Genomic DNA, 56,444 nt, shown 5'->3' with positions numbered 1-56,444 from the left:
ACTCGTCGCCGGCTCCCGGCGTGCGATGCCGATCTGTTTTCACCGCCGCCACCGCCGGTCTGTCACGGGCTGGAGTTTATCGAATTCGCCGCCAGCGTCGCCGAGGCGCAGCGCCTGGGGCAGCACCTGCAGGCGCTGGGTTTTCAGCACGAGGGAAGCCACCGCTCCAAACAGGTCACGCTGTGGCGCAACGGCGGGGCGCGGATCGTGATAAACCATCAGTCGCACAGCTGGGCCGATCACTTTTATCAACGCCACGGGGTATCGCTCTGCGCGATGGCGCTGCGGGTCGACAGCAGTGCGCCGATTGTCGCTCGCGCCCGCGCGCTGGGGTATGCCACCTGGCAGGGCGACGCCGGGCCGAACGAAACGCCGATCCCGGCGATCTGCGCCCCTGACGGCAGCCTGGTCTATCTCATCGATGCCGGGGAGGCGATCTACGAGCGCGACTTTCTCCTGCGCGATGGCGTGACGGTGCGCGAAGATTACCTCGGCATCGACCATCTGGCGCTGGGGATGGAAGCCGACAGCCGCGACAACTGGGTGATGTTCTTCCGCACGGTGTTTGGTTTTACGCTCGAACATGAGCAGACGCTGCCGGATCCCTATGGACTGGTGCGTAGTCTGGCGGTGCGCAGCCCGCAGGGGGAGATCCGCCTGGCGCTGAATATCTCCCAGAGCCGGGCGACGCAGATCGCCCGCTCGGTCGCCTGCTATCAGGGGGCGGGGCTGCAGCATGCCGCCTTTGCCTGCCGCGATCTGCCGGCCACCTGCGACCAGCTCGCCGCGGTTGCCGATCATGCGCTGCCGATCCCGGCCAATTACTATGACGATCTGCTGGCGCGCTTTGGCGGCGAGCTGGACGTCGGGCAGCTCCAGCGGCGGCAGCTCCTCTACGACCGCGATCCGCAGGGCGGAGCGTTCCTGCATCTGTATACCCGGCCCTTCATCGCCGGGCGCTTCTTCTTTGAATTAACCGAACGACGGGCAGGCTACGCGCTCTATGGCGCGGCGAATGCGGCCGTCCGTCTGGCGGCGATGCAGTATTGTTAGCCTGAATCAAATGGTTCATTATGCCTGAAACACAATAACAACACCCTCTGTACCCGAGACAGGAACCGACTATGAGCTCATATAGCCCTAACCCGACGGCCGCCGCCCAGCCAGCCGTCACCGCGCGCCGCTCCCGGCGGCGCATCGGCATTCTTGCGCTGCTGGCCATCGGCACCATGATCAACTACCTCGATCGCACCGTGCTGGGGATCGCCGCCCCAAAGCTGACCGGTGAGCTGGGGATCGACCCTGCGCTCATGGGGATCCTCTTCTCCGCTTTCGCCTGGACCTACGCTCTGGCGCAGATCCCCGGCGGGCTGTTTCTCGACCGTTTTGGCAACAAAGTGACCTATTTTCTGTCGCTGACCCTGTGGTCGCTGTTTACCCTGTTCCACGGCATGGCGGTGGGGCTGAAGACGCTGCTGCTGTGCCGTTTCGGGCTTGGCGTCAGCGAAGCGCCGTGCTTTCCGGTGAACAGCCGGGTGGTCAGCGCCTGGTTCCCGCAGCAGGAGCGCGCGAAGGCCACGGCGGTGTACACCGTGGGAGAATACCTCGGGCTGGCCTGCTTTGCCCCGCTGCTGTTCTGGATCATGGACGGCTTCGGCTGGCGGGTGCTGTTCGTCAGCGTCGGCGTGGTCGGCATTCTGTTCGCCCTGGTGTGGTGGCGCTGCTACCGCGAACCGCATGAAGACCCTCGTCTCAGCCAGCAGGAGCGCGAGCATATCGAAAACGGCGGCGGCCTGAGCGCCCCAGCCGACCAGCAGGTGGCGTTCAGCTGGCCGCTGGTCCGCCAGCTGCTGAGCAAACGTCAGATCATCGGCGCCAGTATCGGCCAGTTTGCCGGCAATACGGTGCTGGTGTTCTTTCTCACCTGGTTTCCCACCTGGCTGGCCACCGAACGCCATATGCCGTGGCTGAAGGTCGGTTTCTTTTCCATCCTGCCGTTTGTCGCCGCCGCCGGCGGGGTGATGTTTGGCGGCTGGATCTCCGACAAGCTGCTTAAAGCCACCGGGTCGGCCAATCTGGGGCGTAAGCTGCCGATCGTCGCCGGCCTGCTGATGGCCAGCTGCATCATCTCCGCCAACTGGCTGCAGAGCGACCTGGCGGTGATCCTGGTGATGTCGTTTGCCTTTTTTGGCCAGGGGATGGTGGGCCTCGGCTGGACGCTGATCTCCGACATCGCCCCGAAGGGGCTGGGCGGGCTCACCGGCGGCCTGTTCAACTTTTGCGCCAACCTCGCGGGGATCCTCACCCCGCTGGTGATCGGCTTTATCGTCGCCGGGTTCGGCAATTTCTTCTACGCGTTGATCTACATCGGCGGCGCCGCGCTGCTGGGCGTGGCGGCCTATCTGTTTATCCTCGGTGACGTCAAACGTATCGAGTTATCGCAGTAAGCAAAGGAGCAAGGCATGGTGATTAGTGGGAATACGCGGCTGATAGCGCATCTTGGCTATCCGACCGCCAGTTTTAAGGCGCCGATGATCTACAACCCGTGGTTTGTCGACCAGCAGGTGGACGTGAAGGTGGTGCCAATGGGCGTCAGGCCGGAGGACTATGCCGCGTTTATTCCGCCGCTGTTTACGATGACCAATATCATCGGCGCGCTGGTGACGATGCCGCATAAAATCGCCACCTGCGATCTGGTGCAACGCCTGAGCCCGACGGCGGCTATCGCCGGCGCCTGCAACGCCATCCGTCGCGAGGCGGACGGCAGCCTCTCCGGGGACATGTTCGATGGCGACGGCTTTGTGCTGGGCCTGCGCCGTAAGGGATTTCAGCCTGAGGGGACGCGGGCGCTGGTGGTCGGCAGCGGCGGGGTGGGGTCGGCTATCGCCGCCTCCCTTGCGGCTGCAGGGGTCAGCGCCCTGACCCTGTACGATACCCGTCCCGAGGTGGCGCACGCTCTCGCTGGACGGCTGCATCAGCACTATCCCCAGCTCGATATCACTCTGATGCAGCACGATCCTGCCGGACACGAGCTGGTGGTCAACGCCACGCCGCTGGGGATGAAGGTCAGCGATCCGCTGCCGCTGGACGTTGACCGTCTGGCGCCAGGCACCTGGGTGGGGGAGGTGGTGATGACCCAGGAGTATACTCCGTTGCTGAGAGCCGCCCAGGCGCGACAGTGCCACATCCAGCGCGGGACCGACATGCTGTTTGAAATGATCCCTGCCTATCTGCGCTTTTTCGACCTGCCGGTAGCCACCCCCGAACAGCTGCGGGCGCTGGCGGAAATTCGCTACTGACGCGACGCCCCTCCGGCCGCACCGCGCAGTGTGGCCGGGTTTATCATCACGTTATCTGCAGGCGGTTTCTCACATGCCAGCGGACGTTCAGGGCATTTCGTACCACACTTCTTCATCCTCCATGCGGGCTTCTATCTGGCCCGCCACCCTCTGCAGCGCGGAGAGATGCTTCTGCGCCGCCTGCTCAATGGTCATGGCGCTGGCGATATAGACCAGGTTGAGGCAGCCGATGACCCGCTGCTGGCTGCAGACCGGCACAGCGATAGAGGCGATTTTCTCCTCCTGCCGCCAGCCGCGGAAATTTTCGCCATAGCCGTTCTGGCGGGTGCGGGCGAGGATCGCCGCCAGCCGTTCCGGTTCGCGAGCCAGCTGATATTCCGCTTCCGGACGGGCGGCCAGCATGCTGAGAATGGCGTCGCGCTCCGCGTCGGGGGCAAAGGCCAGCCACGTCAGACCGGAGGCGGTGAGCAGCAGCGGCAGTCGCCGTCCGACCATCGCCCGGTGAAACGACAGCCGACTGAAGCGGTGGGTGGTTTCGCGCACCACCATGGCGTCGACGTCGAGGGTGGTGATATCCGTCGGCCACTGGACCTCGCGCAGCAGCTCCCCGAGCAGCGGCGTGGCGAGGGCAGAAATCCAATGTTCGTCACGAAATCCGTCGCTCAGCTGGCGGACGTTAATGGTCAGACGAAAGCTGTCATCGGAGCGGCTGCGGCGGACAAAACCTTCCTCCTGCAGCGTCTCCAGCAGCCGGCGCACGGTGGTGCGATGCAGGCCGCTAAACTCCGCCAGCAGGCCGGGCGTCGCGCCGCCGTCGAATTTATTTAACAATTTTAATAACAATAAACCCCGGCTTAATCCGCGCACCGTTTTGTACTCAGTGGCCCCATCATCACGCATAAATCCTTCCTTAAAATGCTTTATAAACAGCGATGTGCACCTGGTGCACATTCAGCGATGTTTTGATTGTAGCCGAAAACACCCGCCCTATACTCAGCCCATTATAAAAATACGTTTACACATGATTAACAAATTGCCTGTCAGCCGGGCAGTTTCCGAGTCGTGAGGTCGCTAAGAATGACAACATCTACACCCGATATTCAACCCGCCGTGCAGCATACCGCCCAGGTCGCCATCGCCGGCGCCGGTCCGGTAGGCCTGATGATGGCCAACTACCTTGGCCAGATGGGCATCAGCGTGCTGCTGGTGGAAAAGCTCGACAAACTGATCGATTACCCGCGGGCCATCGGTATTGACGATGAATCGCTGCGGGCGATGCAGGCGGTGGGGCTGGTGGATGACGTGCTGCCGCACACCACGCCGTGGCACGCCATGCGCTTTCTGACCCCGAAGGGCCGCTGCTTTGCCGACATCCAGCCGATGACCGATGAGTTTGGCTGGTCGCGGCGCAATGCCTTTATTCAGCCGCAGGTGGATGCGGTGATGTATCACGGCCTGCAGCGTTTCCCGCAGGTCCGTTGCCTCTTCTCCCGCGAGGTGGAAGCCTTTAGCCAGAGCAGTGACGGTGTCACGTTAAATATTAAAGGACCGGACGGCGAGCGGGAGACAGTGCGCGCTGACTGGCTGGTGGCCTGCGACGGCGGCGCCAGCTTTATTCGCCGCACGCTGAACGTCCCTTTCGAAGGCAAGACCGCGCCGAACCAGTGGATCGTCATCGATATCGCTAACGATCCGCTGGCCACCCCGCACGTCTACCTGTGCTGCGACCCGGTGCGGCCCTATGTTTCCGCCGCGCTGCCCCACGGCGTGCGCCGCTTTGAATTTATGGTGATGCCCGGGGAAACCGAAGCCCAGCTCAGCGAGCCGCACAATATGCGCCGTCTGCTGAGCAAAGTGCTGCCGGACCCGGATCGCGTCGAGCTGATCCGCCAGCGGGTCTACACCCATAACGCGCGCCTTGCCGAGCGCTTTCGCATTGACCGGGTGCTGCTGGCCGGCGACGCCGCGCACATCATGCCGGTCTGGCAGGGCCAGGGATACAACAGCGGCATGCGTGACGCCTTCAACCTGGCGTGGAAGCTGGCGCTGGTGGTCAACGGCAAAGCGGGAGAGGCGCTGCTTGACAGCTACCAGCAGGAGCGTCGCGACCACGCGAAGGCGATGATTGACCTGTCGGTCACCGCCGGCCACGTGCTGGCGCCGCCGAAGCGCTGGCAGGGCGCGGCGCGCGATGGCCTCTCCTGGCTGCTGAACTACCTGCCGCCGGTGAAACGTTACTTCCTCGAAATGCGCTTTAAGCCGATGCCGCAGTATCGCAAAGGGGCGCTGCTGACCGACGGCGCAGGCAAAGCCTCGCCGGTGGGCAAAATGTTTATTCAACCGCAGGTGACGCTGGAGAACGGCGAGAGTCTCCTGCTCGATGAGGTTATCGGGGCGAATTTCGCCATTATCGGCTGGGGCTGCAACCCGCAGTGGGGGCTCGACGCCGGGCAGATCGCCCGCTGGCGCGCGATAGGGGTGCGCTTTATCCAGGTCGTGCCGGAGGTGCAGATCCATCGCGAGCAGGATAACGTCCCGGGCACGCTGCGGGTGGGGGATAAGCAAAACCGTCTGAAGAGCTGGTTTGCGCAACATAACACCGCCATCGCCGTGGTCAGGCCGGACCGCTTTGTCGCCGCCCTCGCTATCCCGCAAACCCTCGGCGCGCAGCTGACCGCCCTGGCGGAAAAAATGACCCTTGCGGCCGGGGATACCGGCCACGCTGAAGAGAAGGTGGCCTGATATGCATGCCTATTTACACTGCCTGTCGCACACCCCGCTGGTGGGATTCGTTGACCCGGAGCAGGCGGTCCTCGATGAGGTGAACGGGGTGATTGCCGACGCCCGGCGGCGGATCGCTGAATTCGATCCCGAGCTGGTGGTGCTCTTCGCCCCCGATCACTACAACGGTTTTTTCTATGACGTGATGCCGCCGTTCTGCCTGGGCGTCGGCGCCACCGCCATCGGCGACTTCGCCAGCGCCGCCGGCGACCTGCCGGTGCCCACCGAGCTGGCGGAAGCCTGCGCCCACGCCGTGATCAACAGCGGTATCGACCTGGCGGTGTCGTACAACATGCAGGTGGATCATGGCTTCGCCCAGCCGCTGGAGTTTTTGCTGGGTGGGCTGGATCGCCTGCCGGTGCTGCCGGTGTTTATTAACGGCGTCGCCGCGCCGCTGCCGGGGTTTCAACGCACCCGGCTGCTGGGCGAGGCGATGGGCCGCTTCCTCAACACCCTCAATAAGCGGGTGCTGATCCTCGGCTCTGGCGGGCTTTCGCACCAGCCGCCGGTGCCGGAGCTGGCGAAGGCGGACGCCCATCTGCGCGACCGCCTGCTCGGCTGCGGCAAACAGCTGCCGCCGGACGAACGCGAGCTGCGCCAGCAGCGGGTGATCAGCGCCGCCCGACGGTTTACCGAAGACCAGCGCTCGCTCCATCCCCTCAACCCGGTCTGGGACAACCGCTTTATGAGCCTGCTGGAGCAGGGGCGGCTGAGCGAACTGGACGCGATCGGCAACGACGAGCTGTCGGCGATGGCCGGCAAATCGACGCACGAAATTAAGACCTGGGTGGCCGCCTTTGCCGCGCTATCCGCTTTTGGCCGCTGGCGCAGCGAAGGCCGCTATTACCGGCCGATCCCCGAGTGGATCGCCGGATTCGGCTCGCTGAGCGCCACCACCGAGATTTGATTAACCGGGAGACTAACATGAGCTATCAACCGCAAACCGAAGACGCCACCAGCCGATTCCTCAACGTCGACGAGGGAGGCCGCACGCTGCGCATCCATATCAATGACTGCGGCGACGGGGAAGAGACCGTGGTGATGCTGCACGGCTCCGGGCCGGGGGCCACCGGCTGGGCCAACTTCAGCCGCAACATTGACCCGCTGGTCGAGGCGGGCTATCGCGTGCTGCTCCTGGACTGTCCGGGGTGGGGGAAGAGCGATTCGATCGTCAACAGCGGTTCGCGTTCGGATCTCAACGCCCGCATTTTGAAAAGCGTGGTCGATCAGCTGGGGATCGATAAAGTCCATCTGCTGGGCAACTCGATGGGCGGCCACAGCGCGGTGGCCTTCACCCTGAGCTGGCCGGAGCGGGTGGCGAAGCTGGTGCTGATGGGCGGGGGAACCGGCGGCATGAGCCTGTTCACGCCGATGCCGACGGAGGGCATCAAACTGCTGAACGCCCTGTACCGCGAGCCGACCATTGAAAACCTGAAGAAGATGATGAGCATTTTCGTCTTCGACACCCGTGACCTCACCGACGCGCTGTTCGAGGCGCGGCTGAACAATATGCTGTCGCGCCGCGACCATCTGGACAACTTCGTCAAGAGCCTCGAAGCCAACCCGAAACAATTCCCTGACTTTGGCCCGCGGCTCGGCGAGATCGCTGCGCAAACTCTCATCGTCTGGGGACGCAATGACCGCTTCGTGCCGATGGACGCCGGACTACGCCTGCTCGCCGGGATCGCCGGCTCTGAGCTGCACATTTACCGCGACTGCGGCCACTGGGCGCAGTGGGAACATGCCGACAGTTTTAATCAGCTGGTGCTCAATTTCCTCGCACGGGCTTAAGGAGTGATGATGACTATTTCTCTTGACGCGCTGGCGCAACAGTTGCGCGACGCCGAACGAACCGGCCAGGCGATCGCCCCGCTGCGCGATATCCTCGGCGTCGACAACGCCGACGCCGCCTACGCTATCCAGCGCCTGAACGTGCAGCACCACGTGGCCCATGGCCGACGGGTGGTGGGCCGCAAGGTGGGCCTGACCCATCCCAAAGTGCAGCAGCAGCTGGGGGTAAACCAGCCGGATTTCGGCACCCTGTTTGCCGACATGTGCTACGGCGACAACGCCGATGTGCCGTTTGGCCGCGTGCTGCAGCCCAAGGTGGAGGCCGAGATCGCCCTGGTGCTGAAACATGATCTGCCCCATGCCGATACCACTTTTGATGAGCTGTATAACGCCATCGAATGGGTGCTGCCGGCGCTGGAGGTGGTGGGCAGCCGCATTCGCGACTGGTCAATCGGCTTTGTCGACACCGTCGCCGATAACGCCTCCTGCGGCCTGTACGTCATCGGCGGCCCGGCGCAGCGACCGGCGGGTCTGGATCTGAAAGCGTGCGCCATGCAGATGACCCGCAACCAGGAGCTGGTCTCCAGCGGCCGGGGCAGCGAGTGCCTGGGGCATCCGCTGAACGCCGCGGTGTGGCTGGCGCGCAAGATGGCCAGCCTCGGCGAACCGCTGCGGGCGGGGGATATCGTGCTGACCGGGGCGTTAGGCCCGATGGTGGCGATTAACGAGGGGGACAGCTTTGTCGCCCATATTGAAGGTATTGGCTCAGTCGCGGCACGCTTCGTCGCCGCCGGAGAAGGACATCGTGATGCGTAAACGTAAAGTCGCCATTATCGGCTCCGGGAATATCGGCACCGATTTAATGATTAAAATTCTGCGCCACGGCCAGCAACTGGAGATGGCGGTGATGGTCGGCATCGATCCGCAGTCGGATGGCCTGGCCCGCGCCCGGCGCATGGGCGTCGCGACCACCCACGAAGGGGTGGGCGGCCTGATGCAGATGGCGGAGTTTGCCGATATCGACTTTGTCTTCGACGCCACCAGCGCCGGCGCGCACGTCAAAAACGATGCCGCGCTGCGCGAAGCGAAGCCAGGGATCCGCGTCATCGACCTGACGCCGGCGGCGATTGGCCCGTACTGCGTGCCGGTGGTCAACCTTGAGGCCAATCTCCACCAGGGCAACGTCAATATGGTGACCTGCGGCGGTCAGGCCACCATCCCGATGGTCGCCGCGGTCTCGCGGGTGGCGAAGGTGCATTACGCGGAGATCGTGGCCTCCATCGCCAGTCAATCCGCCGGGCCGGGGACGCGAGCGAATATTGACGAATTCACTGAAACCACCTCGCAGGCGATTGAAAAGGTCGGCGGCGCGGGCAAGGGCAAGGCGATTATCGTGCTGAACCCGGCGGAGCCGCCGCTGATGATGCGCGATACCGTGTATGTGCTGAGCGAGATGGCGTCCCAGGAGGCGATTGCCGCCTCGATCGCCGAGATGGCGGCGGCGGTGCAGGCTTACGTGCCTGGCTACCGGCTGAAGCAGCAGGTGCAGTTTGAGGTTATCCCCGAGGATAATCCGGTCAACCTGCCCGGCGTGGGCCGTTTTTCCGGACTGAAAACCGCGGTTTACCTCGAAGTGGAAGGGGCGGCGCACTATCTGCCGGCGTACGCCGGCAACCTCGATATTATGACCTCGGCGGCGCTGGCGACGGCGGAGAAAATGGCCGGGGCAATGAACAGCGCGGCGGGAGCGACAGCATGAACGGTAAAAAACTCTACATTTCGGATGTGACGCTGCGCGATGGTATGCATGCGATTCGTCACCAGTATTCCCTGGCGCAGGTGCAGCAGATTGCCGGCGCGCTGGATAAGGCGGGGGTGGACTCCATCGAAGTCGCCCACGGCGATGGGCTACAGGGATCGAGCTTCAACTACGGCTTTGGCGCCCACAGCGATATCGCCTGGATTGAAGCGGCGGCGGAGGCGGTCAGCCAGGCGAAAATCGCCACCTTGCTGCTGCCGGGCATCGGCACCCTGCACGACCTGAAAGCCGCGTATCAGGCCGGGGCGCGGGTGGTGCGGGTCGCCACCCACTGCAGCGAAGCGGACGTCGCGGCGCAGCATATTGCCTTTGCCCGCGAGCTGGGGATGGACACCGTCGGTTTTCTGATGATGAGCCATATGATCTCCCCGCAGGCGCTGGCGCAGCAGGCGCTGAAGATGGAATCCTATGGGGCGACCTGCATCTACGTGGTGGATTCCGGCGGGGCGATGAACATGAACGACATTCGCGATCGCTTCCGCGCGCTGAAGGCGGTGCTGAAGCCGGAGACCGCCACCGGGATGCATGCCCACCATAACCTGAGCCTCGGGGTGGCTAACTCTATCGCCGCGGTGGAAGAGGGCTGCGACCGGATCGACGCCAGCCTGGCCGGGATGGGGGCGGGGGCGGGCAATGCGCCGCTGGAGGTGTTTATTGCCGCCGCCGACAAGCTCGGCTGGCGGCATGGCACCGACCTCTACGCGCTGATGAATGCCGCCGACGAGCTGGTGCGGCCGCTGCAGGACCGCCCGGTGCGCGTCGACCGCGAAACGCTGGCGCTGGGCTACGCCGGGGTCTACTCCAGCTTCCTGCGCCACAGCGAAGCGGCGGCGGCGCGCTATGGCCTCAGCGCGGTGGATATTCTCGTCGAGCTGGGCAAACGGCGGATGGTCGGCGGCCAGGAGGATATGATCGTCGACGTCGCGCTGGATCTGCTTAACCGCCAAAAATAACAACGGGCGGCTGACCATGCATCAGCCGCCCATCACCTGCTCCGCTTGTCCGGCTATCGCAAAGGTACCCTATGACCAAGATAACGACCGCAAACTCCTCGCGCCTGGTGGTCACCATCGGGCTCTGTTTTATGGTGGCCCTGATGGAGGGGCTGGATCTGCAGGCGGCGGGGATCGCCGCCGTCGGCATGGCGCAGGCCTTTGCGCTGGATAAAATGCAGATGGGCTGGATCTTCAGCGCCGGGATCCTCGGCCTGCTGCCCGGCGCGCTGGTGGGCGGCATGCTGGCGGACCGCCACGGGCGCAAACGCATCCTGCTGGGCTCGGTGCTGCTGTTTGGCCTGTTCTCGCTGGCTACCGCGGTGGCCTGGAGCTTCCCGACGCTGCTGCTGGCGCGCCTGCTCACCGGCGTCGGGCTGGGGGCGGCATTGCCGAACCTGATTGCCTTAACCTCGGAAGCCGCTGGCCCGCGTTTTCGCGGCCGGGCGGTGAGCCTGATGTACTGCGGGGTGCCCATTGGCGCCGCGCTGGCGGCGGCGCTGGGGTTCTCTGGCCTTGCCGCGGCCTGGCAGACCATCTTCTGGATTGGCGGCGTGGTTCCGCTGCTGCTGATCCCGCTGCTGATGCGCTGGCTGCCGGAATCGCAGGCGTTTCAACGCGTGGAGACCAGCGTGCCGCTGCGCACCCTGTTTGCCCCGGGGCATGCCGCCGCCACCCTGCTGCTGTGGCTGGGCTATTTCTTCACTCTGCTGGTGGTCTATATGCTGATCAACTGGCTGCCGATGCTGCTGGTAGGCCAGGGATTCAGCGCCAGCCAGGCGGCGGGGGTGATGTTCTCTCTGCAGATCGGCGCCGCCTGCGGCACCCTGCTGCTGGGGGCGCTGATGGATAAGCTTACTCCGTTGCGCATGTCGCTGCTGATATACAGCGGCATTCTGGCGTCGCTGCTGGCGCTGGGCAGCGCGTCGTCGCTGAGCGGGATGCTGCTGGCGGGGTTTGTCGCCGGGCTGTTCGCCACCGGCGGCCAGAGCGTGCTCTACGCGCTGGCGCCGCTCTTCTATCCCGCGGCGATCCGCGCCACCGGGGTCGGCACCGCCGTGGCGGTGGGACGCCTCGGGGCGATGAGCGGTCCGCTGCTGGCCGGCAAGATGCTGGCCCTCGGCACCGGCACCGTCGGGGTGATGGCGGCCTCAGCGCCGGGCATTGTGCTGGCCGGCGTGGCGGTATTCTGGCTGATGCATCGCCAGCAGCGCGCGGCCATTGTCTGAAGCCTGTCCGGCGGTTCGGCGAAAAAATGCCGGGCCGCCGCCTTGCCTCTGCGCGTGCCCTGGCCTAAGGTAAGACATCATTCTCTGTCGCTTATCGTCTCTATGGCTTACCGCTCCCGCTTGCTCGACGCTATCCCTGGCATCCGCCACGCGTTTCTTGATGTCCACGAAACCGCCGCCTTTCCCTATGCCGAAATGGCGCCGGTGAAGCTGGTCCATGGCAATGAGGTTCATCATTATCAGCAGCCGCTGCCGACGCGCCCGCATGCCGACGCGGTGTTTACCGCCGTCGCCGGGCAAAAGGTGGGGGTGGTAACCGCCGACTGCCTGCCGATACTGATCGCCTCGCGCGACGGTCGCTTCATCTGCAGCGTGCATGCCGGCTGGCAGGGGCTGGCCAGCGGCATTGTCGACAACAGTCTGGCGACTTTTCGCCAGCAGGGGGCGGCGCTGGCCGATCTGGTCATCGCCGTGGGGCCGCATATTCACCCTTGCTGTTACGAAGTCTCCGCCGGATTTTATCAGCAACTGCTGGACCAGCCCGGCGGTGACCGGGTGGCCCGGCACCGCCAGCGGCTGTTCCATTCCCGTTCTGGCCCGGTCAGCGATCCGCTCAAAGCCGCGGCGCGCGGCAGCGATAATCTGTGGTTTGATCTGCGCGCTTTCGCTGAGGCGATCTTCGCAGAGGCGGGGGTAGCGTCAACGAGCGTTGAATGGCTGGGGAGCTGCACCTATTGCACGCCGCAGTCGCTGGGCTCCTACCGGCGCCGGACCCATTTTCCGGCGCCGAAGAGCTTTCAGTACTCGTGGATCATGCGTGAGGCCTGAGTCGCGCTGGCGTTAGATCACCCGAAAACCGTGGGTGCCGTCGCGGGCCAGCTGATCCACCAGGCCGTACTCCCACTCCAGATAGGCCTGCATGGCCTCTGCGGAATTATCGGTCCCTTCATAGGGTCGGCGATAGCGATCCCGGCGCTCGACAGCGAGGCCGGCGTCGCCATGGGCCAGCGGCAGACCGGCGGCGATCCACGCCAGCGTCCCGCCGCGCAATACCTGTACCGGCTTACCGGTTAAGGCCGCCACCTCGGGCACCGCGTAGCGGGCCAGCAGGCTGCTGCCGCAGGTCACCACGTAACGTTGAGCGGGAGGGATCGCTTCCAGGGCCTGGCGCAGCTGCGAGCGAGTCAGCCACCACGCGCCGGGGATATGGCGGGCGACAAAGTTGGCGCTGGTGGTGAAATCGAGCACCACCGTACCGGGGGCGTCCAGCTGTTGCGCCAGCTGCGCCGGGCTTATCTCCTCCGCCTGCGGGGCGGGGGGCACTTCGGCGGCTGGTACCCCGCGCTCGCTCAGCTGGCTGGCCGACAGGGCGTTCAGCCGCGCCGTCTCCCAGCCCATCTGCGCCAGCCACGAGCCGGTTATCGCCGCCCGGACGCCATCGTCATCCAGCAGCACCATTCGCGCCCCTCGTACGCTGGCGAAGTGATCGGTCTCCTGCACCAGCTGGCCGCCTGGCGCGCTCAGGCTGCCAGGATAGTGGCCCGCCGCGTACTCCTCTGGGCCGCGCACATCAAACAGGAAGGTGGTGCGGTCGCTCTGCTGCAGCCAGCGTTGCAGGGTCGCCTCATCAATGACCGCCACCCCGGCCCGTTCGGCGAGATGCGCCACCTCGGCGGCCCGGGCGCCAGAGGCGCGGGCGGAGGGATCGTATTGCCGCTGCTGCTGGTGCGCCAGCGTCTGGCCGGCCAGCGTCCAGCCGATAGTGCCATTGCGCAGGGCATGGACCGGGTTCGGCACGCCGGCGTTGATCAGCGACTGGGTGCCGATGATGCTGCGGGTGCGTCCGGCGCAGTTGACGATCACCGGCGTTTGCGGGGAGGGCGTCAGGCTCTCCACCCGCAGGGCCAGCTCGCCGCCGGGCACGCTGATGCTGCCGGGGATGCTCATGGTCTGGTACTCGTCGAAGCGCCGGGCGTCGACGATCACCACCTCCTGCCGGCTGTCGATGAGCGCCTGAACCTCCCGGGCGCTGAGCGACGGCGTGTGACGCACGCTTTCCACCAGCTCGCCAAAGGCTTTACTGGCGGAGTTGACGTCCTGAAACAGCTCGCCGCCGCTGCGGCGCCAGCCGGCGAGACCCTCGGCCAGCAGGGCCACATCCTGATAGCCCCAGGTCCGCAGTCGTTCGACGGCGATCTCCGCCAGCCCTTCGCCATTGTCGTAGACGGTGATCGGGGTGGTGAAGCGCGGTATCCGCCGGCGCACCTCCAGCTCCAGTTTGCTGAGCGGCAGATTGACGGCAAACAGCGGATGAGCGGTGGCGAAATCGGCCTCTTCACGGACGTCGATGAGCGCCAGTTCACGACGGTCGAGCAGTGCCTGGCGGATCCCGGCGGCCTGTCGGTAAGCGTAAGTGGACATAATGGTTATCCTTGGTGTTCGCGGGAGGGATCCCAGATGTTGGGCACATGGCGGTTGGCGTAGCCGGAGATAAACGGTTTTTGCTGGCCTTCCGGGGTATACACCGCGCGCTTCACCGCGCCGATGTTGCCGCCGTAAACATGAATGCTGATGGAGACGCGATCCGCCAGCGCATTGCTGACGCGATGAATATCGCCATCGTCAACGGAGACTTTCTCCACCTGACCTGCCTGCAGGAGGGTGGCGGTGCCCAGCGGCCGCGGTATGCCGTCTGCATCCAGCTGGTAGCGTTGATTCTCCTCCGCGCCGCGCAGCATACCAATGGCCCCCCATACCCGGTGGTCATGGATCGGCGTCGCCTGTCCCGGCCCCCAGACGAAGCTGACGATCGAGAAGCGCTCCCCGGAGTCGGCATGCAGCAGATACTGCTGGTAATGGTGCGGGTGCGGCAGGGTGTACTCTTCCGGCAGCCAGTCGTCGTGACGTACCAGCGCCGCCAGCCGTTGGACCACGGCGTCAAGCAGCGGCGCGGTCTGGTGGTGTTCACGGTGCAGGCGATCAACCTCATGAATAAAATGGCGTAATTTTTCCAGTCGTGGTCCAGTCATGTGCGGTTCCTGTCAGAGGGACTGGTCAAAACGCTAACAGAGGCGTTAATATTATTTAAATGCAATTTACGCATATATTAATATGCAAATTACACATAAGGATCCTATGCGCATCGACGATATTGACGCTCTGCTGGCCACGGTGCAGTTTTCTTCCCTCAATCAGGCGGCGGACTATCTGGGGATCACCCAGTCGGCCATCACCCGGCGCCTGCAGCGTCTGGAGCAGGAGCTGAACGTCACGCTGTTGGCGCGTCAGACCCGCCCGCTGAGCCTGACCGCCGCCGGTCAGCGGGTGTACGAGCAGTGCCTGAGCATTAAGCGCGAGACGAAAAAGCTCTACAGCCTGTTGGATCCGCAAGGCGAGCCGCGCGGCGCGCTGCGTCTCGGCGTACCGCAGAGTATCAGCGAGATCGCGCTGCCGGCGGCGCTGGCGGCGCTGAGCCAGCAGTTTCCCGCACTGTCCCCGCAGGTCGCCTGCGGCTGGAGCGGAGAGCTGCAGCGCCGGCTGGAAAACGGCGAACTGGACGGCATGCTGGCGATGGGCCCCGCCCAGCAGACCTTCGCCGAGGGCTACAGCGGGCGGCTGCTGTGTCCCCTGGAGGTGGTGCCGATTGCCGCCCGGCGTCTGAATCTGCGGGCGTCGTCGCTGCGGGAGTGCGTCGAACAGGGCTGGATCCTTAACCCCGACGGCTGTGGACTACGCGCCGGGCTCATCCGCGAGCTGCAAAGCCAGGGTCTGCGCCTGAAGCTTAACGTTGAGAGCGCGGGCGCCCAGCTGCAGATGGCGCTGGTGGCGCAGGGACTGGGGCTGGGTCTGGTGCCGCGGGCGGCGCTGGCGGCCAGCCCGTGGCGTGACGAGCTCGAGGTCGTCAACCTCAGCGACTTTCAGCCTGCGGTGTCGCTGTGGCTGATCCACGCCCGGTATCTGGCAAACCTGCAGTCGCCGCTGACCTTTTTCGCCAGCAAAGTGGTGCAGCAGCTGACAGTATCCGACTGAAAGCACTATGTATTTTTTTTAATGCCAGTCTTGCATATTAAGATATGATAAAAATGCATTTTGTTCATTAACACACCCTGTATAGGGTAATGACCAGCGCCGCCGTCGCGGCCACTCCATTACCCTGACGCAAGGAGTTGTTCATGAGCATTCAGTTTCTCGGCATGATTGGCCATCGCCTCTCTTCCGAAACGATTGCCCCGGTGGGGCCGATCTTTGACCGCGACTATATCGTTCGCTTTGCGCAAACCCATGAAGCCGCCGGGTTCGATCGCCTGCTGGTGGGTCACTGGTCCGATCAACCCGACGGCTTTCTGGTGACCGCCCTGGCCGGACTGTCGACGCAGAAAATTCAGTACCTGCTGGCCCATCGCCCCGGTTTTGTCTCGCCGACCCTTGCCGCGCGCAAATTCGCCACCCTTGAGCATCTGCTGGGGGGCCGGCTGGCGGTGCATATCATCAGCGGCGGCAATGACGCCGAGCAGCGCCGGGACGGCGATTACCTCGATCACGACCAGCGCTATGCCCGCACCGACGCCTTCCTTGACGTCGTACGCCGGGTGTGGACCAGTGAGCAGCCGGTAGATATTCACAACGATTTTTATCAGGCCGAACAGGCCTGGTCAGCCATTCGTCCGCTGCAAAAGCCGCACCTTCCCATCTACTTCGGCGGTTCGTCGGAAGCGGCCATCGCTGTCGCCGGCAAACACGCTGACGTCTTCGCCCTGTGGGGCGAGTCGCTGGCGCAAACCGGGGAGACCATCCAGCGCGTGCGCGCCGAAGCGGCGAAACACCAGCGTGATATTGGCTTCAGCGTCTCGTTCCGGCCGATTATCGCCGACAGCGAAGCCGAGGCCTGGGAGAAAGCCGAGCATATCCTGCACGTCGCCACCGAGCAGGCGGCGCAGCGCGGGGGCGGGTTCAAGGCCAAACCGGACAGCATCGGCGCCCAGCGGCTGCGGGCCACCGCCGCGCAGGGCAGAGTGGTGGACAAACGCCTGTGGACCGGCATCGCCCAGCTGGTGGGCGGCGGGCATAACTCCACCGCGCTGGTAGGCACCCCGGAGCAGGTGGCCGATGCGCTGCTCGACTACTACGACCTCGGGGTGCGCAACTTCCTGATCCGCGGATTCGACCCGCTGAACGATGCGGCAGACTACGGCCGGGCGCTGCTGCCGATCGCTCGTGAAAAAGCCGCGCGGCGTGCGGTGGCGGAGCGCGCATCGTGATCCATCCTGAGCGCGACGACTGGGCGCAGCAGCTGACGGCGGTACGCCAACAGATGGCGGAGCAGGCGGCCAGTCTTGACGCCAGCGGCGACTTTCCCTGGCGCAATATCGACCCGCTGCGCGCGGGGGGCTGGTTAAGCCTCGCCGTGCCGCGTGCATACGGCGGCGCGGGCGCCAGACTGGCCCAGCTGCAGCAGGCCATCGCCGCCATCGCCTGGGGTGAGCCGGCGACGGCGCTGATCGTCTGCATGCAGTATCTGCACCATTTGCGGCTGGCGGAAAACGACGCCTGGCACGCGCCGCTGCGCCAGCAGGTTTTTCATGATGCCGTCGAACACGGCGGCCTGATCAACAGTCTGCGCGTTGAGCCGGATCTGGGCTCCCCGGCGCGCGGCGGCCTGCCGGACACCGTGGCGAGCCGCCGCGCGGACGGCTGGGACATCAACGGCCATAAAATCTATACCACCGGCATTGAAGGGCTGCGCTGGCTGGCGGTTTGGGCGAGAAGCGATGAGAACCCGCCGCGGGTGGGCACCTGGCTGGTGCCTGGCGACAGCCCGGGGATTAGCGTGGTGAAAAGCTGGGATCACGCCGGGATGCGGGCTACCGGCAGCCATGAGGTGATTTTTCGCCACGTGCGGGTGGCGGCAGAGCATGCGGTGGATGTCTGGCCGGTCGATGCGCCACCCGCCGCCCAGGCGGAACCGTTGCGCCTGTTCGCCAACCGACAGACGGCATTGCTGGCGGCGATCTATGACAGCATCGCCCGCGCCGCTCACGACTGGCTGGTGGGGTGGCTGGCGGGGCGGGTGCCCGCGGGTCTCGGCCATCCGCTTTCCCGCCTGCCGCGGGTGCAGGAGAAGGTCGGGCAGATCGCCGAACTGCTGTTGGTTAACCGCAGCCTGCTGGAGCAGGCCGCCGCGCTGCGCTTTTCCGCCATCGAGGCCAACCTGGCAAAAGTCACCATCACCGACAACGCCATTCAGGCGGTGAATATCGCGCTCGAGCTGACCGGCAATCATGGCCTCAGCCGACAAAACCCGCTGGAACGCCACTACCGCAATGTGCTCTGCGGCCGGGTGCATACCCCGCAGAGCGACAGCGCCTGGCTGGCAGCCGGCCTCTTCGTCTTTCAATCACAAGGATAATCACGATGCGTCTATCATTCTCAGGCCGGGTGGCGGCAGCGCTGATGCTGCTGGCGCTGGGCGGTTACGCGACGGCGCAGGAGCGGCTTACCCTGCGCATCGCCGATCAAAAAGGCGGCATGCGTTCGCAGCTGGAGGCGGCCAACGCCCTGCAAAACCTCCCCTACGACATTAAGTGGGCCGAATTTCCGGCCGCCGCGCCGCTGGCGGAAGCCCTTAACGCTGGCGCGGTGGACGCGGGGATCATCGGCGATGCGCCGCTGCTCTTCGCCCTGGCTAACGGCGCGCCGGTAAAAGCGATCGCCGTGGACAAAAGCAACCCGGCGGGGACCGCGGTGCTGGTTTCTCCCGGCAGCGCGATAAAAACCGCCGCCGGGTTAAAAGGCAAGCGCATTGCCACCGGCAAAGGGTCGATTGGCCATTTCGTGGCGCTGAAAGCGCTCGAGCAGGCGGGGATTTCACCGAAGGAGGTGCAGTGGGTGTTCCTCGGTCCGGTTGACGCCAAAGTGGCGCTGCTTAACGGTTCGGTGGACGCCTGGGCGACCTGGGAGCCCTACACCACCCAGATGGTGAAGACCAACGAGGGGCAGATCCTGGTGAGCGGCAAAGGGCTGCTGCCGGGGAATACCTTCCTTGCGGCAACGGATTCAGCGCTTAACGACCCGAAAAAGCGCGCCGCGCTGCAGGATTATCTCCAGCGCCTGGCCGGCGCCGAGCGCTGGGCCTACGCCAATCTCGACAGCTACGGCAAAACGCTGGGGGAGATCATCCGCTTCCCGGCGGAGATCGCCCGCGCGCAGTTTGCCAACCGCCAGTCGCAGTGGCAGTCGCTGGCGGAGGAAACGGTGACCCAGCAGCAGGCGACGGCGGACTTTTATCTCGCCAACGGCCTGATCCGCACCCGGCTGGACGTGAAGCCGACCTTTGACCCCAGCTTTAGCGTGCCCGCCGGGCCGGCCCACGCGGAGGTAACGCCATGACCCCGTCCGCTTTTTCCCGTCGTCGTTTTTTAAAGCTAAGCGGTGGCCTGGCGCTGGCCGGGGTTTCCCTGCCGCTGTGGGCTCACGATATGGCGGAGATGGCCAGCGGCGATGCTCATCCGGCGCTGCGCCTGCCGCAGCCGTACAAGATCAAGCTGGCGATCAACAAAAGCGCGGTTTGCCTCGCGCCGGTCGCCGTCGCCGAGCAGCAGAAGATTTTCAGTAAATATAACCTCGACGTTGAGTTGGTTAACTTCGGCAACTCCACCGATGTGCTGCTGGAGGCGATCGCTACCGGCAAGGCCGACGCCGGGGTGGGGATGGCGCTGCGCTGGCTGAAGGCGCTGGAGCAGGGCTTTGACGTCAAGCTCACCGCCGGGACCCATGGCGGCTGTCTAAACCTGCTGACGGCCAAAGCGTCGCCGTTCAACGGCCTTGAGAGCCTGAAAGGGCAAACCATCGGCGTCACCGACATGGCCGGGCCGGATAAAAACTTCTTCGCCATCCTGCTTAAGCGCCACGGTATCGATCCGATAAGCGACGTGCAGTGGAAAGTCTACCCGGCGGATCTGCTCAGCGTGGCGCTGGATAAGCGCGAGATCGCCGCCATCAGCGGCAGCGAGCCGTTCAGCTATCGGCTGCTGGAGACCGGCAAGTATCAGCTGATCGCCAGCAATATGACCGGGGACTATGCCAATCTGAGCTGCTGCGTGCTGGGGGTGAGCGGGAGCCTGGCGCGGGACCATAAACCGGCCGCCGCGGCGCTCACCCAGGCAATCCTTGAAGCGCACAGCTATGCCGCCGAACATCCGGAAAGCGTGGCGCAATCTTTCCTCGCCCATGCGCTCAACACCAGTGAAGCGGAGGTAAGCGGCATTCTGCACGGACAGGGGCACGGCCACCACGCGGTGGGTGAGGCGTTCGTGAAAGAGCTGACGCAGTATGCGGTCGACCTGCAGCGGGTGCAGGTGATCAAACCGGGCACCGATCCCCATCAGTTTGCGGAGAGTATCTATGCCAACGTATTCGCCTGAGCAGGCGCTGGCGCGCCCAACCGGCCGCGCGCCGCTGTGGGGAGAAGGGCTGCTGGCCGCCGCGCTGTGGCTGATGGGCGGCCTGTTCACCCTGGCCTGGCCCGATGCCGGGCGGCGCTGGCCGTTTAGCGAGGGCTGGGCGCTGGCGCAGTTCGCCTTCGGCGGCGGCTTGCTGCTGCTGGCGCTGAGCTATCGCTACTGGCGAGCGCGCGGCGCGCGCGTGCTGCATGCCGGCAAGTGGCTGGCGCTGCTGCCGATGCTGTTCGCTGCCTGGGAAGGGCTGACCGCCAAGAGCGGCGTGCTGCCGGTGCCGTTTTTCGCGCCGCCGCAGGCGCTGATCGAGGTGCTGCACGACGACTGGCCGCGTCTGCTCGACAGCCTGCTACACTCCCTGGGGCTGCTGGGGCTTGGGGTGCTGCTCGGCACCAGCAGCGGGTTCGTCACCGGTCTGGCCATTGGCTGGTCGCAACGGATAGGCTATTGGGTCCATCCGGTGTTACGCCTGCTGGGGCCGGTGCCGTCCACCGCGCTGCTGCCGCTGTGCCTGTTTATCTTTCCGTCAAGCTTCGGCGCCAGCGTGTTTTTGATTGCGCTGAGCACCTGGTTCCCGGTCACGGTGCTGACCTGGTCCGGGGTCATCGGCATTGACAAGGCGTGGTACGACGTGGCGCGGACCCTCGGCGCCAGCCAGCGTTTCCTGATCCTGCGGGTAGCGATCCCCGCCGCGCTGCCGAACGTCTTTGTCGGCCTGTTTATGGGGCTTGGCGCGTCGTTTTCGGTGCTGATTGTGGCTGAAATGGTCGGGGTGAAGTCGGGGATCGGCTTCTACCTTCAGTGGGCCCAGGGCTGGGCGGCCTATCCCAATATGTACGCCGCGCTGCTGGTGATGGCCTTGCTGTGCTCCGGCCTGATAAGCGGATTATTTATGCTGCGCGATAAGCTGCTGAGCTGGCAGCGGGGAGGGATGCAATGGTAACCGCGACGTCAGGTTCGCAGACGATAGCGCGCGGCGCGGCGGTATCGATAAGCTATCTTCATCACGCGTTTACGCTCGGCAAACAGGCGGTGCCGGTGCTGGAGAATATCAGCCTGCAGCTGCGGCCAGGGGAAAGCGTGGCGCTGCTGGGCCCTTCCGGCTGCGGTAAATCCACCCTGCTGCGGCTGCTGGCCGGGCTGGAAGCGCCGCAGAGCGGACAGATGCAGTTTGACGGCGCGCCGCTCGGCGCTCCGGGGCCGGAGCGCATACTGGTGTTTCAGGACCCGACGCTCTATCCGTGGCTGACGGTGCGGCAGAACGTGCTGCTGGGCCCGCAGGCGCAGGGCAAAAGGGGGCTGGAAGCAAAGGCCGACGCGCTGATTGACCGCATCGGTCTGCAGGCCTTCAGCGAGGCGTGGCCGCGGCAGCTGTCAGGGGGGATGGCGCAGCGCGCCGCGCTGGCGCGCGCGCTGTTGAACGAGCCGCGCCTGCTGCTGCTCGACGAGCCGCTGGGCAAGCTGGACTCGCTGACCCGCATCAGCATGCAGCGGGAGCTGATCGCCCTCTGGCAGCAGCAGGGGTATACCAGCCTGCTGGTGACTCACGATATCGAAGAGGCGCTGCTGCTGTGCGAGCGGGTGCTGGTGATGTCGCCGCGTCCGGGACGGATTATCGCCGAGTTCGCGCTGCCGCTGGCCTTTCCCCGCCACCGCGATAACCCGCAGCTGCTGCAGCATCGTCAGGATATATTGCGTATCCTCGGCCAGGAGGAGGACTGGTAGGGTAAACGCACTCCCCGGTGGCGGCTGCGCCTTACCGGGCCTGGGAACTCGAGAGGAAGGGGGAAGGACCGCAGGCCGGTGCAAGCGCAGCGCCGCCCGGCAATGGACATCCGGCGCCATGCGCTACGTTTTGCCCGGTGGCGGCTGCGCCTTACCGGGCCTGCGAACTCCACAGAAGGGGAAGGACCGTAGAACGTAGGCCGGTGCAAGCGCAGCGCCGCCCGGCAATGAGCATCCGGCGCGACGCCATGTACGGCTTAAAAATCCATTTTCACCGTGAACTGTACCTCACGCGGATCGCCAATCTGATTGCCGAGGTTATTGGTGCCGATGGAAGAGGTGTAATAGGTCTTATCAAACAGATTCTTCACATTCACCTGCAGCGTCACCGGATACTGCAGCTTCATCTTATAGGCGGCGAACACGTCCGCCACCGCATAGCCCGGTAGATAATAATCCGCGCCGTTGGTGCCGGAGCGCTTGCTGAGCGCATGGCCGCCGCCGCCCACCGTCAGGGTGTTGCTGTTGTAGACGTTATGAATGTCATAGGTCAGGAACAGCGAACCGGTGTGTTTCGGTACGTTCGGCAGCGGTTTCCCGGCGTAATCCGGATCTTCCAGCACTTTGGCGTCGGTGTAGCCGTAGCTGGCGATCACGCTGAGGTTATCGGTGATGGACCCCGCCAGATCCACTTCCACGCCCTGGGAACGCACCTTGCCCGCGGTTTTGGCCACCGTCTCATCGCCAATGCTCTCGGTGTACAGCACATTGCGCTTATGAATATCAAACAGCGCGATATTGGCGGTAATGCCCTCCAGCAGGTCGAATTTGGCGCCCACTTCGTAGGAGGTGGACTCTTCCGGCGGCAGCTCGCCGATATAGCTGGCGATCGACGACTGCGGCATAAACGACTGGGCGACGTTGGCGAACAGCGACACGTTCGGCGTCACTTTGTAGACCAGGCCGGCTTTCGGCGTCCATTTCTCATCGCGGCTGTCGGTATTGACGTTAAACGGTCGGCCTTTACCGGCGTACTGGGTGTAATACTGGTAGCGAACGCCGGCGACGGCGATCCAGTTGTCAGTCAGGTACAGCGCGTCCTGCACGTAAGCGGCATAGCTCTCCTGCTGGATCCGCTGGTCGCTGTCGGATGCGGAGACGGTATTACAGGTGTCGAGGGTGCCATAGACCGGATGATAGATATTAAAGCCTTTCACGTTCTTGCAGCGCAGCATATCGGTGCGCAAAAGATCGTAATTCTCATAGGCGACGCCGGTCAGCAGTTCGTTATAAAAGCCGCCCACCACCACGTTGCCCTGCAGGTCGGCGCGGGTCGAGTGCATCTTCTGCGTGGAGCCATGGGTTCCATCGACCCGGCGGGTCAGGTTGCCGGTCGCCGAATCATAAGCCATTACTCGCGCCTGGTTATCGTTATAGTGATCCTGGCTATAGCTGTAATCGAAGCGCGCGGTCCAGGCCTCGTTAAGGCGATACTCGGCGTTGAGCTGGGCGAGGTCGGAATAGCCATCGGTAATATTAAACGCTTCATCGAAGCGGGTTTTGCGATCGACGTTCACCGCATGGCCGGTATTCAGATCGAAAATAGTGCCGCGGTCAAAGGGCGCGCTGTAGTCGCGGTGCGAATAGGACGCGGTCACCGTCGCCCGGTCGCCAAACCAGGTCAGGGAAGGGGCGATAAAGCGGCTTTTGTTTTTACCGAAATTGCGCCAGTAATCTTCATTCTGATAGTCCCCAATCAGCCGGTACGCCAGATTTGTGCCTTCGATGGGGCCGGTGACGTCGACGCTGCCGGTACCGCCGCCAAAGCTGGTGGACGTCGCGGAAACCGAACCGGAGAACTGGCGCTCCGGCCGTTTGGTGATGACGTTGATCAACCCGCCGGGGTCGAGAATGCCGTACAGCGTTGAAGCTGGCCCCTTCAGGACTTCCACCTGTTCGGTGGCGGCGTTAAAGCTGCGCGGCAGAACGGTGCGCAGGCCGTTGGTCATGATCGAGCCGTCGCGGTTAGCGCCGAAGCCGCGGCGGGTAAAGGCGTCCTGGGTGCCGCCGAGGGTGTTGGTTTGCACCACGTTGGCGACGTTATACAGCGCCTCGTCGAGCGAGGTGGCGTGCTGATCTTCGAGAACCCGATCGCTGACGGTATTCACCACCTGCGGAATATCCAGCAGCGGCATCGAGGTCAGCGTCGCGGTAGAGGAGCTGAGCGGTTGATAGCCGCTGGTGGCGCTCTGCTGGGCGCCGTCGGCCACCACGGTGATGGTCTCTTCCGCGTCGTTGTTACCTTTCGCCGCGTTATTTTCCGCGGCCATTAATCCCGGTGAGGCTAAAAAAAGAAGCGAAAAAAGCGCCCGCCCTTGCAACGAGGTGAAGGCGACATGGGGTTGAGTCATTATCTTTTTCTCGTGAACGAATCTGCCTTTGCGGTCAGATAAAGCCAATAAAATCATTGCCCTGAATAATAAAAACACGCCATTTAGCGTCTGAACGCGCCTTTATGCGTGTAATTGAGAATCATTCAACCATGAAGGAATGTAGTAGTAAACGTTATGCAAGATAAAAAATCAGCAGCGGAGAGCAGGGCGTTTTAAACACCTCCATCAGGGGATATTTTATAGTTATCTATTTGATATTATTTTATTTTAATTCTGTTGCGTTGGCGCGGCCTCGCTGTAGTCATCGTCCGCGCCTGAAGACGATGGCGACTATTGACTACTACATTCATCCCCGTCATGATCAAAAGAGAATGAGATTTATTTTGATTTGACTGCAGAATGTCCAGCCATCGCCTGGAACGCTGCGGCGCAGGAGCGAGTTATGCCACAGCGGGTGACACCTGCAGAGCAGGGGATCGTACTGGATGCCCTGTCGGCCGGCTACGGCCAGACCCTGATCGTTGACGACATCAACCTGACCATCCCCTCCGGCAAAATGACGGTGCTGGCCGGGGCGAACGGATCCGGCAAATCCACGCTGCTGTCGACCATCGCCAGGATGCTGAAACCGCTCGGCGGCTGCGTGCGTCTGGACGGGCAAGCCATTCATCAGATGCCGACGAAGGCCGTCTCGCGCCAGCTCGGCATCCTGCCGCAATCGCCGCTGACGCCGGAAGGGTTAACGGTTTTCGAACTGGTCTCGCGCGGTCGCTTCCCGTGGCAGGGGCTGATGCGCCAGTGGTCCGACGCCGATGAGCTGGCGGTGGAAGAGGCGCTGCGCTTAACGGGCACCCGCGAGTTCGCTCATCTGCCGGTGGACAGCCTCTCCGGCGGCCAGCGTCAGCGCTGCTGGATCGCCATGGCGCTGGCCCAGCAAACGGCCACGATTCTGCTGGATGAACCGACCACCTGGCTCGACCTGCGCTATCAGGTCGATATTCTCGAACTGCTCCAGACCCTGACCCGCGAGCATGGCCGCACGGTGGTGACGGTGCTCCATGACCTTAACTTTGCCGTCAACTATGCCGATCTGCTGGTATTCCTTAAACAGGGGCGCATCGCCGGCACGATTAGCGACGGTGAAGTCTGTAGCCCTGAGCTGATTAAACGCGTGTTTGACGTTGACGTGCAGATGTCGATTAACCCGCAAACCGGCAAACCGTTCTTTATGCCGTTTCGCGCCCGCCAGGCGGCGGCACAATGAGCGTGGTTAGCCTGCATCCCGCGCGGCGGCGCGCCCGTCCCCGGCTGGCGCTGCTCCTGCTTACGCTGCTGCTTATTGCCGGCTCGCTGGTGCATCTTGGCCTGGGCGCCCGCTGGATCGCCCCGCAGACGGTGCTGCAGGCGCTGCTGGAGTACAACCCGCGTAACTTCGATCAGCGGATAATCGTCGAACTGCGCCTGGTGCGGCTGGCGGCGGCGCTGCTGACCGGCGCGGCGCTCGGCGTCGCCGGGCTGCTGCTGCAGACGGTGATCCGCAACCCGCTGGGCGAGCCGCATATCCTCGGCCTTAACGCCGGCGCGTCGCTGGCGGTGGTGGCGACCTCTGCGCTGGGGCTCTCCTTCGGCGTTTTCCCCGCCGCGCGGCCGCTGACCGCCGCCTGCGGCGCGGCGCTGCTGTTCGGCGGGGTGATGGCGCTGGCCTCTGCCGGTCGCGGCGGAGCGACGCCGCTGCGCATCACGCTGTGCGGGGTAGCGCTGTCGGCGTTTGCGTCGGCGGTGACGGCGGCGATATTAATTCTCGATGAACAAACGCTGCTGGCGATGCGCACCTGGCTGGCGGGCGATCTGGCCGGGCTGAACTGGAGCACGCTGCGGACGGCGCTGGTCCCGGCGCTGATCGGCCTTGGCGTTGCGCTGTTCCTTGCCCCGCGCCTCAACGTGCTGGCGCTGGGGGATAAGGTAGCGCTGGGCCTCGGCGTGAACCTCGTCCAGACCCGGCTGCTGGGCCTGCTGGCGATTGCGCTGCTCTGCGGCGCGGCGGTGGCGGTGGCCGGGCCGATCGGCTTCGTCGGGCTGGTGGTGCCGCACGTGGTGCGTCGTCTGGTGACGGAAGATATCCGCCTGGCGCTGCCCCTGGCGGCGCCGGTGGGGGCGCTGGTGCTGCTCCTGGCGGATATCGCCGCCCGGACGCTGGTCGCCCCTCAGGAGCTGGCCACCGGGGCGATGACCGCCCTGGTGGGCGCGCCGCTGTTTATCTTTATCGCCGCGAGGTTTTTTAAATGATGCGCGCCGTCCATCGGGCCGGCTTTCGGCCGCTGGTTTTCGCTTCCCGCCAGCTGCTGCTGCGCCCGGCGGCGCTTAACATTGCCGCCTTAATGCTGCTGATGCTGCTGGCGCTGGGGCTGTACAGCCTCAGTCGCGGCAGCTATCCGCTGCCCGCGTCGACGCTGGCGCGGGCCCTGCTGGCGCCGCTGGAGATTGGCGAGCAGCCGCGCTTTATTCTGTTTGATATCCGCCTGCCGCGGATCCTGATGGCGCTGCTGTGCGGGGCTATGCTGGGGCTGGCCGGCGCGGCGATGCAGAGCATCACCCGCAACGGGCTGGCCGACCCGGGGCTGATCGGCGTCAAAGAGGGAGCCAGCATCGTGGTCCTGGCGCTGGTGCTGTTTTTCCCGGCGGTAGGCCTGGTCTGGCGGCCGCTGGCGGGAATGGTCGGCGGCGTGGCGGTGGCCCTGCTGGTCCTGACGCTGGCGCGCGATTGTTCGCGACCGCGCTTTATTTTAATTGGCGTCGGCGTCTCCTGGACCCTGGCGGCGGCGGTCGGCATCTTTATGACCACCGCCGACGTTCGCGACGTGCAGACGGCAATGATCTGGCTGGCGGGCAGCCTGCAGGCCGCCACCTGGTCGCTGCTGGCGGTGGCCTTTTGCTGGGCGCTGCCCGGTGCCATCATCCTGTTCTGTACCGCCCGGGCGGCGGACGCGGCGCTGCTGGGCGACCGGACCGCCATCGGCCTTGGGGTGCGTCTGCAGCAGCTCACGCTGCTGCGCTTTTTCGCCCCGGTGCTGCTGACCTCGGCCAGTGTCTCCTGCGTCGGCAGCTTGGGCTTTGTTGGCCTGATGGCGCCGCATATGGCGCGTTTTGTGCTGCGCGGCGGCCAGGTATCGCTGCTGAGCGGAAGCGCGCTGATTGGCGCCTTGCTGGTGCTGGTGACCGATACCCTTGGCCGGCTGGCGTTTGCGCCGCTGCAGATCCCGGCGGGGATTGTTATTGCCCTGGTGGGCTGCCCGTTTTTTGTTGTCTTGCTCTGGCGTCGCCGCGATGCCCTTTAACCAGGAAGGTATTATGCGTTGGTTCGTCTCATTGCTGCTGTTGCTGACGGGGGCCGTCAGCGCCGCCGACCCACAAACTCAGACTTTTACCGATGATTTAGGCCGCACGGTCACCGTCCCGCTCCATCCGCAGCGTATCGTTTCGATGCACGATCTCGACATTACCATTCCGCTGATTGAGCTCGGGGCGCCGCCCATCGCCAGCCACGGCCGGACGCGGCCGGACGGCAGCCACTATCTGCGCTCCAGCGCCCAGCTCACCGGCGTCGATTTCGACAATAGCGATATCCGCTTTATTGGCACCGCCGATATCGATCTGGAAGCGGTGGCCGCCGCCAGGCCGGATCTGATCATCACCGAGCCCAGCCGTCACGTGTCGGTGGAGCAGCTGGAGAAGATTGCCCCGACGGTGAGCATCGACCATCTGCAGGGCAGCGCCCCGGAGATTTACCGCAAGCTGGCGCAGCTGACCGGCACCCAGCCGCGGCTGGCGATCCTCGAGCGCCGCTATCAGGAGCAAATCAAGCAGCTGAAAGCGATGGTCAACCCGTCGCAGTACAGCGTCTCGGTGATCCAGGCGAACAACGGCAAGGTCACGGTGCATCATTCTTACCACGCGCTGGGCCGGGTGCTGCGCGACGCCGGGTTCCGCTTTCCGCCGTTGATTGAGCGGATCCCCGACGGCCAGCGAATTGACGTCAGCGCGGAACAGCTGCCGGAGCTGGACGCCGATTTTGTCTTCGCCACCTGGCGGTCGGATACCGGCGGTAAGCCGCAGGATGAGCTGCAGGCGATGGAAGGCGTGATGCCCGGCTGGTGCGACTTTATGCGCGCCTGCCGCACCGGGCGCTATATTTTGCTGCCGCGGGAGGAGGTGATCTCCAACTCCTACGCCGCGCTCTCTCTGATGGTGGCCCAGGTGCAGTCGCATATTGCCGGCAGACCGATCCCGGCGGTGGCCAAATGAAAAGCGCGGTGAAAAAAGAGAAGGGGCGGGTCGACCTGTTCGGCGAACGCTATCGCGCCCGGGCGCATCAGCTCTCTCCCCGCCTGCGGACCGTGGTCAGCTATATCAACGACAACCGCGAGGTGGTGCTGGAGCAGACGGCGATGGAGATCGCCACCGCGACCCAGACCTCTGACGCCACGGTGGTGCGCGCCATCCAGGCGCTGGGCTTCGCCGGGCTGCGCGAGCTTAAGCAGACTATGGAGCGCTGGTTCGGCACCTCGGTCACCTCGGCGGAAAAGATGCGCTCGACGGTCACCGCACTCGCCAGCGACGTCAATTCCAGTATTGATTTTGTGCTTGAAGGACACCAGCGGGTCTGCGAGGTCCTGTCGCGGGCCGACAACCGCGCGGCGGTGGCCCAGGCGGTGGCGTTGCTCAGCGACGCGCGCCAGGTGGGGATCTTCGGCATCGGCGCCTCGGGGATCCTCGCCGAGTACACCGCCCGGCTGTTCAGCCGCATTGGCCTGTCGGCTTACGTGATGAACCGCACGGGCTTTAGCCTCGCTGAACAGCTTATCGGCCTGCAGCGCGGCGATGTGCTGATCATGATGGGGCAAAAATCCCCCCATCGCGAAGGGATGACCACCCTGCGCGAGGCGAAGCGGCTGGGAATTCCGACCATCCTGCTGACCCAGGCGGTGGACTCGCGCTTCAGCCAGGAGGCGCAGGTGGTGATCGACGTCCCGCGCGGCGGGGACAGTAGCCGGATGCCGCTGCACGGCACGGTGCTGGTCTGTCTGGAGATGATTGTCCTGTCGGTGGCCTCGACCACGCCACAAAAAACGGTGAAATCCCTGAAGCGAATCAACGACCTGCACCGGGCCATCGGTAAATCCGGCGGTAAACGGGCCAGTTGATAAGATAATTCACCAGCGGGAAGGTTTCCGGTTGCATACAAAAGTAAGTGTGTGTATTTTTATGCAAAATAAATGCATAAAAAGGATATCTCATGGTTAAGAATTTGCTCAAAGCGTGTTTCATGATGGCCGCGCTGACGGCAGCCGGACAGGCGGCTGCGGAAACCTACACCGTCGGCTCCGGCGGCACCTACCGGCCATTTGAATTTGAAAACAGCCAGAAACAGCTGGAAGGTTTTGATATCGACATCATCAAAGCCATCGCCAAAGCCGAAGGCTTTGACGTCAAACTGGTCAATACCCCATGGGAAGGTATCTTCGCCACGCTGAACACCGGCGACCGCGACATCATCATCTCCGGGATCACCATCACCGATAAACGCAAACAGATGGTCGATTTCTCCGCGCCGTACTTCCCGGCCGAGCAGTCTATCGTCGTCGCCCAGGATTCGCAGGTCGATTCCCTCGCGGCCCTGAAAAACGAGAAGGTCGGGGTGGTGAACTCCAGCACCGGCGATATCGTGGTCTCTGAGGTACTGGGCAAAAACAGCACGGCGATCAAGCGCTTCGACAATACCCCGCTGATGCTCCAGGAGCTGTTCGAGGACGGCGTCAGCGCCGCGGTGGGTGACGTCGGGGTGGTGAAGTACTACATCAAGCAGCACCCGGAGAAGCAGTTCAAGCTGGTGCCGGATGCCAAATTTGAACGCCAGTATTTCGGTATCGCAGTGGCGAAAGGCAACAGCGAACTGCTGGGCAAAATCAACGCCGGTCTGCAGAAGATTGTTGCCGACGGAACTTACGCCAAAATCTATAAAACCTGGTTCGACGACAACGTGCCGACGCTGCCAGCGCAATAACCCACCTTTTTCAGTGACCACGGCTATCGCCCAGGCGATAGCCGTATTTTTTAGGGAAGGACTATGACGGGATTCCGTTGGGAGATCATCGAGGAGTACGGCCCGCTGTTTGTGGACGGCGCCCTGATGACGATTAAATGTACCATTATCTGCGTGATCCTCGGGACGCTGTGGGGGTTAACCCTCGGTCTCGGACGGATGGCGAAGGCCGAGCACGGGCCATGGAAATATATTCTCCGCTACCTGGTGCAGTTTCCGGTGCGCTTTTACGTTAGCGCCTTCCGCGGTACGCCGCTGTTCGTGCAGATCATGGTGGTGCACTTTGCGCTGGTGCCGCTGTTTATTAACCCGCGCGACGGCCTGCTGGTGACCAGCGGCCTGATGAGCGCCGACTTTGCCCGCGAGCTGCGCGCCAGCTACGGGGCGTTCCTCTCCTGCATTGTGGCGATCACCCTTAACGCTGGAGCCTATGTGTCGGAGATTTTCCGCGCCGGCATCCAGTCGATCGACAAAGGGCAGATGGAGGCCTCCCGCGCGCTGGGCATGCCGTGGTGGAAAACCATGCGCAAGGTGATCCTGCCCCAGGCGTTTCGTCGCATTCTGCCGCCGCTGGGCAACAACGCCATCGCCATAGTCAAAGACTCGTCGCTGGCCTCGGCGATAGGCCTGGCCGATCTGGCCTATGCCGCGCGCACCGTCTCCGGCGCCTACGCCACCTACTGGGAACCCTACCTGACCATCTCCCTGGTCTACTGGGTGATCACCTTCCTGCTGGCGCAGCTGGTTAACCGTCTGGAAAAGAGGTTTGGCAAAAGTGATTCACATTAATAACTTACATAAGCGCTTCGGTGACAGCCACGTGCTGCGCGGCATCAGCTGCGACATTAAACCGCAGGAAGTGGTGTGCATCATCGGCCCCTCCGGATCGGGGAAAAGTACCTTTCTGCGCTGTATGAACGCCCTCGAGACGGTCAGCGAAGGCGAGGTGGTGGTCAACGGCTTTGCCGCCCACGACCGCACTACCGACCTCAACAAGATGCGCGAAAGCGTCGGCATGGTGTTCCAGCGCTTTAACCTGTTCCCGCACATGACGGTGCTGGAAAACCTGATTATGGCGCCGATGAATCTGCGCAATATGCCGCGCCAGCAGGCGGTCGACCTGGCGGAAGCCTTGCTGGCGAAGGTGGGCTTAAGCGATAAGCGCGACGCCTGGCCCTCGAGTCTGTCCGGCGGCCAGCAGCAGCGCGTCGCGATTGCCCGCGCGCTGGCGATGAAGCCGTCGATTATGCTGTTCGATGAGCCCACCTCGGCGCTGGATCCGGAGCTGGTGGGCGACGTGCTGGAGGTGATGAAAAACCTCGCCAGCGAGGGGATGACCATGGTGATCGTGACCCACGAAATGGGCTTTGCCCGCGAAGTGGCCGACCGGGTGATCTTCATCGACCAGGGCGTGATTCAGGAAGAGGGCAAGCCGGGGCAGATCTTTAGCGCGCCGACCAACCCACGCACCGCCGCGTTCCTCAGCAAGGTGCTGTAAACCGGGCGGGCTGGCGCCAGGCCAGCCCGCTGAGTGTTGTCAGATATATTGATGATGTTTTTCATCATCAATACAAACATTGACTGAGCTCATAAATCCCGCGACGACTCCTTTGTTAATCTCCGGGTATCGCTTTGGGCTTCTCCAGGAATATCACGTTGGAAATCTTTTTTTAACCCACTGAAAAATAGCGACTAACTATTTTTCATACGCCAAAAATCATGGTCCGTTAATGACGGACTCGGTTTCGTATGGGTTAAAAAAGGTACGTTATGACAGTTACATGGACGGTCACGCCCGTGGGGTATCAGCACATTGCCAAACGCTGCCCCTCCTGCAATGTAAAACGCGACTTCGCGCCTTCCGGTGCCATCCGGGTGAATTCGCAAAAGAAGTTGCTGGATATCTGGAGCATCTATAAATGCACGCACTGCGATTACACCTGGAATATCGCCCTGTTTTCCAGGCTGCACGTCAACAAGATTAACCGCGAACGGCTTCAGCGTCTGAGGCAGAACGATGCTGCCATGGTTCGCTATTATGCCGCTGACCTCGCGACGCTGAAGCGCAACGGCGCCGAGCCGTCGGGGCAACCTGATTTTCGTATTCAGGAGCATTGGTCGGTCAGGTTGATGGCTTGCCCGCAAATAATGGTGCGCGTTCGGGTCCTTCAGCCTTTTCGCGTCAGCCTGCTATCGATACTGAAAAAGCAGCTCAAGCTGAGTACGGCTGATATCCGGTGGTTGGTCGCGACAGGGCAGATCAAGGGTATTCCACTAAAACAGCTCAAGACGAAAAAGCTGAAGGCGATGGAATATCATTTTCAGCTGGCGGCGGAAACGCTGTATGCGCGACGCCGGATTACGTTATCACTTCGCTGTAGATAACTCGTCGGGAAGATAAGCCGTAGCGCTTTAACCGCGGTTTTTCGTTATTCTCAATGAAATCAGGACGGCGAAGTCGGCCGTCCTGAATTACTCATTACTGCCTGAAAAAGGCACTTCCGCAGCAGCCGTTCAAACTGCCGACGCATAATAAACAAACGCCAGCTTATTGCCGTCGGGATCGCGGACGTAGGCGCTGTGAAAGCCGTCGCCATACTGCGGTCGGTGACCGGGCGCGCCTTCGTCACGCCCGCCGAGGCGCAGGGCGAGGGCATGCAGTTCCGCAATATGTTCGACGGAGCGGGCGTTAAGCGCCACCATCGTTCCATTGCCCACCCCGGCAGGCTGCTGATCAAAGGGGACGCCCACGCACAGCCCGCAGGCCTGGTTGCCGTTGAAGGTGCCCCATGAGGCGCCTTGTTCGTTACGGCCGGCTTTGGCGTGCCCCAGCAATGCCATTAACGGGTCATAGAACTTGATGGCGCGTGGTAGATCGTTCGTTCCCAGCATAATGTATGAAAACATAGTGTCCTCCTGTTGCGGGCAAAAGGTGACTTTCGCCCGCTTACTGCGTGAAGCGGATGGCAACAGACCCGGCGCTGCGCTCAGCCTCGCCATGGTACACCGCCTCAATATTATTCCCCTGCGGATCCAGCACAAAAGCGGCATAGTAACCAGGATGATAGTGTCGTTCGCCAGGCGCGCCGTTATCGCGTCCGCCATGGGTCAGCGCCGCATGGTAAAAAGCGTCCACCATGTCGCGATCTCTGGCCTGGAACGCCAGATGGTGGCGCCCTGTCAGTTTCCCGGCAGCCTCCGGGCTGTGGCGTGAGGCCACCACCAGTTCGTCAGCCAGCAAGTATTCATTGGCGGTGGCGATCGCCGGGATCTCCAGCGCCGACAGTACGGCGGTATAGAAGTTTTTGCTTGCCTCAAAGTCTTCGACAACCAGCAGAATATGATCGATCAATCTGCCACGATGTAACGTATTACTTTCCATATGATTTCCTCCTGGCAGGGGGGCCGGCAATGGTTAACAGCAGTGAGCCAGCAAAAACAGGATACCCTCCGGTAAGGGCCATAAAAAAGGCTGGCGCCAGGCCAGCCGTCAGGACTACTGCGCGGACTCCGTCGCTTCGTCCATGTCCTCTTCCTGCTCGCTGGCGAGCAGGGTTTTCTCGTTTTTACATAGACACTGGATCAGCAGGAACAGCCCGCCGCTGGCCACCAGGGTGGCGATCAGGCCATCGTAGCCGGTGATGCCGATCAGCATGCCGCTGACTACCGGTCCGGCGACGCTGCCGGCGGACCAGAAAAAGCCGAACAGGGCGTTAATCATAATTAGCTTCTGTCCGCTAAAGGTTTTCCCCGCCCGCACCAGCGACAGGGTATACAGCGCCCCCGCCGCGGCGCCCAGCAGCAGACAAATGGCCATCAGCTGAATCCGTGAGCCGAGCATCAGCGGCAGGGCCAGCAGCGACAGGCTGAAGACCACCGCGCAGGCCAGATGCACGCGGCGAATGCCGACCCGGTCGGCCAGCCAGCCGAGCGGGGTCTGGAACATCGCATCCCCGGTAAGCACCACGGTCACCAGCAGCACCGCCATTCCTTCATTAAGCCCCTTGTCCATGCCGTACAGCGGCAGCAGGGCGAGGATGCTGGCGTCGAAGAAGGCGAAGCAGAACACCCCGGAGGCCAGTACCGGCAGGAAGGCGCCGAGGCTGCGCCAGCTGGCGCGCTCCCCAAGGCTTTCGCGGGTGCCGGTGGGCAGATGGCGCAGCATCAGCAGGCAGACGGCGGTGACCGCGACGATCGCCATCAGCGCCGAGGCCTGCCAGGCGGGGCCGACGGAGATCAGCAGCGGTCCGGCCAGCTGGCAGCCGGTAAAGGCCGAGGCGTAGATGCCGGTGAGGGTGGCGCGCTGGCTGCCCGCCGCGCCGCCGGTGATCCAGCTTTCGCCCAGTACGATAATGACCCCGGAGGCCAGGCCGGTCAGCAGGCGCGGCAGCAGAAGCAGCGTCATATCGGTGGTCATGCATGAGGCGATGGTCGCCAGCGCCAGCAGGATCAGACTGCCGCTCAGCAGTACGCCCATCTCAACGCGCCGGCACAGCGCAGGAGAGAGGAAAGAGGAGATCATCATACCGGCGGGCGGCAGGGCGGCCAGCAGGCCGACGTACAGCGGCGCAACCTGCTGCTGCGCCAGCTCAAGACTGATTAACGGCACCGTATAGCCGGTGATAAATCCCACGAGCGACGCGGCCATGATCATCGCCAGCGTGGGGGCAAGACGATTCTGGTCTGGGTTAAACATTTTATTTCCGATGACGGAGAGGTCAGTAGTGGATCCTTCGGCAAATTGCCGTCCTGAGTTGCATAATAATTAATCGCCTGGCCGTTGTCACCGTTGAAATCACTACCAAAAAAGGTCCGCCCGGCGGCGGCTGGCGTGTACGCCGCGCCGCCGCCGCATTTCGTGACGTTGTCAGCGTGTTAACGACAGGATATAACGGAGGGAGCGGCAGCGACCCGGCGCCGGTGAGCGACGGGGAAAAACGCAGCGCATGACCCAATTATTCAGCATTACGCTATGCAGGAAAGGAGTAATACATGGCCGTATCGCCGTCACTGATCGCCGAAGCCACAGGCTGGCGACGTGAGTTTCACGCCGCGCCTGAGCTCGGATATCAGGAGCAGGAGACCTCGCGCCGCGTCGCCGAGCTGCTGGTCTCGTTTGGCCTGCAGGTTCATCGCGGGCTGGCCGGCACCGGCGTCGTGGCGACGCTGGAAAACGGCCCCGGGCCGGTCATCGGCCTGCGCGCCGATATGGACGCCCTGCCGATCACCGAGCTGGGGAGCGTCAGCTACCGTTCGCGCCGCGCCGGGGTAATGCACGCCTGCGGCCACGATGGCCACACCGCGATGCTGCTGGCGGCCGCGGCCCATCTGGCGCAGACCCGCCAGTTCAGCGGTACCGTCCACTTTGTCTTCCAGCCGGCGGAAGAGAACCTTGGCGGCGCGCGCAAAATGGTGGAAGAGGGGTTATTCGAACGCTTCCCGATGGATGCGATTTACGCGCTGCATAACTGGCCGGGGATCCCCCTCGGCGAAGTGGCGCTCAGCGATGGCGCGATGATGGCTTCCCTCGACGCCTTCGAGATCACCCTGCGCGGCAAAAGTTGCCATGCGGCGATGCCGGAGAGCGGGGCCGATCCCATCGTCGCCGCGGCGCAGCTGATTATGGCGCTGCAGACCATCCCCTCCCGTCGCCTGTCGCCACAGGATTCCGCAGTGGTCAGCATCACCCAGATAAACGGCGGCGAGGCGATCAACGTCCTGCCGGACACCGTGGTGCTGCGTGGCACCTTCCGCTGCCTGAGCAATCGCGTTCGCGCCCGCGTGCGGGAGCTTATCGAAAGCTATGTGGCCACCCAGCCGCAGGTGTCTGATGTCCGGGGCGAGATTAGCTGGTTTCCCGGGTATCCGGTGACCAAAAACCATGCGCCGCAGGCGCAGCTGCTGCGCGAGGTGGCGGTCGCCACCCTCGGCGCGGAAGCGGTGCGCTGGAACCAGGCGCCGTCGATGGCCTCTGAGGATTTTGCCTGCATGCTGGAGGTCTGTCCGGGGGCCTATTTCTGGATCGGCACCGATGGCGAAACGCCGTCGAAGCCGTTGCATAACGCCAGCTATGACTTTAACGACGCGCTGATTAGCCACGGGGTGGCGATGTGGGTGGCGCTGGTGGAGAAACAGCTGCCGGCGGCGTAACCCGCCGGCAGCGGCAGGAGGGAAGGGAGCGCGCGCGCTCCCTGAGGTCAGACGTCGGCGGCGGCTTTCAGTCGCGCCTTCATGTCGCTGTAGGCGGTCCAGGCATAGCGCTCCGCCCACTGCTGGTCGGCAATCGCTTCCACTTTCACCGCACAGTATTTGGTCTCCGGCGTTTTGGAGATTGGATCCAGGTTATCCTGGGTCAGTTCATTACAGGCGCCCACCCACCACTGATAGGTCATATAGACCGCGCCCGGGTTGATGCGATCGCTGAGATCGGCGCGGGTGATGACCTTTCCGCGCCGGGAGCTTACCCACACCAGCTGTTTGTCGGCGATCCCCAGCCGTTGCGCATCCACGGGATTCATCTGCACCCGTCCCGGCTCGTCGGCCAGCGACTGCAGCGCGGCGCAGTTGCCGGTCATCGAGCGGCAGGAGTAGTGCCCCACCTCCCGCACTGTGCAGAGCACCAGCGGCCATTCATCATCCGGACGCTCCGCCGGCGCGCGCCAGGCGGTGGCGAACAGCTGCCCTTTACCTGATGGGGTGTCGAAGCGGTTGTCTTTATACAGCCACGGCGTGCCGGGGTGGTCGAGGGTCGGGCATGGCCACTGAACATGGCCCATATCGCCCATTTTCTCCCAGGTCACGCCGTAGAACAGCGGGCAGAGCTCGCGCATCTCGTCCCAGATCTGCTGGTTGCTCTCATAGTGCATCGGATAGCCCATTTCGCTGGCCAGCAGACTGATGATCTCCCAGTCGCGCTTCACATTCCCCGCCGGCGGGATCGCCTGTTCAAACCGCTGAAACCCGCGGTCGGCGCAGGTGAAGACGCCGCCGTGCTCGCCCCAGGAGGTGGCCGGCAGCAGGACATCGGCAATCTCCGCCGTTTTGGTCATGAAGATATCCTGCACTACCACGAAGTCCAGCGCCTCGATGCCTTTTCGCACCAGGCCGAGGTCGGCTTCGGTCTGCAGCGGATCTTCGCCCATAATGTAATAGGCTTTGATCTCGCCCGTCAGCGCCTTATGCGGCACCTCGGTGATGCGGGTGCCGACCTGGTCATCCATCTGCGCCGGGTCGATCCCCCAGGCGGCGGCGAATTTCGCCCGCACGGCCGGGTCGGTGACCTCCTGATAGCCGGGGAACAGGTTCGGCAGCACGCCCATATCGCAGGCGCCCTGTACATTGTTTTGCCCACGGACCGGGCCCACGCCGACGTTCGCCCGTCCCAGGTTGCCGGTGAGCAGCGCCAGGCTTGCCAGGCCGCGCACCACATCCACCGCCTGGCCAAACTGGGTGACCCCCATGCCCCACATAATGGTGGCGGAAGGGGCGGCGGCAAACATACGCATTGCCTCGCGGATCGCCTGCGCGCTGACCCCGACAATCCCTTCCACTGCTTCCGGGGCGTAATCTTTCACCGCCTCGCGGTAGGCATCCAGCCCTTCGGTATAGCGTTCGACATAGGCTTTGTTGTACAGCTCTTCTTCCAGCAATACATAGCCGAAGGCGTTCACCAGCGCCATGTTGCTGCCGTTGTTAAGCTGCAGATGACGGTCGGCTATGCGTGCGGTTTCAATGCGTCGCGGATCGCAGACGATGATTTTGGCGCCGTTTTCCCGGGCTTTGATCACCCGGCGGGCGACGATGGGATGGGAGTCGGCGCAGTTGTAGCCAAAGACCAACAGGCACTTCGAGTTTTCGATGTCGCTTATCGAGTTGCTCATCGCCCCGTTGCCCAGCGCCTGCTGCAGCCCGGCGACGGAAGGGCCATGGCAGACGCGGGCGCAGCAGTCGACGTTGTTGGTGTTCAGCACCGCGCGGGCGAACTTTTGCATCACATAGTTGGTTTCGTTGCCGGTGCCGCGCGAGGAACCGGTGGTCATGATGGCGCGCGGGCCATGCTTCTCTTTGATCTCCCTGAGCTTGCTGGCGGTATAGCGAATCGCCTCCTGCCAGCTGACCGGCGTGAAAGCGCCGCCTTTCTGGTAGCGGATCATCGGTTGTTTAAGACGGGGCGTCAGGAGCTGCGTGTCGTTAAGAAAATCCCAGCCGTAATAGCCTTTCAGGCACAGCTGGTTCTGGTTGGTGACGCCGTCGGCGGCTTCCGCGCGAATGATTTTATTGTTGTCGACAACCAGTTTAAGTTTGCAACCCGCCCCGCAGTAGGGGCACACGCTCGTGATTTTTTTCATCAGTAACAGACCTGTTAACAGTGAACAGAGGATCGCTGTCGCGCCGGGCCCGACGGGCAACGATCGCGGTATCGCCTGGTGGTGATGCGGACGCAGGCCCGCTGCGCTATGCAGGTCTCGTGCCAGATTTTAATATATTGATTTAAAATGAAAAATGACAGGAGAAGGATGACGGGAGCGTGACCTCGTCACTAATGACGATGACGCAGAGCGCCGACGTCAGACGCTCTGCAGGGGATAATGCCGCTACGCGAGAGGGCGGCAGCGGGCGATATGCGACTCGCTCAGGCCGACGTCGCGTGCGGCGGCGCAGATTGCCTGCCAGCTGCCCGCATCCAGCGGGATCCCCTCGGCCAGGCGCGCTTCGCGGTTGGCGGCCTCCCATTCGCCGGGGGCCAGCACCGGGGCATCGGGATCGTGCGGCGACTGTTTACACCATGCGATAAAGGCCTCCGTCTGCGCCTGGCTGTCCGGGGCATCGAACGCGTCCGGGCGCAGGATCACGGTGGTCATGCAGTTAAAGATGGCGTCGACGCTGGTCTGCAGGCTTTCCTGATGGGTGGTTTGCCCCCCGGAGAGCGCGCCGCCGAGCACTTCGCACAGTGTCGCCAGGGCATAGCCTTTGTGCTGGGCGAAGGTGAGCAGGGCGCCCAGCGGCGAGGTCTGCATCACCGCCGGGTCGGTGGTGGGCAGCCCCTGGGCGTCGATCAGGCAGCCGGGCGCCACGGCTTCCCCTTTGTGCCAGGCGACGCGGGTTTTACCAAAGGCGATGGCGCTGGTGGCGTAGTCCAGCAGCAGCGGCGGATGGCCCGCGCGGGGAAACACCACGCACAGCGGGTTAGTGCCGAAGCGGCTGTCTTTTCCGCGGAACGGGGCGACCATCGGGTCGCCGATCACGCTGACGAAGTGAATGGAGATCAGTCCGGCGGCGGCGCACTGCTCCGCCCAGTAGCCGATGCGTCCAACGTGATGCGCATTGCGCAGGGCGATAGCCGCCATGCCGTGCTGCTTCGCCTTTTCGATGCCTAACTGCATCGCTTCGTGGGCGACCACCTGGCCGAAGCCGGCGTTGCCGTCGAGGGTGACCACGGCGCCGGCGTCTTTGGTGACCGTGGCGTGGCGGTTGAGCTGCAGAAAGCCGCCGGCGTGGGATTTGACATAGCTTGGGATCATCCCGACGCCATGGGAGTCATGCCCGGCCAGGTTGGCGGCGATCAGATGGTCGGCGACCAGCGTCGCTTCTTCTGAGCGGCTGCCGAGATGGGTAAACAGTGAGACGACAAACTGATGCAGATCCGTCGCCAGAAAGCGGTGTCCTGTTGGCACTGATTCTCTCCTGTAGTCTGTTGTTATTTTGTTATGTTTGCCGTTTTATGCTGCGCCGCCCGGCGCAGAAGGTCAAGGGCGGACTCTCCCGGCGACAGGCCACTGCGCCAGCGCCTGGGTTATACGACAGACGATAAAAAACCGGTCCGGGATCGCGTTTTAATTAACGTCATAAACACCACATTTTTAAATTCTGCCACTGTCACAAAAGCCAGAAAAAAGCCAGCCCCGGCGTTGCAAGGGGAGCTGATACCACTATATGTTAAATTTGTGTTTATTAATTGATGATTAAAGGTTGGTATCATGTATAAGAAAATAAGTGGTTTAGTGGTTTCACTGACGGCCGTTTTCGCCTGTGCCGCCTGGGCGGAGGTGCCTGCGGGCTATCCGGCGGATTATCAAAAAACGGTTGATGCCGCCGTCAAAGAGGGCAAGGTGGTGATCTATTCCACAACCGATACCAAAGCGGCCGGGCCGTTAATTAAAGGATTTGAAGCGCAATATCCGGGCGTAAAAGTCGAATATAACGACATGAACAGCACCGAGCTGTATAACCGCTATATCAGCGAGCAGGCCGCCGGGGGCGGCAGCGGGGACGTGGTGTGGAGCTCATCGATGGATACCGCGCTGAAATTAGCCACCGAGTATGCGGAACAATATGCCTCGCCGGAGGTGAAGCAATTACCCGACTGGGCGGTGTGGCAGCAGAAAGCCTATGGCACCACCTACGAGCCGGTGGTATTTATCTATAACAAACGGCTGATCCCGCAGAATGAGGTGCCGGACTCGCACACCGCGCTGGCCAAATTGATCGCCAGCCAGGCCGATAAATTTAAAGGCAAAGTCACCACCTACGATATCGAAAAATCGGGCCTCGGCTTTATGCTGGCGGTCCAGGACAGCCAGGCCGACGCGAACTATTTTACCGACCTGGCGAATATCGCCAAAGGCGGCCTGACGGTGCAGTCTTCCACCGGCACGATGATGGAGCGCGTCTCCTCTGGCGAAAACCTGATCGGCTATAACATTCTTGGCTCCTATGCCGAAGCGCGGGCGAAAAACGATCCCTCTTTAGGCATCGCCTATCCGAAAGATTACGTGCTGGTGCTCTCCCGCGTCTCGTTTATTAGCCAGGAGAGCGAACATCCCAATGCGGCGAAATTGTGGCTGGATTATGTCCTGTCGGAAAAAGGCCAACAGATCCTCGCCAGCCAGGCGGATATTCCCTCTCTTCGTCGCGATATTGAAGGCAAAAATGATATCGACGGCATGACCACGCTGCTGGGCAAAGCGTTAAAACCGATCCCGGTCAACGAAACGCTGCTGGATTATTTACAGCCGCAAAAACGTCTGCAGTTTATTAAACAATGGCGCAGCGCCGCCGCGAAATAATCCTCCCCCGGGGCATCGCCGATGCCCCTTATTCACACCCGGCGGGTTTATTCACCTGACCAAAGGGATGAACCATGAATGTATTACGCAGAAAGTGGCAGGGGCTGCCGCGCGGCGTGGTGGTGTGCATCACGGCGCTGGTGATTTACGTCCCGCTGTTATTTATTGTGGTGCAGAGTTTTCTCTCCGCGCCGTTCTTTTCCCGCTCCAAATCCTGGAGTCTGGAAGCCTTCGCCTTTATTTTTACCGACCCGGATTTTTATCTGGCGTTAAGGTCAGGGTTTATTCTGGCCTTTGGCCTGGTGATTATCGCCATTCCGCTGGGCGGTATTTTGGCCTTTCTGATGGTACGCACCGATTTACCCGGCCGGCGGTTCATTGAGCCGCTGATCCTGGTGCCGATCTTCGTCTCGCCGATGGTGCTGGGCTTTGGCTACGTGGTGGCCGCCGGGCCGGTAGGCTTCTTTTCCCAGTGGGCGCAGCAGCTGATCGGCTTTGTGCCGTGGAATATCTACTCGATGTTCAGCATTGTGGTCATCGCCGGCTTAACCCACGTGCCGCACGCCTATCTCTACATCTCCTCGGCGCTGCGCAGCGTTGGTTCGGACGTGGAAGAGGCGGCGCGCACCGTCGGCGCCACGCCGCTGCAGGTGATGACTTCGGTGAGTCTGCCCATGGTGCGGCCCTCCATTCTTTACGCCTGCGTGCTGCTCTTTTTCCTTGGTCTGGAAGTCTTCGGTCTGATGCTGGTGCTGGGCGACCCCGAGGGCAACATGGTGCTGGCGACCTATCTCTACAAGCTGACCAATAAGCTTGGCACCCCCTCCTACCATCTGATGGCGGCGGTGGCGGTGGTGCTGATCTGCATCACCATCCCGCTGGTCATGCTCCAGCGTCGGCTGATGCGCACCGCCAACCGCTTTGTCACCATGAAGGGCAAGGCGTCGCAGGCGCGGGCGCTGCCGCTGGGCAAATGGCGCTGGGTGGCCGGGGCGGTGGTGGTGGCCTGGCTGACGGTGACCATCGGCGTCCCGCTGCTCGGCGTGGCGCTGCGCGCCTTTATCTCCAACTGGGGCGTCGGCGTGTCGCTGTGGGATGAGCTGTCGCTGACGACGTTCCACAATATCTGGCAGCAGCCCAACCTGCTGCGGGCGATCGTCAACTCGATGGCTATCGGCATCGTCGGCGGCGCGCTGGCGGTGATCTGCTATCTGTTTGTCGGCATCGCCATGCACCGCAAAGCGGACAACGTCACCCGCTTTCTTGATTACAGCGTGCTGGTCCCGCGCGCGGTGCCGGGGCTGCTGGCCGGTCTGGCCTTCCTGTGGGTGTTCCTGTTTGTGCCGATGTGGCTCGATCAGTCGCTGAAGCATGGCTGGCTCTCGGCGCTGCCGGTGGCGGACTGGCTGCGCGAGCACCTTATCGTGCAGCTGCGCGCGCTGCGCAATACCATCTTCAGCGTCTGGCTGGCCTACACCGTGGTATGGATGGCCTATGGCCTGCGGCTCATCTCCTCGACGCTGCTGCAGGTGGGCCCGGAGCTGGAGGAGGCGGCGCGCAGCACCGGCGCCTCGCGGGGGCAGATCACCCGCCACGTCACCGTCCCGCTGTCGCGCTATGGGCTGATTGGCTCCTGGCTGCTGATGTTTCTGATCTTTGAGCGCGAATATTCCACCGGCGTCTATCTGCTGTCGCCGGGTACCGAAACCATCGGCTCGATGCTGGTGTCGCTGTGGGCGGCGGGGGCCATCGATATCGTCGCGGCGCTCTCCTTTATCAATATTCTGCTGGTGGTGATTGGCCTTGGCATCGCCCTGCGCTTTGGAGTGAAATTACATGATTGAGTTATCGGTTGAAAATCTGCATCTCACCTATGGCGACAACCCGGTGCTGAAAGGCGTGTCGATGACGCTCGGCAGGGGAGAGGTGGTGTCGCTGCTGGGGCCTTCGGGAAGCGGCAAAACCACGCTGCTGCGGGCGGTGGCCGGGCTGGAGAAGCCGACGAGCGGGCGGATCGCCATCGGCAACCGCACGGTGTACGACGGCACGCCGCGCAGCGAAATCCCGGCCGAAGAGCGTAACCTCGGCCTGGTGTTCCAGTCCTATGCCCTGTGGCCGCACAAAACGGTGTTCGACAACGTGGCCTATCCGCTGAAGCTGCGTAAAGTCGCCGCCGGGGAGATAAAAGAGCGGGTGCAGCGCGTGCTGGATCAGCTAGGGCTGGGGCATCTTGGCAACCGCCATCCGCACCAGCTCTCCGGCGGCCAACAGCAGCGGGTGGCCATTGGCCGGGCGCTGGTCTACAACCCGCCGGTGATCCTGCTGGATGAGCCGCTCTCTAACCTCGACGCCAAGCTGCGCGAGGAGGCGCGGGTGTTTCTGCGCGAGCTGATCATCAAGCTGGGCCTCTCGGCGCTGATGGTCACCCACGATCAAAATGAAGCGATGGCCATCTCCGATCGTATTCTGCTGCTGAACAATGGCGTCATCGAGCAGCAGGGGACGCCGCAGGAGATGTACGGCAGCCCGGCGACGCTGTTCGCCGCCGAGTTTATGGGCAGCAATAATCGCCTGCACGGCAAGGTGATGGCGCTGGAGAACGGCAGGGCGCGGATCGAAGGCGCCAGCTGGAGCCTGAGGGGGCGAGCGGGCGAGGGGGTCAGCGTCGGCGAGCCGGCGACGGCGGTGATCCGCGTCGAGCGCCTGCGTCTTGACGGCGCGGCGCAGGATAACAGTCTCCAACTACCGCTGCTGACCAGCATGTACCTCGGCGACCGCTGGGAGTACCTGTTCCGCACCGAGGGCGACGACTTTCCGCTACGCGCCTACGGAACCGCGCTGCGCGATGCTGAACACTGCCATCTGACGCTTCCGGCGGAGGATGTGTGGATTTTTCCGCAGCGGTAACCGTTTGTTAAGACGCCAGATGGCACACGGCTTCAATATTGTGCCCGTCTGGCGCAATCACAAAGGCGGCGTAGTACCCGGCGTGGTAGTTGGGCCGTAACCCCGGCGCGCCGTTGTCCTTTCCTCCGGCGGCCAGCGCCGCCTGCCAGAAGGCGTCCACCTGCTCGCGGCTGTCGGCGCGAAAGGCGATATGCAGCGGCGCCGGTTTGTCCGCACTTTGATAGAGACACAAAGAGACATCGCCGCTGCCGGCCAGCTCTGCGCCGTAGGTCGGCTCGCCTTCATCGACCAGCGTTACGCCAAGCGGGGCCAGAGCCTGTAAAAAGAACGCTTTGCTGGCGGCATAGTCGCTGACGCCGAATTTCACATGATCGAACATCTCTTCTCTTCTCCTGTGGACGGGGTATCGCCAGCCGAACGCGTTAGCCGGGAAATAGATGCAAAATAGTTAACAACGGGTAGTAACTTTTTTAACAGCTCAAAATGTTTAATTATTCCTAATACGAGTATTTACAGACGTTTAATCTGCCATGTACCATAAACAAAAAATAACATTTGTGATACAAGTCACTCTTTTTTTGGCGCATGGGTAAGCTCAGCGCGGTGTGAACGCCGCCGGTTTACCGCCTCAAGGTTATGGCAGCACCCTTCTCACGATGACATTCCGGTGAATTTCTCTCCGATTTCCCGCGTTTCGTTGAGAATCGTCTACTATCCAAACGATAACCCTATAAATGATATCGCCTCTGGCGATGTTTTATCCGACTTGCCGGTCCGGGCCAGACGCTAAGCGGTTTAAAAGCGCAATGGTATCGGTTCCAGCACGACATTCACTGGTTTTGTCAGCGACAAAAACAGTAATTTTCAATGACAGGAATGTGATGATGTCGAGCGAGAAAACTAACAATTCCAGGCGTGATTTCCTGGTGAAATCGATGGCGCTGATCCCGACGGTGGTGATCGGCGGCGCGGGAGCAGGGGCCATTGGCGTGGCCACCAGCGCGACCGCGCAGGCGGCCCCCGCTTCAGAGCCAGCCTCCGGGAACACGGCGGCGGCCAGCGACTGGAAGCCGCAGTTCTTCAACGATCGTGAGTGGGCGTTTATCAACGCCGCCGTCGCTCGCTTAATCCCGGCGGATGAACTTGGCCCCGGCGCTAAAGAGGCCGGCGTGCCGGAGTTTATCGACCGCCAGCTCAATACCCCTTACGCCACCGGCTCCATCTGGTATATGCAGGGGCCCTTCAACCCCGACGTGCCGAAAGAGATGGGCTATCAGCTGCCGCTGGTGCCCAAACAGATCTATAACCTCGGGATCGCCGATGCCGAGGCCTGGTGTCAGGACAAGTATCACAAGACTTTTGCTGAACTGAGCAGCGAGCAGCAGGACGAGGCGCTCGGCCTGTGGGAATCGGGCAAAGCCGAGTTCAAACAGCTACCGGCTTCGCTGTTCTTCACCTATCTGCTGCAGAACACCCGCGAAGGCTTCTTCAGCGACCCGATCCATGGCGGTAACAAAGGCATGGTCGGCTGGACGCTGATTAATTTTCCCGGCGCGCGCGCCGACTTTATGGATTGGGTTGAACGGGGCGAACGCTACCCCTTCCCGCCGGTATCAATTAATGGGGAGAGGGCGTAATCATGGCCACCGTATTGAAAAAAACCGATGTCGCGATCGTCGGCTTCGGCTGGGTTGGGGCGATCATGGCCAAAGAGCTGACCGAAGCCGGGCTCAACGTCGTGGCGCTGGAGCGCGGCCCGATGCGCGACACCTGGCCGGACGGCGCCTATCCGCAGGTGATTGATGAGCTGACCTACAACATCCGCCGCAAGCTGTTCCAGGACCTGTCGAAAAGCACCGTCACCATCCGGCATAACACCAGCCAGCAGGCGGTGCCGTATCGCCAGCTGGCGGCTTTCCTGCCGGGTACCGGCGTGGGCGGCGCCGGGCTGCACTGGTCAGGCGTCCATTTCCGCGTCGATCCCATCGAACTGCGGATGCGCAGCCACTATGAAGAACGCTACGGCAAAAACTTCATCCCCCAGGATATGATCATCCAGGATTTCGGCGTCACCTACGACGAGCTGGAACCGTTCTTCGATAAAGCGGAGAAAGTGTTCGGCACCTCCGGGACCGCCTGGTCGATCAAAGGCAAGGTCGTCGGTAAAGGCCGCGGCGGCAACGCCTTCGCCCCGGACCGTTCAGATGACTTCCCGCTGCCGGCGCAGAAAAACACCTGGTCAGCGCAGCTGTTTGAAAAAGCGGCGCTCGAGGTGGGCTACCATCCCTACAACCTGCCGTCGGCCAACACTTCCGACTCTTATACCAACCCGTACGGCGCGCAGATGGGCCCGTGCAACTTCTGCGGTTTCTGCAGCGGCTACGCCTGCTACATGTACTCCAAAGCCTCGCCGAACGTGAACATTCTGCCGGCGCTGCGCCAGGAAAAACGCTTTGAGCTGCGGACCAACGCCAACGTGCTGAAGGTCAACCTGACCGATGACAAATCCCGTGCCACCGGCGTGACCTACGTCGACGGCCAGGGGCGCGAAATGGAGCAGCCGGCGGACCTGGTGATCATCGGCGCCTTCCAGTTCCATAACGTGCACCTGATGCTGCTCTCCGGGATCGGCAAACCCTACAATCCGGAGACCGGCGAAGGGGTGGTGGGGCGTAACTTCGCCTACCAGAACATGACCACCATTAAGGCCATTTTCGACAAAGATACCTACACCAACCCGTTTATCGGCGCGGGCGGCAACGGCGTCGGCGTCGACGACTTCAACGCCGACAACTTCGACCACGGCGCGGCGGGCTTTGTCGGCGGTTCGCCGTTCTGGGTCAACCAGGCCGGGACCAAGCCCATCTCCGGTTTCCCGGTACCGCCGGGCACCCCGGCGTGGGGCAGCAAATGGAAAGCGGCGGTGGCCGATACCTACACCCATCACCTGTCGATGGATGCTCACGGCGCGCACCAGTCCTATCGGCAGAACTACCTCGATCTTGATCCGAACTACAAAAATGTCTTTGGCCAGCCGCTGCTGCGCATGACCTTTGACTGGCAGGAAAACGACATCAAGATGGCGCAGTTTATGTTCGATAAGATGGCGCCGATCGCCAAAGCGATGAAGCCGAAATATATCCTCGGCAGCCCGAAAAACGCCAACAGCCACTTTGATACCACCACCTACCAGACCACCCATATGAACGGCGGGGCGGTGATGGGGGAAGATCCGAAAACCAGCGCCGTTAACCGTTATCTGCAAAGCTGGGACGTGCATAACGTCTTCGTCATCGGCGCCTCCGCTTTCCCGCAGGGGCTGGGCTATAACCCAACCGGCACGGTGGCCGCGCTGGCGTACTGGTCAGCGAAGGCGATCCGCGAGCAGTATCTGAAAAATCCGGGTCCCCTGGTGCAGGCATAAAGGAAGGCAGATGATGAAAATGCAATGGTTATCGGCCCTGGTGCTTGGGGCATTGAGCTGCGCGGCCTTCGCCGAAGAGGCGCCTGCGGACAGCAATCTGATTAAGCAAGGGGAGTATCTGGCGCGGGCGGGGGACTGTGTCGCCTGCCACACCAACGGCAAAGCGGGCAAACCTTTCGCCGGCGGTCTGCCGATGGAGACGCCGATCGGCACCATCTACTCCACCAATATCACGCCGGATAAAGAACACGGCATCGGCGGGTACACCTTCGAAGAGTTCGACGACGCGGTGCGCAAGGGTGTGCGGAAAGATGGTTCCACGCTCTATCCGGCAATGCCGTATCCCTCATTCGCGCGGATCAGTGAAGCGGACATGCGCGCCATGTACGCCTACTTTATGCATGGCGTGGAGCCGGTGAATGTCGCCAACAAGGACACCGACATCCCGTGGCCGCTGTCGATGCGCTGGCCGCTGGCGTTCTGGCGCGGCATCTTCGCCCCGACGCCGAGCGACTTTGTCGCCAACCCGCAGGTTGACCCGGTGCTGGAGCGCGGTCGCTATCTGGTGGAAGGCCTGGGCCACTGCGGCGCCTGTCATACCCCGCGTAGCCTGACGATGCAGGAAAAAGCGCTCAGCGAAAGCGAAGGCGATGATTACCTGGCGGGCAGCAATGCGCCGATTGACGGCTGGGTCGCCTCCAGCCTGCGCGGCGAAAATCGCGACGGTCTGGGGACCTGGAGCGAAGCCGAGCTGGCTGAGTTCCTGAAAACCGGACGTAACGATAAATCGGTGGTCTTCGGCGGCATGAGCGATGTGGTGGAGCACAGTCTGCAGTATCTCTCTGATGACGACATCACCGCCATCGCCCGCTATCTGAAGTCGCTCCCGCCGCGCGGCGGCAAACAGACCCCAGCCCCGGTGGAAGACAGCGTGGCGAAAGATCTGTGGAAGGGTAACGACAGCAAAACCGGCGCCGCGCTGTATGTCGATAACTGCGCCGCCTGCCACCGCACCGACGGCGCGGGCTATCAGCGCGCCTTCCCGTCGCTGAAGGGCAACCCGGTGGTGCAGACCGAAGATGCCACTTCGCTTATCCACATCGTTCTGACCGGGAGCACCACGCCGGCGGTGAAAGATGCGGTCTCCAACCTGACCATGCCATCGTTCGGCTGGCGTCTGGACGACCAGCAGGTGGCGGATGTGGTCAACTTCATCCGCACCAGCTGGGGCAACAACGCGCCGGCGGTCAGCGCCAGCGATGTGGCGAAGGTGCGTAAGGAGACCGCGGCGCACGATGAGAAGGCGTTAGGCAACGCCGATATCTCGAAGCTGCCGGGGGCCGGACAGTAACCGTCAGGGTTGCGTCGCCCGCGCGGCGCAACCCTGACTTAGCCAGGACGTAAAATACTGTCTGATCAAGGAGTTTGCCTTCATGCTGCATGCAGAGCGACTGACCTGCATCGTTGACGATCGACCGCTGTTTGCGGAGCTGACGCTGTCCCTTGCTGCCGGCGAGCTGCTGCAGGTCGCCGGTGATAACGGCGCGGGGAAAACCTCGCTGCTGCGGATCCTTTGCGGCCTGGCGCGCCCGGAAAGCGGGGTGGTGAGCTGGCAGGGCCAGCCGCTGGCCCAGGTGCGGGAGTCATTTCACCGGCAGCTGCTGTGGCTGGGCCATAAGCCCGGCGTCAACGCGGCGCTGACCGCCGATGAAAACCTGCGTTTCTTCTTTCCGGCCAGCCGCCTTCAGCAGCGGGAAAGCGCCCTCGCCGCCGTCGGCCTGGCGGGCTATGAAGATCTCCCCTTAAGCCAGCTCTCCGCAGGGCAGCAGCGCCGGGTGGCGTTAACCCGCCTGTGGTTAACCGATGCGCCGCTGTGGATCCTCGATGAGCCGTTCACCGCCCTCGACGCCACGGCGATAGAAACCCTGACCCGACGCCTGGAGCAGCACGCCCGGCAGGGGGGAAGCGCGATCCTCACCACCCATCAGCCGCTGCGGCCGCTGGGCTGCCCGTTGCGCACCCTGCGCCTCGGCGACGACGGCGGGAGGCGGCAATGATGAGAGCGCTGTTGGCCCGGGAACTGCGCCTGGCGTGGCGCAGCGGGGCAGAGATCCTCAATCCGCTATGGTTCTTTCTGATCGTCATCACCCTGTTTCCGTTCGGCGTCGGCGCCGCGCCGCAGTTGCTGGCGCAGATTGCGCCGGGCGTGGTGTGGGTCGCCGCGCTGCTGGCGGCACTGCTGGTGATGGATCGGTTGTTTCGCGACGACTGGCAGGACGGTTCCCTGGAGCAGCTGATGCTTCTGCCGACGCCGCTGGTGGCGGTGGTGCTGGTGAAGGTGGTCGCTCACTGGATGATGAGCGGCCTGCCGCTGCTGATCGTCTCGCCGCTGGCGGCGCTGCTGCTGGGGATGAATCTGCACGACGCCGGCGTGCTGGCGCTGACCTTGCTGCTTGGCACGCCGACGCTCAGTTTTCTTGGCGCGGTGGGGGTTGGCCTGACCGTCGGCCTGAAGCGCGGCGGCGTCCTGCTGAGCCTGCTGGTGCTGCCGCTGGCGGTGCCGCTGCTGATTTTCGCCACCGCGGCCTGCCAGGCGGCGGCCGCCGGGCTTCCGGTCGGCGGCTATCTGGCGATGCTGGCGGCGTTCTTAACCGCCAGCGCCACCCTGTGTCCGTTCGCCACCGCCGCCGCGCTGCGGCTGACCGTGCAATAATTCGCTGCGCCTGCGGGCGCGGCCATCATAACCGTGTGAGTAAGCGTCTATGTGGAAAGCGTTACATCAACTGGCGATCCCCGAGCGGCTGTACCGCCTGTGCGGGTGCTGGATCCCCTGGCTGGCGGCGTTGAGCGCGCTGTTGCTGGTCATCGGTCTGGGGTGGGGCTTTGGCTTCGCCCCGGCGGACTATCAGCAGGGGGAAAGCTACCGGATCATGTATCTTCACGTCCCGGCGGCGATGTGGTCGATGGGGCTGTACCTGGCGATGGCCGTCGCGGCCTTCGTCGGGGTGGTCTGGCAGATCAAAATGGCCGACCTGGCGATCGCCGCCCTGGCGCCGGTGGGGGCGGTCTGCACCCTGGTGGCGCTGGTCAGCGGCGCGGCGTGGGGCAAGCCGATGTGGGGGACCTGGTGGATCTGGGACGCCCGTCTGACCTCGGAACTGGTGCTGCTGTTTCTGTATGCCGGGGTCATCGCCCTGTGGCACGCCTTTGACGACCGCCGCCTGGCCGGGCGCGCGGCGGGGATCCTCGTCCTGGTCGGGGTGGTCAATTTGCCCATTATTCATTTCTCAGTCTACTGGTGGAACACCCTGCACCAGGGCTCGACCAACCTGCAGCAAACCATCGACCCGAGCATGCGTCTGCCGCTGCGGATCTGCATTTTTGCTTTCCTCGCGCTGTCGGTCACCCTGACCCTGATGCGCCTGCGTAACCTGATCCTCCAGCTGGAACGTCGTCGACCGTGGGTGGTGGCGCTGGCTAACAAAGGAGCCGCCCGATGAGCCCCGCTTTTTCTTCGTTCGCCGCCTTCCTGAATATGGGCGGCTATGCCCTGTACGTCTGGCTGGCGGTGGCCGTGGCCATCGCCGCCTTTGGCCTGCTGACGGTTCATACCCTGTGGGCGCGGCGGGCGCTATTCCATGAGGTGCGACGCCAGCAGGCGCGCGAGCGGCGGATCGCGGCCGCTCGCGAACATGACAAGGAGGCCGCGGATGCAAGCGCGTCGTAAAACCCGGCTGTATATCGTGCTGGCGGTGCTCGCCGGCCTTGGGCTGACCGTCAGCCTGACGCTGTACGCCCTGAGCAGCAATATCGATCTGTTCTACACTCCGGGGGAAATTATCTACGGCAAAACGGAAACCCGGGCGCTGCCCCATACCGGGCAGCGCCTGCGGGTAGGGGGCTACGTTCAGCCCGGCTCCCTGCAGCGCGACCCGCAAACCCTCGACGTGCGCTTTAAGCTGTATGACGCCCGCGGGGTCGTGGACGTCAGCTATAAGGGCATTCTGCCGGACCTGTTCCGTGAAGGACAGGGCGTGGTGGCCCAGGGCGTTCTGGACGGCGAGCGGCATATCACCGCTCAGCAGGTGCTGGCCAAGCATGATGAAAATTACACCCCGCCGGAGGTGAAAAACGCCATGACGCCAGCGAAAGCGGAGGCGCAGCCATGATGCCGGAGCTGGGCAACTTTTTATTGTGTCTGGCGGCGGGGCTGGCGCTGCTCCTGAGCGTCTATCCCCTGTGGGGCGCGGCGCGGCAGGACCGGCGGCTGATGGCCCTGGCCCGGCCGCTGGCCTGCGGGCTGTTCACCTGCATCGGCGGCGCCTTCCTGCTGCTGGTGCACGCCTTTGTGGTCAATGACTTTACCGTCCGCTACGTGGCGGAAAACTCCAACAGCGCGCTGCCGGTGTGGTATCGGGTGGCGGCGACCTGGGGGGCGCACGAGGGCTCGCTGCTGCTGTGGGTCCTGCTGCTCAGCGTCTGGACCTTCGCCGTCGCCCTCTTCAGCCGCCGGATGCCGCTCGACGCCGTCGCCCGGGTGCTGGCGGTGATGGGGATGATCGCCTTTGGGTTCCTGCTGTTCATCCTCTTTACCTCCAACCCGTTCAGCCGCGGCCTGCCGCAGTACCCCATTGACGGCCGCGACCTTAATCCGCTGCTGCAGGATATCGGCATGATTTTTCATCCGCCGATCCTCTATATGGGGTACGTCGGCTTCTCGGTGGCTTTCGCCTTCGCCATCGCCTCGCTGCTAGCGGGGCGGCTGGACACCGCGTGGGCGCGCTGGTCGCGTCCCTGGACCCAGGCGGCGTGGATGTTCCTCACTCTCGGCATCGTGCTGGGCTCGGCGTGGGCCTATTACGAACTGGGCTGGGGCGGCTGGTGGTTCTGGGACCCGGTGGAAAACGCCTCGTTTATGCCGTGGCTGGTAGGGACCGCGCTGCTGCACTCCCTGGCGGTGACCGAGAAGCGCGGCAGCTTCCGCGCCTGGACGGTGCTGCTGGCCATCGCCGCCTTCTCCCTGTGCCTGCTGGGCACCTTCCTGGTGCGCTCTGGCGTGCTGGTCTCGGTGCATGCCTTCGCCTCGGATCCATCGCGCGGGCTGTTTATTCTGGCGCTGCTGATTGTCGCCATCGGCGGGTCGCTGCTGCTGTACGCCCTGAAGGGCGGCAGGGTGCGGGCGCGGGTGGAACATACGCTGTGGTCGCGCGAGTCGTTCCTGCTGGGCAACAATATTTTGCTGATGGCCGCGATGCTGGTGGTGCTCCTCGGAACGCTGCTGCCGCTGGTGCATAAAGAGCTGGGCCTCGGCAGCATCTCCATCGGCGAGCCGTTCTTTAACACCATGTTCACCGCCCTGATGGCGCCGTTTGCGCTGCTGCTGGGGCTGGGACCGCTGATCCGCTGGCGGCGCGATGACGTCGCCAGGCAGATTAAGCGCCTGGTGATCGCCCTGGTGGTGACGTTGTCACTTTCTCTGGCGCTGCCGTGGCTGCTGCAGGATCGTATCACCGCGATGGCGGTCATTGGCCTGATGATGGCCCTGTGGGTGCTGATCTTCGCCCTGATGGAGGTTCACGAACGGGCCACCCATCGCCACGGCTTCTGGCGCGGCCTGCGGACGCTGACCCGCAGCCAGTGGGGGATGGTGCTCGGTCACGTCGGCGTGGCGGTGACCGTTATCGGCATCACCTTTAGCCAGAGCTACAGCGTGGAGCGCGATGTACGGATGCGCCCCGGCGACAGTATCGATATCCACCGCTATCACTTTGTGTTTAACGGCGTGCGCAATATCGTCGGCCCCAACTGGACCGGCGGGGAAGGCATTATTGCCGTGACCCGCAACGGCCGCCCGGAAGCGACGCTGTATGCCGAGAAACGCTTTTATACCGCCAGCCGGATGATGATGACCGAGGCGGCGATCAGCGGCGGGCTGACCCGCGATCTGTACGCCGCGCTGGGGGAAGAACTGAGCGACGGCAGCTGGGCGGTGCGTCTGTACTACAAACCGTTCGTTCGCTGGATCTGGTATGGCGGGGTGCTGATGGCCCTCGGCGGTCTGTGCTGCATGCTCGACCCGCGCTACCGGATGCGTAAGAAGCTGCAGGAGGCCTCATGAACCGGAAGCTGCTGTTTATCCCGCTGGTGCTGTTTCTGGCGCTGGCCGCCGCGCTGTTCTGGCAGCTGATGCGTAACGCCGATGGCGACGACCCGACGACCCTCGAGTCGGCGCTGATCGGCAAACCGCTGCCGGAATTTCGCCTTGAAGCGCTGGATACCCCCGGCCAGACGCTGGACCGACGGACGCTGATCGACGGCAAGCCGCTGCTGCTTAACGTCTGGGCCACCTGGTGCCCAACCTGTCGCGCCGAGCATCAGTTTCTCAACGGCCTGGCGCAGCAGGGCGTGCGGGTGGTGGGGATGAACTACAAAGACGATCGGCAGAAGGCGATCAGCTGGCTGCAGCGCCTGGGTAATCCGTACAGGCTGAGCCTGTACGACGGCAACGGCATGCTCGGCCTGGATCTGGGGGTTTATGGCGCGCCGGAGACGTTTCTCATCGACGGTCAGGGCATCATCCGCTGGCGGCACGCCGGCGACCTGAACGACCGGGTGTGGCGCGAGGAGCTCCAGCCGCTGTGGAATCAATACAACCGGGGGGCGGGCTGATGAGAGGTGTCATAGGCATCCTGCTGGCGCTGATGCTGACCGGCCAGGCGTGGGCCGCCATCGATACCTGGCAGTTTAAAGACGAGGCCCAGGAGCAGGCGTTCCGCGAGATCACCTCCCGGCTGCGCTGCCCGAAATGCCAGAACAACAGCATCGCCGACTCGAACGCGATGATTGCCGCCGATATGCGGCAGAAGGTGTACGAGCTGATGCAGCAGGGGAAAACGAAAGGGCAGATCGTTGACTATATGGTGGCCCGCTACGGCAATTTTGTCAGCTACGAGCCGCCGCTGACCGCGGGCACGGTGCTGCTGTGGCTGGGGCCGGGGCTGTTCGTCCTGGCGGGCGCGGGGGTGATTATCGCCCGCGCGCGTCGTCGCGATATTCCTGACGCGGCGCTCAGCGTCGAAGAGCGCCAGCGGCTGGCGGCATTATTGAAAGAAGGAAAAGAACGATGAGCCTGTTGGTGGTTATCGCCGGGCTGTTGCTGGCTGGCGCGCTGGGGCTGCTGTACTTCCCGTGGTCGGGCAAAGGGGCGGTGGACCGCGATACCCTCAACCGCGCCCTGTACCAGTCGCGCCTGCAGGAGCTGGCGCAGGAGCGCGGCGAGGACAACCCGGCGCTGGTCGTCGAGCTGCAGCGCACGCTGCTGACGGATATCCCGCCCCAGCCACAGCCTGGCGAACGGCCGCTAAGCCGCTGGGCGCTGCTTCCGGGCGCGCTGCTGCTGGTGGTCCTGAGCCTGGGCCTGTATCTGAAAACCAGCGATATTGGCCAGGTGCTGCTCTGGCAGCAGGCTGAGCGGCATTATCCTGCGCTGTTACAGCAGGTTAAGGACCCGACCGCGCCGCCTCTGCGTATGGATGAACTGGCGGAGCTGCGGCTTGGCCTGCGCAGCCATCTGCAGAATACTCCGCACGACCTCGCCGGCTGGCAGCTGCTTGGGCGGCTGGGGCTGTTGTTGAACGATGGCGAGACGGCGATCGGTGCCTTTGGTCGGGCGCATGCGCTGGCGGCGGACGACCCGGCGGCGGCTTTCGATTACGCCAGCGCGCTGGTGCGGGCAGGGGATAGCGGTCAGGTCCGGATGGGCGAGCTGCTGCTGCGCGACCTGCATCAGCGACAGCCGACCAGCCTGCCGGTGCTGGAGATGCTGGCCCTGAGCGCGGTACGTAATGAAGATTACTCCGAAGCCGTGGCGGCCCTGCAGGCGTTGCTGGCCCGGCTGCCGGAAGAGGATGCGCGGCGCGAGGCGATTGTCCGCCAGCTGGCGCAGGCGCAGGCGCAGCAGCAGGCGCAGTAACTGCCCGGCGGCGCTGAACGTGGGGTCTGCCGCGAGGACGGTACGGACAGCCCTGGTTTTGTAGGCCGGGTCAGGCGCAGCCGCCACCCGGCACAAAATCGGCTCCGTGCCCGCTGTCCTTGCCCGGCGGCGCTACGCTTGCGCGGGCCAACGAAGGGCGCGAATAGAGCGCCAAATCGCGGGCAGCTTTTGTAGGCCGGGTAAGCGAAGCGCCACCCGGCAACATGTTGAGCTCGGAGCCTGATACCTTCCCGGCGGCGCTGCGTTAGCGTGGGCCTGGGGATATGAGCTGACGGGAGGCCTTTGTAGGCCGGGTAAGCGAAGCGCCACCCGGCAACATGGGGGGCACGGAGCGATAGCTTGCCCGGCGGCGCAGCGTTTGCGTAGGCCTGAGGGATATGAGCTGACGGGAGGCCTTTGTAGGCCGGGTAAGCGAAGCGCCACCCGGCAACATGTTGAGCTCGGAGCCTGATACCTTCCCGGCGGCGCTGCG

51 protein-coding genes and 2 pseudogenes (1 of these 53 running past the window's edge) are annotated in these 56,444 nt (G+C 63.2%); 43 read left to right on the top strand and 10 right to left on the bottom strand.

The window, feature by feature from the left end:
- From QLG03_RS00265 to QLG03_RS00255, 3 genes are all read left to right on the top strand, one after another.
- A protein-coding gene (locus QLG03_RS00265) for a sugar phosphate isomerase/epimerase and 4-hydroxyphenylpyruvate domain-containing protein (RefSeq protein WP_087824088.1) crosses the window boundary here: on the top strand, nucleotides 1-1,053 show its 3' portion. It extends 801 nt beyond the left edge of the window; 1,053 of the gene's 1,854 nt are visible here — the last part of the coding sequence; the start codon falls outside the window, past its left edge; it ends in the stop codon at nucleotides 1,051-1,053.
- A 71-nt stretch (nucleotides 1,054-1,124) separates the two neighbouring features.
- Nucleotides 1,125-2,447: an MFS transporter gene (locus QLG03_RS00260; protein ID WP_023290068.1), complete on the top strand. Its 1,323-nt coding sequence runs from the start codon at nucleotides 1,125-1,127 to the stop codon at nucleotides 2,445-2,447.
- A gap of 15 nt (nucleotides 2,448-2,462) precedes the next feature.
- Complete coding sequence (locus QLG03_RS00255) at nucleotides 2,463-3,299, top strand: shikimate dehydrogenase (protein ID WP_032453232.1); 837 nt, start codon at nucleotides 2,463-2,465, stop codon at nucleotides 3,297-3,299.
- Nucleotides 3,300-3,386: 87 nt separating this feature from the next.
- On the opposite strand, the gene QLG03_RS00250 is transcribed toward QLG03_RS00255, so the two are convergent.
- The gene (locus tag QLG03_RS00250) at nucleotides 3,387-4,199 is read right to left on the bottom strand and encodes a DNA-binding transcriptional regulator (RefSeq protein ID WP_023290066.1); all 813 of its coding nucleotides are present in this window, start codon (nucleotides 4,197-4,199) and stop codon (nucleotides 3,387-3,389) included.
- A gap of 177 nt (nucleotides 4,200-4,376) precedes the next feature.
- Here QLG03_RS00250 and QLG03_RS00245 point away from each other — a divergent pair, with 177 nt between their 5' ends.
- From QLG03_RS00245 to QLG03_RS00210, 8 genes are all read left to right on the top strand, one after another.
- Complete coding sequence (locus tag QLG03_RS00245) at nucleotides 4,377-6,041, top strand: bifunctional 3-(3-hydroxy-phenyl)propionate/3-hydroxycinnamic acid hydroxylase (RefSeq protein WP_255987830.1); 1,665 nt, start codon at nucleotides 4,377-4,379, stop codon at nucleotides 6,039-6,041.
- 1 nt (nucleotide 6,042) lies between these two features.
- Nucleotides 6,043-6,987 carry a 2,3-dihydroxyphenylpropionate/2,3-dihydroxicinnamic acid 1,2-dioxygenase gene (mhpB, locus tag QLG03_RS00240; protein WP_282473552.1) on the top strand — a complete coding sequence of 315 codons (945 nt, stop codon included), beginning with the start codon at nucleotides 6,043-6,045 and terminating at the stop codon, nucleotides 6,985-6,987.
- A 17-nt stretch (nucleotides 6,988-7,004) separates the two neighbouring features.
- Complete coding sequence (mhpC, locus tag QLG03_RS00235) at nucleotides 7,005-7,871, top strand: 2-hydroxy-6-oxonona-2,4-dienedioate hydrolase (protein ID WP_048297720.1); 867 nt, start codon at nucleotides 7,005-7,007, stop codon at nucleotides 7,869-7,871.
- Between the two features lie 9 nt (nucleotides 7,872-7,880).
- Nucleotides 7,881-8,687 (top strand): 2-keto-4-pentenoate hydratase, encoded by an 807-nt coding sequence (gene mhpD / locus QLG03_RS00230; protein ID WP_023290062.1) that lies wholly within the window; start codon nucleotides 7,881-7,883, stop codon nucleotides 8,685-8,687.
- Nucleotides 8,680-9,630 (top strand): acetaldehyde dehydrogenase, encoded by a 951-nt coding sequence (mhpF, locus tag QLG03_RS00225; RefSeq protein ID WP_032453227.1) that lies wholly within the window; start codon nucleotides 8,680-8,682, stop codon nucleotides 9,628-9,630. Before mhpD ends, mhpF begins: the two co-directional genes overlap by 8 nt.
- Nucleotides 9,627-10,643, top strand: coding sequence for a 4-hydroxy-2-oxovalerate aldolase (gene mhpE / locus QLG03_RS00220; protein WP_032453226.1), 1,017 nt, complete (start codon nucleotides 9,627-9,629; stop codon nucleotides 10,641-10,643). The genes mhpF and mhpE overlap by 4 nt, the downstream gene beginning before the upstream one ends.
- Nucleotides 10,644-10,714: 71 nt before the next feature.
- The gene (gene mhpT / locus QLG03_RS00215) at nucleotides 10,715-11,911 is read left to right on the top strand and encodes a 3-(3-hydroxy-phenyl)propionate transporter MhpT (RefSeq protein ID WP_048297717.1); all 1,197 of its coding nucleotides are present in this window, start codon (nucleotides 10,715-10,717) and stop codon (nucleotides 11,909-11,911) included.
- Between the two features lie 102 nt (nucleotides 11,912-12,013).
- Nucleotides 12,014-12,739 (top strand): polyphenol oxidase family protein, encoded by a 726-nt coding sequence (locus QLG03_RS00210; RefSeq protein WP_032453224.1) that lies wholly within the window; start codon nucleotides 12,014-12,016, stop codon nucleotides 12,737-12,739.
- 12 nt (nucleotides 12,740-12,751) lie between these two features.
- On the opposite strand, the gene QLG03_RS00205 is transcribed toward QLG03_RS00210, so the two are convergent.
- Nucleotides 12,752-14,332: a rhodanese homology domain-containing protein gene (locus QLG03_RS00205; protein WP_255987828.1), complete on the bottom strand. Its 1,581-nt coding sequence runs from the start codon at nucleotides 14,330-14,332 to the stop codon at nucleotides 12,752-12,754.
- A 5-nt stretch (nucleotides 14,333-14,337) separates the two neighbouring features.
- On the bottom strand, nucleotides 14,338-14,940 hold the full coding sequence (locus tag QLG03_RS00200; protein WP_255987826.1) for a cysteine dioxygenase: 603 nt from the start codon (nucleotides 14,938-14,940) through the stop codon (nucleotides 14,338-14,340).
- Nucleotides 14,941-15,046: 106 nt separating this feature from the next.
- Between QLG03_RS00200 and QLG03_RS00195 the strand changes: the two genes are divergently transcribed.
- The 7 genes and pseudogenes from QLG03_RS00195 to QLG03_RS00165 all read left to right on the top strand — a co-directional run bounded on the left by QLG03_RS00195 (nucleotide 15,047) and on the right by QLG03_RS00165 (nucleotide 22,089).
- On the top strand, nucleotides 15,047-15,940 hold the full coding sequence (locus QLG03_RS00195; protein ID WP_255987825.1) for a LysR family transcriptional regulator: 894 nt from the start codon (nucleotides 15,047-15,049) through the stop codon (nucleotides 15,938-15,940).
- A gap of 143 nt (nucleotides 15,941-16,083) precedes the next feature.
- Nucleotides 16,084-17,179: pseudogene (locus tag QLG03_RS00190) on the top strand (LLM class flavin-dependent oxidoreductase).
- Nucleotides 17,166-18,317, top strand: coding sequence for an acyl-CoA dehydrogenase family protein (locus QLG03_RS00185; protein WP_050533324.1), 1,152 nt, complete (start codon nucleotides 17,166-17,168; stop codon nucleotides 18,315-18,317). Before QLG03_RS00190 ends, QLG03_RS00185 begins: the two are co-directional and overlap by 14 nt.
- A gap of 5 nt (nucleotides 18,318-18,322) precedes the next feature.
- On the top strand, nucleotides 18,323-19,297 hold the full coding sequence (locus QLG03_RS00180) for an ABC transporter substrate-binding protein (protein ID WP_085551001.1): 975 nt from the start codon (nucleotides 18,323-18,325) through the stop codon (nucleotides 19,295-19,297).
- Complete coding sequence (locus tag QLG03_RS00175) at nucleotides 19,294-20,331, top strand: ABC transporter substrate-binding protein (protein WP_032453216.1); 1,038 nt, start codon at nucleotides 19,294-19,296, stop codon at nucleotides 20,329-20,331. Before QLG03_RS00180 ends, QLG03_RS00175 begins: the two co-directional genes overlap by 4 nt.
- Nucleotides 20,312-21,307, top strand: coding sequence for an ABC transporter permease subunit (locus QLG03_RS00170; RefSeq protein WP_117128977.1), 996 nt, complete (start codon nucleotides 20,312-20,314; stop codon nucleotides 21,305-21,307). The genes QLG03_RS00175 and QLG03_RS00170 overlap by 20 nt, the downstream gene beginning before the upstream one ends.
- Complete coding sequence (locus tag QLG03_RS00165; RefSeq protein WP_255987824.1) at nucleotides 21,301-22,089, top strand: ABC transporter ATP-binding protein; 789 nt, start codon at nucleotides 21,301-21,303, stop codon at nucleotides 22,087-22,089. Before QLG03_RS00170 ends, QLG03_RS00165 begins: the two co-directional genes overlap by 7 nt.
- Before the next feature lie 257 nt (nucleotides 22,090-22,346).
- Here QLG03_RS00165 and QLG03_RS00160 read toward each other — a convergent pair whose 3' ends face one another.
- Nucleotides 22,347-24,419, bottom strand: coding sequence for a TonB-dependent siderophore receptor (locus QLG03_RS00160; protein ID WP_255988025.1), 2,073 nt, complete (start codon nucleotides 24,417-24,419; stop codon nucleotides 22,347-22,349).
- A 505-nt stretch (nucleotides 24,420-24,924) separates the two neighbouring features.
- Here QLG03_RS00160 and QLG03_RS00155 point away from each other — a divergent pair.
- From QLG03_RS00155 to QLG03_RS00115, 9 genes and pseudogenes are all read left to right on the top strand, one after another.
- Nucleotides 24,925-25,746, top strand: a complete 822-nt coding sequence (locus tag QLG03_RS00155) for an ABC transporter ATP-binding protein (RefSeq protein ID WP_282473551.1) — start codon at nucleotides 24,925-24,927, stop codon at nucleotides 25,744-25,746.
- Nucleotides 25,743-26,768 (top strand): iron ABC transporter permease, encoded by a 1,026-nt coding sequence (locus tag QLG03_RS00150; protein ID WP_255987823.1) that lies wholly within the window; start codon nucleotides 25,743-25,745, stop codon nucleotides 26,766-26,768. Before QLG03_RS00155 ends, QLG03_RS00150 begins: the two co-directional genes overlap by 4 nt.
- The gene (locus QLG03_RS00145) at nucleotides 26,765-27,817 is read left to right on the top strand and encodes an iron ABC transporter permease (protein WP_255987822.1); all 1,053 of its coding nucleotides are present in this window, start codon (nucleotides 26,765-26,767) and stop codon (nucleotides 27,815-27,817) included. The genes QLG03_RS00150 and QLG03_RS00145 overlap by 4 nt, the downstream gene beginning before the upstream one ends.
- A complete protein-coding gene (locus tag QLG03_RS00140; protein ID WP_072413321.1) occupies nucleotides 27,807-28,784 on the top strand; it encodes an ABC transporter substrate-binding protein in 978 nt (325 codons plus the stop codon). Before QLG03_RS00145 ends, QLG03_RS00140 begins: the two co-directional genes overlap by 11 nt.
- Nucleotides 28,750-29,683: pseudogene (locus tag QLG03_RS00135) on the top strand (MurR/RpiR family transcriptional regulator). Before QLG03_RS00140 ends, QLG03_RS00135 begins: the two are co-directional and overlap by 35 nt.
- 92 nt (nucleotides 29,684-29,775) lie before the next feature.
- The gene (locus QLG03_RS00130; RefSeq protein ID WP_008804504.1) at nucleotides 29,776-30,543 is read left to right on the top strand and encodes a basic amino acid ABC transporter substrate-binding protein; all 768 of its coding nucleotides are present in this window, start codon (nucleotides 29,776-29,778) and stop codon (nucleotides 30,541-30,543) included.
- Nucleotides 30,544-30,606: 63 nt separating this feature from the next.
- On the top strand, nucleotides 30,607-31,371 hold the full coding sequence (locus QLG03_RS00125; protein ID WP_004151161.1) for an amino acid ABC transporter permease: 765 nt from the start codon (nucleotides 30,607-30,609) through the stop codon (nucleotides 31,369-31,371).
- Complete coding sequence (locus QLG03_RS00120; RefSeq protein ID WP_004189541.1) at nucleotides 31,358-32,080, top strand: amino acid ABC transporter ATP-binding protein; 723 nt, start codon at nucleotides 31,358-31,360, stop codon at nucleotides 32,078-32,080. Before QLG03_RS00125 ends, QLG03_RS00120 begins: the two co-directional genes overlap by 14 nt.
- A 299-nt stretch (nucleotides 32,081-32,379) precedes the next feature.
- The gene (locus QLG03_RS00115) at nucleotides 32,380-32,967 is read left to right on the top strand and encodes a DUF1062 domain-containing protein (protein ID WP_255988023.1); all 588 of its coding nucleotides are present in this window, start codon (nucleotides 32,380-32,382) and stop codon (nucleotides 32,965-32,967) included.
- A gap of 129 nt (nucleotides 32,968-33,096) precedes the next feature.
- Here the strand turns inward: QLG03_RS00115 and QLG03_RS00110 are convergent, their stop codons facing one another.
- The 3 genes from QLG03_RS00110 to QLG03_RS00100 form a co-directional block, all read right to left on the bottom strand.
- The gene (locus QLG03_RS00110) at nucleotides 33,097-33,489 is read right to left on the bottom strand and encodes a VOC family protein (RefSeq protein ID WP_255987821.1); all 393 of its coding nucleotides are present in this window, start codon (nucleotides 33,487-33,489) and stop codon (nucleotides 33,097-33,099) included.
- 40 nt (nucleotides 33,490-33,529) lie between these two features.
- A complete protein-coding gene (locus tag QLG03_RS00105; RefSeq protein ID WP_065881391.1) occupies nucleotides 33,530-33,964 on the bottom strand; it encodes a VOC family protein in 435 nt (144 codons plus the stop codon).
- 114 nt (nucleotides 33,965-34,078) lie between these two features.
- On the bottom strand, nucleotides 34,079-35,278 hold the full coding sequence (locus QLG03_RS00100; protein WP_044523748.1) for an MFS transporter: 1,200 nt from the start codon (nucleotides 35,276-35,278) through the stop codon (nucleotides 34,079-34,081).
- 296 nt (nucleotides 35,279-35,574) lie between these two features.
- Here QLG03_RS00100 and QLG03_RS00095 point away from each other — a divergent pair, with 296 nt between their 5' ends.
- Entirely contained in the window at nucleotides 35,575-36,732 is a 1,158-nt protein-coding gene (locus QLG03_RS00095) for a M20 aminoacylase family protein (RefSeq protein ID WP_023290035.1), read from the top strand.
- A 47-nt stretch (nucleotides 36,733-36,779) separates the two neighbouring features.
- On the opposite strand, the gene fdhF is transcribed toward QLG03_RS00095, so the two are convergent.
- The gene (gene fdhF / locus QLG03_RS00090; protein ID WP_023290034.1) at nucleotides 36,780-38,930 is read right to left on the bottom strand and encodes a formate dehydrogenase subunit alpha; all 2,151 of its coding nucleotides are present in this window, start codon (nucleotides 38,928-38,930) and stop codon (nucleotides 36,780-36,782) included.
- A 246-nt stretch (nucleotides 38,931-39,176) separates the two neighbouring features.
- Nucleotides 39,177-40,256 (bottom strand): malate/lactate/ureidoglycolate dehydrogenase, encoded by a 1,080-nt coding sequence (locus QLG03_RS00085; RefSeq protein ID WP_023290033.1) that lies wholly within the window; start codon nucleotides 40,254-40,256, stop codon nucleotides 39,177-39,179.
- Between the two features lie 303 nt (nucleotides 40,257-40,559).
- On the opposite strand from QLG03_RS00085, the gene QLG03_RS00080 reads away from it, so the two are divergent.
- From QLG03_RS00080 to QLG03_RS00070, 3 genes are all read left to right on the top strand, one after another.
- Nucleotides 40,560-41,648 (top strand): ABC transporter substrate-binding protein, encoded by a 1,089-nt coding sequence (locus tag QLG03_RS00080; protein WP_023290032.1) that lies wholly within the window; start codon nucleotides 40,560-40,562, stop codon nucleotides 41,646-41,648.
- A gap of 74 nt (nucleotides 41,649-41,722) precedes the next feature.
- Nucleotides 41,723-43,492 (top strand): iron ABC transporter permease, encoded by a 1,770-nt coding sequence (locus tag QLG03_RS00075; RefSeq protein WP_004189548.1) that lies wholly within the window; start codon nucleotides 41,723-41,725, stop codon nucleotides 43,490-43,492.
- A complete protein-coding gene (locus QLG03_RS00070; RefSeq protein WP_255987816.1) occupies nucleotides 43,485-44,555 on the top strand; it encodes an ABC transporter ATP-binding protein in 1,071 nt (356 codons plus the stop codon). The genes QLG03_RS00075 and QLG03_RS00070 overlap by 8 nt, the downstream gene beginning before the upstream one ends.
- A 7-nt stretch (nucleotides 44,556-44,562) precedes the next feature.
- Here the strand turns inward: QLG03_RS00070 and QLG03_RS00065 are convergent, their stop codons facing one another.
- Nucleotides 44,563-44,934, bottom strand: coding sequence for a VOC family protein (locus tag QLG03_RS00065; RefSeq protein ID WP_048335932.1), 372 nt, complete (start codon nucleotides 44,932-44,934; stop codon nucleotides 44,563-44,565).
- Between the two features lie 502 nt (nucleotides 44,935-45,436).
- Here QLG03_RS00065 and QLG03_RS00060 point away from each other — a divergent pair.
- The 12 genes from QLG03_RS00060 to ccmI all read left to right on the top strand — a co-directional run bounded on the left by QLG03_RS00060 (nucleotide 45,437) and on the right by ccmI (nucleotide 55,951).
- Complete coding sequence (locus QLG03_RS00060) at nucleotides 45,437-46,192, top strand: gluconate 2-dehydrogenase subunit 3 family protein (RefSeq protein ID WP_004175724.1); 756 nt, start codon at nucleotides 45,437-45,439, stop codon at nucleotides 46,190-46,192.
- A gap of 2 nt (nucleotides 46,193-46,194) precedes the next feature.
- Nucleotides 46,195-47,979 carry a GMC family oxidoreductase gene (locus QLG03_RS00055; protein ID WP_002908285.1) on the top strand — a complete coding sequence of 595 codons (1,785 nt, stop codon included), beginning with the start codon at nucleotides 46,195-46,197 and terminating at the stop codon, nucleotides 47,977-47,979.
- A gap of 10 nt (nucleotides 47,980-47,989) precedes the next feature.
- Nucleotides 47,990-49,330, top strand: a complete 1,341-nt coding sequence (locus QLG03_RS00050) for a cytochrome c (RefSeq protein WP_072096551.1) — start codon at nucleotides 47,990-47,992, stop codon at nucleotides 49,328-49,330.
- Nucleotides 49,331-49,412: 82 nt separating this feature from the next.
- The gene (gene ccmA / locus QLG03_RS00045; RefSeq protein ID WP_023290027.1) at nucleotides 49,413-50,036 is read left to right on the top strand and encodes a cytochrome c biogenesis heme-transporting ATPase CcmA; all 624 of its coding nucleotides are present in this window, start codon (nucleotides 49,413-49,415) and stop codon (nucleotides 50,034-50,036) included.
- The gene (ccmB, locus tag QLG03_RS00040; RefSeq protein WP_023290026.1) at nucleotides 50,033-50,692 is read left to right on the top strand and encodes a heme exporter protein CcmB; all 660 of its coding nucleotides are present in this window, start codon (nucleotides 50,033-50,035) and stop codon (nucleotides 50,690-50,692) included. Before ccmA ends, ccmB begins: the two co-directional genes overlap by 4 nt.
- 49 nt (nucleotides 50,693-50,741) lie before the next feature.
- Complete coding sequence (locus QLG03_RS00035; RefSeq protein ID WP_186976566.1) at nucleotides 50,742-51,479, top strand: heme ABC transporter permease; 738 nt, start codon at nucleotides 50,742-50,744, stop codon at nucleotides 51,477-51,479.
- The gene (gene ccmD / locus QLG03_RS00030) at nucleotides 51,476-51,706 is read left to right on the top strand and encodes a heme exporter protein CcmD (RefSeq protein WP_048297689.1); all 231 of its coding nucleotides are present in this window, start codon (nucleotides 51,476-51,478) and stop codon (nucleotides 51,704-51,706) included. The genes QLG03_RS00035 and ccmD overlap by 4 nt, the downstream gene beginning before the upstream one ends.
- Nucleotides 51,690-52,148, top strand: coding sequence for a cytochrome c maturation protein CcmE (gene ccmE, locus QLG03_RS00025; RefSeq protein ID WP_032453185.1), 459 nt, complete (start codon nucleotides 51,690-51,692; stop codon nucleotides 52,146-52,148). The genes ccmD and ccmE overlap by 17 nt, the downstream gene beginning before the upstream one ends.
- Nucleotides 52,145-54,097, top strand: coding sequence for a heme lyase CcmF/NrfE family subunit (locus tag QLG03_RS00020; RefSeq protein ID WP_255987810.1), 1,953 nt, complete (start codon nucleotides 52,145-52,147; stop codon nucleotides 54,095-54,097). The genes ccmE and QLG03_RS00020 overlap by 4 nt, the downstream gene beginning before the upstream one ends.
- Nucleotides 54,094-54,648 carry a DsbE family thiol:disulfide interchange protein gene (locus QLG03_RS00015; protein WP_032453183.1) on the top strand — a complete coding sequence of 185 codons (555 nt, stop codon included), beginning with the start codon at nucleotides 54,094-54,096 and terminating at the stop codon, nucleotides 54,646-54,648. Before QLG03_RS00020 ends, QLG03_RS00015 begins: the two co-directional genes overlap by 4 nt.
- A gap of 11 nt (nucleotides 54,649-54,659) precedes the next feature.
- A complete protein-coding gene (locus QLG03_RS00010) occupies nucleotides 54,660-55,106 on the top strand; it encodes a cytochrome c-type biogenesis protein (protein ID WP_072096566.1) in 447 nt (148 codons plus the stop codon).
- Nucleotides 55,103-55,951: a c-type cytochrome biogenesis protein CcmI gene (gene ccmI, locus QLG03_RS00005; RefSeq protein WP_255987807.1), complete on the top strand. Its 849-nt coding sequence runs from the start codon at nucleotides 55,103-55,105 to the stop codon at nucleotides 55,949-55,951. The genes QLG03_RS00010 and ccmI overlap by 4 nt, the downstream gene beginning before the upstream one ends.
- Nucleotides 55,952-56,444 lie beyond the last annotated feature (493 nt).

This window comes from Klebsiella sp. V115_8, assembly GCF_029967715.1.
Lineage (GTDB): Bacteria > Pseudomonadota > Gammaproteobacteria > Enterobacterales > Enterobacteriaceae > Klebsiella > Klebsiella quasipneumoniae.
This window is presented reverse-complemented; position numbering and strand designations above follow the sequence as displayed.

Coding starts and splice junctions, on each gene's coding strand:
- QLG03_RS00095 (WP_023290035.1), top strand. CDS start 35,575: ATGGCCGTATCGCCGTCACTGATCGCCGAAGCCACAGGCTGGCGACGT.
- mhpD (WP_023290062.1), top strand. CDS start 7,881: ATGACTATTTCTCTTGACGCGCTGGCGCAACAGTTGCGCGACGCCGAA.
- QLG03_RS00210 (WP_032453224.1), top strand. CDS start 12,014: ATGGCTTACCGCTCCCGCTTGCTCGACGCTATCCCTGGCATCCGCCAC.
- QLG03_RS00065 (WP_048335932.1), bottom strand. CDS start 44,934: ATGTTCGATCATGTGAAATTCGGCGTCAGCGACTATGCCGCCAGCAAA.
- QLG03_RS00155 (WP_282473551.1), top strand. CDS start 24,925: ATGCCACAGCGGGTGACACCTGCAGAGCAGGGGATCGTACTGGATGCC.
- QLG03_RS00070 (WP_255987816.1), top strand. CDS start 43,485: ATGATTGAGTTATCGGTTGAAAATCTGCATCTCACCTATGGCGACAAC.
- QLG03_RS00055 (WP_002908285.1), top strand. CDS start 46,195: ATGGCCACCGTATTGAAAAAAACCGATGTCGCGATCGTCGGCTTCGGC.
- QLG03_RS00050 (WP_072096551.1), top strand. CDS start 47,990: ATGATGAAAATGCAATGGTTATCGGCCCTGGTGCTTGGGGCATTGAGC.
- ccmI (WP_255987807.1), top strand. CDS start 55,103: ATGAGCCTGTTGGTGGTTATCGCCGGGCTGTTGCTGGCTGGCGCGCTG.
- mhpC (WP_048297720.1), top strand. CDS start 7,005: ATGAGCTATCAACCGCAAACCGAAGACGCCACCAGCCGATTCCTCAAC.
- QLG03_RS00255 (WP_032453232.1), top strand. CDS start 2,463: ATGGTGATTAGTGGGAATACGCGGCTGATAGCGCATCTTGGCTATCCG.
- mhpF (WP_032453227.1), top strand. CDS start 8,680: ATGCGTAAACGTAAAGTCGCCATTATCGGCTCCGGGAATATCGGCACC.
- QLG03_RS00140 (WP_072413321.1), top strand. CDS start 27,807: ATGCCCTTTAACCAGGAAGGTATTATGCGTTGGTTCGTCTCATTGCTG.
- QLG03_RS00060 (WP_004175724.1), top strand. CDS start 45,437: ATGATGTCGAGCGAGAAAACTAACAATTCCAGGCGTGATTTCCTGGTG.
- QLG03_RS00165 (WP_255987824.1), top strand. CDS start 21,301: ATGGTAACCGCGACGTCAGGTTCGCAGACGATAGCGCGCGGCGCGGCG.
- QLG03_RS00110 (WP_255987821.1), bottom strand. CDS start 33,489: ATGTTTTCATACATTATGCTGGGAACGAACGATCTACCACGCGCCATC.
- QLG03_RS00080 (WP_023290032.1), top strand. CDS start 40,560: ATGTATAAGAAAATAAGTGGTTTAGTGGTTTCACTGACGGCCGTTTTC.
- mhpB (WP_282473552.1), top strand. CDS start 6,043: ATGCATGCCTATTTACACTGCCTGTCGCACACCCCGCTGGTGGGATTC.
- QLG03_RS00160 (WP_255988025.1), bottom strand. CDS start 24,419: ATGGCCGCGGAAAATAACGCGGCGAAAGGTAACAACGACGCGGAAGAG.
- QLG03_RS00205 (WP_255987828.1), bottom strand. CDS start 14,332: ATGTCCACTTACGCTTACCGACAGGCCGCCGGGATCCGCCAGGCACTG.
- QLG03_RS00170 (WP_117128977.1), top strand. CDS start 20,312: ATGCCAACGTATTCGCCTGAGCAGGCGCTGGCGCGCCCAACCGGCCGC.
- ccmE (WP_032453185.1), top strand. CDS start 51,690: ATGCAAGCGCGTCGTAAAACCCGGCTGTATATCGTGCTGGCGGTGCTC.
- QLG03_RS00150 (WP_255987823.1), top strand. CDS start 25,743: ATGAGCGTGGTTAGCCTGCATCCCGCGCGGCGGCGCGCCCGTCCCCGG.
- mhpE (WP_032453226.1), top strand. CDS start 9,627: ATGAACGGTAAAAAACTCTACATTTCGGATGTGACGCTGCGCGATGGT.
- QLG03_RS00035 (WP_186976566.1), top strand. CDS start 50,742: ATGTGGAAAGCGTTACATCAACTGGCGATCCCCGAGCGGCTGTACCGC.
- QLG03_RS00195 (WP_255987825.1), top strand. CDS start 15,047: ATGCGCATCGACGATATTGACGCTCTGCTGGCCACGGTGCAGTTTTCT.
- QLG03_RS00145 (WP_255987822.1), top strand. CDS start 26,765: ATGATGCGCGCCGTCCATCGGGCCGGCTTTCGGCCGCTGGTTTTCGCT.
- mhpT (WP_048297717.1), top strand. CDS start 10,715: ATGACCAAGATAACGACCGCAAACTCCTCGCGCCTGGTGGTCACCATC.
- fdhF (WP_023290034.1), bottom strand. CDS start 38,930: ATGAAAAAAATCACGAGCGTGTGCCCCTACTGCGGGGCGGGTTGCAAA.
- QLG03_RS00100 (WP_044523748.1), bottom strand. CDS start 35,278: ATGTTTAACCCAGACCAGAATCGTCTTGCCCCCACGCTGGCGATGATC.
- ccmD (WP_048297689.1), top strand. CDS start 51,476: ATGAGCCCCGCTTTTTCTTCGTTCGCCGCCTTCCTGAATATGGGCGGC.
- QLG03_RS00250 (WP_023290066.1), bottom strand. CDS start 4,199: ATGCGTGATGATGGGGCCACTGAGTACAAAACGGTGCGCGGATTAAGC.
- QLG03_RS00180 (WP_085551001.1), top strand. CDS start 18,323: ATGCGTCTATCATTCTCAGGCCGGGTGGCGGCAGCGCTGATGCTGCTG.
- ccmB (WP_023290026.1), top strand. CDS start 50,033: ATGATGAGAGCGCTGTTGGCCCGGGAACTGCGCCTGGCGTGGCGCAGC.
- QLG03_RS00105 (WP_065881391.1), bottom strand. CDS start 33,964: ATGGAAAGTAATACGTTACATCGTGGCAGATTGATCGATCATATTCTG.
- QLG03_RS00175 (WP_032453216.1), top strand. CDS start 19,294: ATGACCCCGTCCGCTTTTTCCCGTCGTCGTTTTTTAAAGCTAAGCGGT.
- QLG03_RS00130 (WP_008804504.1), top strand. CDS start 29,776: ATGGTTAAGAATTTGCTCAAAGCGTGTTTCATGATGGCCGCGCTGACG.
- QLG03_RS00260 (WP_023290068.1), top strand. CDS start 1,125: ATGAGCTCATATAGCCCTAACCCGACGGCCGCCGCCCAGCCAGCCGTC.
- QLG03_RS00245 (WP_255987830.1), top strand. CDS start 4,377: ATGACAACATCTACACCCGATATTCAACCCGCCGTGCAGCATACCGCC.
- QLG03_RS00075 (WP_004189548.1), top strand. CDS start 41,723: ATGAATGTATTACGCAGAAAGTGGCAGGGGCTGCCGCGCGGCGTGGTG.
- QLG03_RS00020 (WP_255987810.1), top strand. CDS start 52,145: ATGATGCCGGAGCTGGGCAACTTTTTATTGTGTCTGGCGGCGGGGCTG.
- QLG03_RS00125 (WP_004151161.1), top strand. CDS start 30,607: ATGACGGGATTCCGTTGGGAGATCATCGAGGAGTACGGCCCGCTGTTT.
- QLG03_RS00015 (WP_032453183.1), top strand. CDS start 54,094: ATGAACCGGAAGCTGCTGTTTATCCCGCTGGTGCTGTTTCTGGCGCTG.
- QLG03_RS00200 (WP_255987826.1), bottom strand. CDS start 14,940: ATGACTGGACCACGACTGGAAAAATTACGCCATTTTATTCATGAGGTT.
- ccmA (WP_023290027.1), top strand. CDS start 49,413: ATGCTGCATGCAGAGCGACTGACCTGCATCGTTGACGATCGACCGCTG.